The organism is Bacillus cereus (assembly GCF_002561295.1).
GTDB lineage: Bacteria > Bacillota > Bacilli > Bacillales > Bacillaceae_G > Bacillus_A > Bacillus_A cereus_S.
In genome coordinates this window covers 1-46,873 of the sequence record NZ_NTUG01000055.1, presented here as the reverse complement: position 1 = coordinate 46,873, position 46,873 = coordinate 1, and the positions used below count along the sequence as shown (strand labels likewise).

Below are 46,873 nucleotides of genomic sequence, written 5' to 3'. Positions count from 1 at the left end.
AATTGGGGTGCAGTTCATAAACAAGATGTTCTTTTTCTTTATATATTTTCACTAGAAATTACACTTGTGCTGTTTAAAATCGATTACCATACGACCTTGAATCTTACCTTGTTCCATTTCTTCAAATACATCTTGTACTTTATCTAGTGAGCAAGTTTGAACAACTGGCACTACTTTCCCTTCTGCACCGAACATAAATGCTTCTTCTAGGTCCTTACGTGTACCAACTAGAGAACCAACTACTTCAATTCCATCTAGTACAAGTCTTGGAATGTTTAAATCCATCGTTTCTACTGGTAAACCTACCGCAACTACTTTACCGCAAGCACGTACTGCATCAACCGCTGAGTTGAAGGCTACTTTAGAAACCGCTGTTACTACAGCAGCATAAGCTCCACCAAACACTTCTTGAACAATCTTATCAGCAGGCCCTTGCGTTATTGGATTGATAGTCATATCAGCGCCAACCTCTTTAGCTAGTGCCAATTTGTCGTCATTAATATCTACTGCAACTACCTTTGCACCAAACACATTCTTAGCATATTGGATAGCAAGGTTCCCTAATCCACCACAACCGTAGATTACGATTGGTTGACCAGGTTTAATGTCTGATACTTTAATAGCTTTATATGTAGTTACACCTGCACATGTGATTGATGATGCTTGAGCAGGATCTAATTCTTCTGGTACTTTTACCGCATAATCAGCAGTAACAATACATTGTTCAGCCATGCCACCATCAACTGTATAACCAGCATTCTTAACTTCACGACAGAATGTTTCTCTACCAGTTACGCAATACTCACAACGTCCACAAGATTGGAACATCCATGCGATACTTACACGGTCACCAATCTTAAGTGAAGTAACATCATCAGCAATTTTCGTTACAATACCTATACCCTCATGCCCAAGGATGCGGCCATCTGTATTACCAAAATCATGGTTCGCAACGTGTACATCGGTGTGGCAAACTCCACAATACTCTACATCTACTAATGCTTCCCCTGAGCGTAACGGGCGTAATTCTTTTTCAATAACTTCAACGTTTGCTTTGCTGTTTTTATTTACTACTACTGCTTTCATATGTGGTCTCCCCTTTTCGATTTTAGGTTCATTTCACAAATTTTTTCTATCTGTTATGATTCATTATCGCGCCAAATGTAAGCGTTTTATCCTCATTACTCTTTAATCATAACGTAAAATTCGGAAAATAATTTGTGAAATATTGAACATTTTTTGAAACATAATTAAAAAGCATATCCCAATAAAAATAACAATAATAAAACAATAAAATTTTATTGTAAAACGATAAACCCTATGATAAAATCATGTTGTTATTAAATAAGCGAGGTGCTTTTTGTGAAACAAGTTACGACACTTTTTTTAAAGCTAGCTATTTTTTTTATAGGAATCCTAGTTCTTGCATTGTGCATATTTTTGGTACCTAAGATCGGGGATTTTGCTGGAGAATTGTATCCAAATATTGCTTATATGAAACCTCTCGTTTTAATCGATATGTACGCGGCAGCGATACCTTTTTACTTTGCACTGTATCAAGCTTTTACACTTTTAAGCTATATTGATAAGAACCAAGCGTTCTCAGAATTATCGGTAAAGGCTTTAAAGAATATAAAATACTGTGCCATCACGATCAGTACTTTGTACTTGCTAGGTATGCCACTCTACTATCTCATGGCGGCAAAAGTTGACCCTCCAAGTTTCATACCAATCGGATCGGTCATTATTTTCTCCTCTATGGTGATTGCCGTTTTTGCTGCTGTTCTCCAAAGACTTTTACAAGAAGCTATTCATATAAAATCAGAAAATGATTTAACGGTCTGAGGTGGAGGATATGGCAATTATTATTAATATTGATGTGATGTTAGCAAAACGAAAAATGAGCGTAACGGAGCTTTCCGAGAAGGTTGGGATTACGATGGCGAATCTTTCCATTCTGAAAAATGGGAAAGCAAAAGCTGTTCGTTTTTCAACATTAGAAGCGATATGTAAGACTTTGGATTGTCAGCCAGGTGATATTTTGGAGTACAAAAGCGACGAAGACACTCTATAAAAACAGACAACACCTTTCTTCAACCAATGGAATTAAATAGTGAAATTAAGAGGAAGGGATAGTGATTAATCTATCCCTTCTCTGCATATCTCTGGCATCTGATCTAAGAAGTATATCTTTAAACTCTTTTTCAAACGTCCCTAGTAAAATTGTTATTTTTATAGTAGAAGATAGTAGCTGCTAATTCACCATTCGCAGATTTCGCATAATTAGGAATCCGCCCAGCTTGAATATAACCTAATGAAGTATATAGTTTATTAGAAGGGTCCCCTTCTCTTGTATCAAGAACTAATAATGAGCGATCCTTCTGCTCTGCTATTTCTTCAGCCTTTTGCATCAGTAAACGACCAATACCATTACGTCGATAATCGGGGTGTGTCATTAATTTTGCGATTTCAGCCCTATGGCTTCCATTCTGCTTCGTTGATAATTGTAACTGTACACTTCCAGCAATTTGATTGTTACATGTAGCAACTAATAAAATCACTTCGGGGCTAAGAACAGTTTCCCAATAATTCTCTGCATCTACTTTTTCCATGGGTGGTAAAAATCCAATCGAAGCCCCATCTTCTACGACCTTTCTTAAAAGCTCTGAAAGCTCATTAAGATGGTCTTCAATTAAACATACTTGTTCCATTTTTACATCCATATTCAAGACAATCACCTCTATTTTATATTTTATCAAAAACTAGTAACTGTTTTACTACTTATAAAAAAAGAGGCCTTTCACAAGACCCCTCTCCTTACTTCAACTTTCCTTCAAAAACAATTCTTCTTCCGCACGGTTCTACAACTGTTTTCCCATCTTTCTTCACTTCATGAAAAATCGGCTCTTCCATGCGACGCGATGGTACGTATCCTTCTTGTTCCATACGCGCTAAGCAATCTGTAATGGTTTCATTCTCTTGTACTTCAAATTTTTTCTTATTAGGTTGTTTTGTCATGCCCTAACCTACTTTCTATTTTTCTTGATGCGAATTGACTTTTCATATATGCGATATACAAAAGTGCAATAATTGCCATTATCATCATAACCGCTATAAAAAGGCTTGTATACTGTATTTTCTCTATAAATATACCTCCTAATACAGGCCCCATAATACTTCCTATACTAAAGGCAATTCCTGATAATATATTCCCAGCTGGCAGTAAGTGTCTTGGTAATAAATCCGTCATAAAGCCAAGCCCTAATGAGAAACATGAGCCGATTACCATACCCGCTAAGAGCATACAACCGAACACGATCCAATAATACTCGTCAAACACTGCTGCAAATAAGAAAACGATTGTACTGATGCTGAATGTCCATGTTAAAATGCGATCTCGTCCATACTTATCACTTAATATACCAAGCGGGATTTGCGTAATAATTCCCCCGATTGCAAATGCAGGTAATAAGAAGGATACATCAGCGACAGACCATCCTTTTCGAAGTGCATATACAGGTAAATTACTATTTAACATTGCTTCTAGTACGCCGTATGCTAAAGGTCCCATAAGTGCAATCCAAGCTAAAACAAATACTTGTTTGTAACGAGAAAGCGACGATTCATTCTCTTTTCCTGCGCTATCCTGTTCTGGAAAGGCGTTTTTAGTTGGCAATAGCAGAAGCCATCCAATTAAACAAAGAATTGTCGATACAATAAATGGCGTTGCAAGACCATATTGAACAGTGCTAGCCAAGTATGGCCCTACAGCAAAACCAATGCCAAAAAAGACCCCATATATAGATACTTGTCTTCCTATTTTACTAGGATCAGATGTCGTTGTAATCCATGTTTGTGTTCCGACATGTAACATATGATCTCCTACACCAACTAAAAAGCGTAGAATAAACCATGCCCAAAATGAAAAGGTTTGTGTAAAAAAGAATAATGAAATAATAACGAGAAAACCGCCAATTACAATAATCGGTTTCATCCCAAACCGCTGCATCGGTTTTTCAAGCCATGGAGAAATAAATAAAATCCCAATGTATAACGCCGTTGCATGAATTCCATTAAAACTAGAACGAACTCCCTCTTGCTCAAAAATCATTGCGATTGCTGGTAGAAGCATCCCTTGTGACAGACCAGAAATCGCAACAATTCCAACCATAATCCAAAATGTAAACCGTGTTGACATCTTCTTCTCTCCCTTTTTAAGCCCACCAATTTTTATTATAAAGTGAAACTTTAATCAATGGGAGATTTTTTATTCCCCCTTCACGATTCGAATTCATCAATCATATTGTCTGTGAATGCGAGATAATCTACATCTATATTCAGTATATAAATATAAAAAGGGTTAGAAGACTTCTCTTCCAACCCTTTATCCCTCCCAAACTTGCGCTTTTACAATATGGTTAAAATGTTTAAAGAAAGGACTTCCATATAAAATAGGCCCATAAGAAAAATGATGCGCAGGAGCACTTGGTATATACTGCACTTGCTGATATGGAACAGAAGGCACATTAAAAGATTGCATATAAATAGGATGAATAAATACTTTTGAATAAGGATGGCTACTAGACGATGAATGAAATATAAGAGAAGGCTCATGTATTCTTTGTACAAAAACATTCATTGCAAACCCCTCCTTTAGATACAAATAGTATATGTAATATTTGCACCTTTTGGAGTGTGCTATTTCCCTAACCAATCTGTAACTTGCTTCGTAAACACATCTAAACAATCAATAAATGGTGAATGCCCACAATCCTCTAATATGATTAACTCCGCATTCGGGAGATGTTTTGCTAATTCTTCCCCCACCACTTGCGGAACCACGTAATCACGATCTCCTTGTACAACGAGTATCGGCATTTTCAAACGGTGGATATGCCCATTTCCAGGTACAACTCCATTGTGTTCATCTGAAATATTAAATGTAATTAAGGAATAATTTACATCGACAAAATTACGCTGCGTTAACATATCATCTAAATATTTTTCATAACGCTTTGGCTCTGGTTTATTGTGTGTATAAATCAATAAATCCCAGACTGTTCGATAATATAGCTTGTTCATATTTTTAATTGCATCTAATACAGGAGCAATTTGAACAGGGTCTTGTGCAATCTCTTCTTTTGTTTTTAATAAAGTTGATGCGATAGGTTGACCATTTATATCTTTTTTGAAAATAGGATAGCCTTTCATTCCAACTGATTCAACCAAAATCAAATTCTCTACAAATTCTGGATGACACGCTGCAAACTCCATCGCAACACCACCACCCATTGACCAGCCCATCAATGAAAATTTTTTCAGTTGTAGTTCATCTATAAATAGCTTTACATCTCCTGCAAAATCTTGCAATGAATCTATTGGCTTATTATATGTCGATTTCCCGAATCCTCTTAAATCAATAGCATAAATATGATATTCATCCTGTAGTTTCTCAATGACTAAATCCCAATGCTGTGAAGATGTCATATTTCCATGAATCAGTACAAGTGTTTCTTTATTTTGCCTCCCAACTCTTTGATATGCAATTGTCTCTCCATTTGATAACGAAACAAACTCCATTGTTGCAGGCTTAATCATCACACGCTCCCCCATTCATTTTTAATAGAAAGAAAATTCTAAACTTAACTCCCCTTAGCATATCATGCAGAATATACGTTCTCAACACAAAAACAATACAAAATTTTTACATAAAACAACATGCCTATCACTAGACAATTCTAGTAAACAGGTATATAGTTAGCTAGGTAACTAATTTGAAAGGATTACGCTCATGGACGAAAAACAGCACTTTTTTCACATTGTCAGTCAAACTTCTCGAAAGTTTACGAAAAAATTTAATGAACGTGTATCACCAACAGGTTTATTTAGTGCACAGTGGGCTGTCATTTTCCGCATCAATCAAACCGGTCCGTGTACACAAACTGAATTATGCCAGTATTTAAATGTTGAATCTCCAACAATGACTCGTACATTAACACGTATGGAAACAATGGGCTGGATTATTCGAACAGAAGGAAAAGATCGCCGTGAAAAGCTCATTTCATTATCAGAAACAGCATTAGAAATGATTCCTGTATGGCAAGAAGAAGTTGATACTTTTGAAGAAAAAACGTTGCAAGATATTAATGAAGATGACTTGCAACGAGCGTTTCAAGTACTACAAACCATTATTAAAAATTTAGATGATTAATTGGAGGGATGACGATGCAAAGTGAGAGACTTTGGACGAAGGACTTCCTCGGAACATGTTTTAGTAGTCTGTTTCTCTTTTTAACGTTTTACATGCTTATGACCACCTTGCCCGTTTACGTAATAGACGGATTGAAAGGAAAACCAGAAGAAATTGGTTTAGTCGCAACAGTATTCCTTATTTCTTCTGTCCTATGCCGTCCGTTTACCGGGAAGTGGCTTGATGATTTAGGAAGAAAGAAAATCTTATTTATTTCTCTTTCGTTATTTTTAGCAGCTACCGTCATGTATTTCGGTGCACAAAGTTTGTTTTTATTACTAGCCCTTCGTTTCCTTCATGGGATTGGATTTGGAATGGCAACAACAGCTACAGGTACAATTGTCACAGATGTCGCACCGCCTCATCGCCGCGGTGAAGCACTTGCCTATTTTGGTGTATTTATGAGTTTGCCGATGGTAATCGGTCCTTTTTTAGGTTTAACAATTATTTCGCACTTTTCATTTACTATTCTATTTATCGTTTGCTCTATATTTTCATTACTAGCATTTCTATTAGGTTTACTCGTCAATATTCCACATGAAAAGCCAGTAAGTAAACAAAAACGTGAACGGATGAAATGGAAAGATTTAATTGAACCCGCTTCCGTTCCAATTGCTCTTACAGGATTTGTGTTAGCATTTTCTTATAGTGGCATACTATCTTTTATTCCTATTTACGCAAAAGAAATTGGTGTAGAGGAAGTTGCAAGTTACTTCTTTATCGTTTACGCACTCGTTGTTGTTCTTTCTCGTCCATTTACAGGAAAGATATTTGATCGTTTCGGTGAAAATATACTTGTTTATCCTTCGATTATTGTGTTTACAATCGGAATGTTCATCTTAAGCCAAGCACAAACGTCGTTTTGGTTCTTAGGCGCTGGTGTATTAATTGGTTTAGGCTATGGAACATTAATTCCAAGTTTCCAAACGATTGCTATTTCCGCAGCTCCAAACCATCGCCGCGGCTCAGCAACAGCTACTTATTTTTCATTCTTTGATAGCGGTATTGGTTTCGGTTCCTTTGTACTTGGTATCGTAGCTGCACAATCAAGCTATCATAATATGTATTTCGTTGCTGCCATTATCGTTGCGTTTACATTACTTATTTATTACTTCCTGCATGGCAGAAAACAAAAGTTCAAAAAGCAACGCACAGACGGAAAATTATCAGCCTAATGTTAATAAGGAAAGTAAACTCCTCTGTTTACTTTCCTTATTTTGTATTTCTAAGAAAACGAGCGTATACTTACTGTAGAAATAACAAGGAGGTACATAGATGAACTTAAAAAAATCTCCCCTTTTATTCATTATACTTACACTATTGTTTATCGTAACTGGTCTTGGATTTGCATTTTTCAAGCAAAATAAAGTCTCTCCTTCTAAAGAGAGCGTGACAAAAGAAAACTGGTTACAAGATCCTTATTTACGCTGGTCATATACACATATGAAGGAACTAGCGTTAACAAATGAAGTAAAAAACAACCCTATGCAAGTAGCGTCATTCCCTATTGCAGCACAAAACTTAGATGATTTTTCTGTTCAAAAAGAAAATGGAGGAAATGTTCCTCTAAAGAAACTATTAGATGAAAATAAAACAGATGCATTTGTCGTCGTGCATAACGGAAAACTTGTTTATGAACAGTATTTCAATGGCTATAAGCAAAATGAACCTCACGGAATGGCTTCTTTAGCAAAAGTGTTTACTGGTGCACTTATACAATCGTTAATCGATGAAGGACTTATCAATGTACAAACAACTGCCGAAACATACGTAAAAGAATTACGAAACACGCCATTCGGAAAAGCAACCATTCAACAATTAATGGACATGCAAGTTTCTGCTGAATATCCTACACATGGATATATGCAGCAAGGATTAGAAAATCAAGATGCACAATTATATTTAGCTAGTAATATTCTTCCTCGTGGTAAAAACTATGATGGTCCAATGAAAATTTATGATATGTTACGAGAAGCAAAAGAAACAGCACCACCTGGAACTGCGTTTTCTTATAATAACGGTTCATCTGAAACACTCGGCTGGATTATACGGACTATCACCGGTAAATCGTTAGCAGAAAATGTAAGCGAGAGAATTTGGTCCAAAATAGGTATGGAAGAAAATGCGTACTATGTAACAGATGAAACTGGAGTTGAACAAGCAAGCGCTGGTTTAAACGCGACTGCAAGAGACATGGCTAAGTTTGGTCAATTAGTTTTAAATAACGGCCGCTATAATGAAGTGCAAGTTCTCCCTTCCTCTATTTCAGAAAATGTAAAGAACGTGCAAGAAGACGAATTAGCAATCGGACAAGGTGCACCTATTTCTTATCATAATCAATGGTGGATTCCTCATAATGAACAGGGCGCCTTTGAAGTATTAGGAAGTTACGGACAATGCCTCTATATTGATCCAACAGCAAATATGGTGATTGTACATTTTTCATCAAATGCGAATCCTAGCAATGAGGTTCATGCTACTTATTCCACTATGTATGTACAGATCGCCAAACATTTAGAAAAGCTTTCACAAGAGTGAAAGCTTTTCTTCTTTTATTATTTATCTGAATCTTCAGTTTAATAGAGGTTATTTCCTTGATTATAACGAATATATATAAAAATAAACTTAAGGAGGTTGATTTCTTTGTTTCGTTCTTTTACAAATGGCTGTGTTGCCCTTGTGCAGCGCTTTTTACCGGAGCCCTTTATTTTATCCTGCCTATTAACGATTTTTGTTATCTTCTTCGGTATGTTTGCCACGCACCAATCACCAGTAGAGATGATTGCCCATTGGGGAAATGGTATTTGGGGACTTTTAGCCTTCGCCATGCAAATGGCACTTGTACTCGTGACAGGTTCTGCATTAGCTAATGCCCCGCTCATTCGCAAAGGCTTAGCAAAAGCTGCACAATTACCAAAAACAAGCGGACAAGGTATTATCGCTATTTCTATTGTTAGTTTACTTGGTGCATACATAAACTGGGGATTTGGCATTGTTGTATCCGTTTTATATGCAAAGGAAGTTGCAAAACATATAAAAAATTTAGATTATCGACTGGCAATCGCTTCTTCTTATTCCGGATTCCTTATTTGGCATGCGGGCCTTTCCGCCTCCATTCCACTTACACTAGCATCCGGAGGAGAAACGTTAATCAAAACAACCGCTGGAAGTATAAAGGAAGCAATTCCTATAACCGAAACATTATTTTCACCTTATGCGATTGTTCCTGTACTCATCTTTCTAGTAACTATGCCGCTTATCAATAAGGCAATGCACCCTGATGAAAATCATACGATTACAGTTGATCCAAGCGTATTTCAAGAAGAAGCTGCTGCTCAAGAAATAGAGCCTCGCACATTTGCTGAGAAAATGGAAAATAGCATTTGGATCACTCTTTGCGTTGGTCTATTAGGACTCATCTATATATTTCATTACTTTAGTACAAAAGGATTTAATCTCACACTCGATATTGTTATTTTTATATTGCTGATTGCTGGTCTTATTTTTCATCGCACACCTATCCAATATATTCGTGCCTTTTCAGATTCAACAAAAAGCGCTTCTGGAATCTTACTCCAATTTCCGTTTTACGCAGGAATCATGGGAATGATGATTGGAGCAAACAGCGAAGGGCTTTCACTTGGGGGAGCCATTTCAAATTTCTTCATTAGTATTTCTAATGAAACTACTTTTCCTCTATTTACATTTTTAAGTGCAGGGATTGTTAACATCTTCGTACCTTCCGGAGGCGGTCAATGGGCTGTGCAAGCTCCTATTATGATCCCTGCTGGTGCTGAGCTTGGTGTACCGGCTGCTAAAACCGCAATGGCAATTGCATGGGGAGACGCTTGGACGAACTTAATACAACCGTTCTGGGCATTACCTGCTTTAGCGATTGCAGGATTAGGTGCTCGCGATATTATGGGATTTTGTGTCATTAACTTACTTTATGCAGGCTTAGTTATCGGTGCATGTTTCCTTTTCATCTAAATTTAAACTTATAAAAAAGCTAGTTTTATACTAGCTTTTTTACATAATAACGATGAAGATCATAAACTTTTTTCTATACATCTTATTACATCTCCCCATTCTTCATAGGGAAGATGTAATCTTCTAAATGTAAATACCACCGTACAAACCTCTTCAATTATTTGGGGATTATTTCGTATGAAATCCCACTTCAATACTTTCGGTAAATCATACAATTTGTACTCTTTACTTTCCTTAATGATTCCATCAACTTCCCGTTCACAAATTCCCCTTATTAAATAATCTGCTTTTAATTTTTGATACATTTTTTGAGAAACCTCACTATGATGTTTCAATTGGAGTAAACAAGCTATATACTTACGAAACAATTCATCTTCTCGATGACAACATTTCATTATTCTTTCTACTTCGCTCATAGCTGTCCAGCCTTCTCTCGTATGTTCAAAAGCCACTTTTCACGTTTTGTTACTTTACTTGTTTTGACAGACTGAAAGACAGACCGTTTGATTTGACGTATACCGCAAAATCGTAAAATACCCTTTCGCATAATGATCCAATCAGCGGAGCGATATAATAATGCCACATACCATAGTGGTGAATCCAGCGTATTAATCACCCATGCTTTTTTTCCTGTAAGTAATCCTTTTGGCAATGCTCCTTCATACTTATAAGCAAATCCTGCTACAAAAACACGATCAATAAACCCCTTTAAAATAGCAGGCATACCCCACCACCATATGGGATAGATAAAAATAAAAGAGTCTGCTTCTTTGACCAAATTTCTGTATCTCTCTGTTTCTTCTTCATATACTAAATCCCGTCTTCTCTTATCTTCATTAAAAATAAGAACTGGGTCAAATTGCTCCTTATAAAGGTCAAGTAATGTAACAGAATGATTCGTTTTTTGAAGTCCTTTTTGCACATTTTCTAAAATGGATGCATTGAAACTAGATGGATTAGGATGTGCATATATGATGAGTACATTCATCTCCAAACAACTCCCTTCCTTAAATTCCCTTTTGACTCCCTACGGTTTGCGTGCTATTCTATTACTTGTCAAGTAGCAAGCCTATATGACAAAACGACTGACACCTACTCGGCGAAGGTGTCTCTTTTCGTTTCTAGCCGAATGAAATGCCTCTTTCAGGGCATATTCAACTTTTGACACTACACACTCAACACCATTCCCTTGTATCAGGCTGCTTTTGCAGTCTTTTACTCTACATATATTTCGAATTTTCAAATGAATTATAACATAAAAAAAGAGAGCCTAGCTCCCTTTTCCCGCCTTATAATATACCCCTTTTTCAGCATAGAGATATTCTTCATCAGCTAAAGTAATTTTCCCATCCAGTTTTAGTTCGTCTAATAGCCTTGATAAATAAAATTGGTGTAACATTTTTTTCGTGAATTTTCCTTCATGATGCGAAACGATATGTTCTTGAATATCTAATAGTGATATTGGTTTATCTTGCTCCATCATATATTCATATACTGCACTACGCAGTTTTACGTATTTTTCAAGTGTCACAGTACAATTGCAACCCCTTTCTTCTTGTTGTTTTTGGAAGAGATTTTTTTGCAATAAAAAAACCTCTTCGATAAGAAGAAGTTACGTATATATCTTCGTCTTATCTCCCAGAACAAATATGTTCTGCTGGAATTAGCACCTGCATCGCGGTTGCTGGGTTTCATCGGGCCAGTCCCTCCACCTCTCTGGATAAGAAAATATTCACTTTATATATCACTATAGTCAATTTTATTATAATTGTCAAACAATATACGATACGTCATATTTTCTTCCCTACTGTTCATACTACAATTATATGCATATAAGGAGGAAAATATAATGAATAAAAATGCTCGTGGGTATGTTCAGGATTCATATCAATCTTTACATGAGGCAAAGCAATCTTTAGAAAACGCATTACAAACAGTTGAAAAAGACGATAATCGGGAGCGAATTGAGCAATCTCTTCAAGCTGTAGAACAAGCATTACAACAATGTGACCATACTGTTCAAATTTTAGAACAAAGATAAAGTAAACTTTTCACTCACACGAACGTAGCTACTTGTACATAGTCGAACAAATACTACCCATCTCTTTATGAGATGGGTAGTATCTCAAATGGCATACTGTAATAGTATTGTCATCACAATTAGAAAATATACAGAATTCACAATCTCTAACACGCCAACTTTTAATATAGATATCTTTTTCCCATATAATACAATTGCACGAACGAGACTTGGTAGAAATACAAGAGAAAGCCATGGATTTATGGTAAACAACAATATGGTTAATACGATATGATATCCCCAAGAAATGTAACGGTAGATTGGATTATTCTTTTCCCGTATCATTGTCTTCACATAAAATGTACTCCCTAAAAAGTAAAGAAACGAAGCAATCGCAATCCACCATGCCGCTCCATCAATTGTCTTCATCGAAAAATAATAACTAATCAAACCGCCTATGCAAAAAACAAGTATTGCACAAATATCATTTATTAGTGCTCGTTCTTTTTTTTGACGAGCAAAATATATATTCACAAAGAACAGCGGAAGCATTATAACTGCGAATAAAAGAATACGCCACTCATAGAATAATGATATAGTTCCGAAGAGACAAGCCATGCTAAAATACACAATAGCTGAATGTAAAAACTCTTTCTTTCGCGTTTGCTTTATGTACATTAAAAATGGATACGTTGCTAAATAGATGCATAACCAAGCAATAAAGAGCGGAATATGATATAAAGTAGGTTTACCAAGTAGAAAACTAAGCAGAAAAGGAATGAGTAACATTCCCCATGCACCATGCTGCTTTGGAACAATTAGTTTCATGAATACGGCATCTCCTCTTTGAAAGTTTTTCTCATTTACTATTATATTAAATATCGCATATAAGAACCGAAATATATTACATCAATTTCTTGACACTTTTCTCAATATAGTATGTAAAAAAAAATGCTTCCTACCTATGGTAAGAAGCATGAAAGAGGCAAACGAATATGTAAGTCGCGATCCTACTTTACATTCTTATGCCTTCTCATTTCTGCTTATGCCTTGTTTCCTGTCAATAACCGCCCGTTATCATCGTCTAAAATACCGTATTTCTTTTTAAATCTCATAAGAATTTGAATCCATGAAGAACTAAATAAAACAAGAAAAATAACGTTTGAGAGCGCATGAGCGAAATCAAAATAAAAACTTGCCATGTAATAAGCGATGAAATCTTTCCATGTTAACCCTTCTAAAAAGCCAAGTATTCCCCATAAATTCATAATCCAACCAAAAATAAAACCGACTATAAACCCGTAAATGATTCTCCCCCACATCTTTCTCATCAACCATGTATTTCGAAGTAACCCTGCCGTAAAACCAATCATCCCCCAAGCAAACATTTGCCACGGTGTCCAGGGCCCCTGTCCTAAAAATATATTCGACACAAGCGCTGCAGTTGCTCCGACCATAAAACCTGTTTCACTTCCAAAAACAATTGCAGACACGATAATAACAAAAGAAGTCGGCTGTACACTTGGCATAAGAGAAAATGGAACACGGCTAACTGCTGCTATTGCTGCTAACACAGCTACTATAACAATTTCACGTGAAACAAATGCCCTTTTTTCGAATCGTATATAAAAAGGTAACATAATAACTGCTAATAAAAATAAACTACACCAAATATAATATTCATCCGTTACAAAAGAAGTAAACAAAAGTACGCCTATTATTATCATAAAAATAAGTACTACGAAAGCAACATATCGTTTGGACACGCTTTATACACATCCTCCCACGTTAATGCATACGGCAATTGATTACGAATAAAACGATTAATAGAAGTTGTGTAAAAGAAATTGTCCCGAAAGAATTCTTTCGGCGTATCGTCCATAATCACTTTTCCATCAAATAACATCATACACTGATCCACATATTTTGCTGCGAATTCAACATCATGCGTTGCCATTACAATTGTTGTTCCTTCTTTTTGTAAACCTTGAAATAACTCACCTAATTGTTCTTTCTTTTCTGGATCAAGCCCTTTTGTTGGCTCATCCAATAGTAATAAACTCGGCTTTGCTAATAACGCTGTACATAATGCAATGAGCTGTTGCTCTCCTCCACTACAATCATGTGGATGACGGTCGCGAACAGAATGAAGCCAAAATTTTTGTAGCACCTCTTCTGTCATTTGTTTCGCTTCCTCACCATACAATTCATACGCTCGTTCAAAAACTTCATCATACACTGTATCGAATGTAAAATGATAGTAAGGATGTTGTGATACATATCCTATTTTTTTAAACCTTTCTTTTGAATCAATTTTATGTATCACTTTACCGTCCCATCTCACTTTTCCCCTTCTAGCTTTCTGTAATCCTGCCAAAATGGTTAAAAGTGTCGATTTCCCGCTACCGTTTTTCCCAACTAGCGCCACCCATTTCCTTTTTTCAATCGATAACATTAAATCTTGCAAAATAAATGGACTATTTTTTTCATATTGAAATGAAATATGGTCGGCCTTTAAAATACCTTCTTTTGCCTCCGGTCGCGACAATTCCATCTCTTCCTGTTTCAGAGATAACTTAGCTTGTATTTGCGCTTGTGCCTCTCGTACAGAAAAGGGGATATTCTCTACATTCCACTCTAAAAATAATCTTGGAATTTGTGGAATAAAAGGACGTAACTCTTCTAATCCCCACATTTGTGTTAAAGCCTTTTGCGGGTCCCCATCACAAATAATTTTCCCACCACTCATACATACAACTCTAGTTGCTAAAGGAATGACTTCATCTAAACGATGTTCACTCATAATGATCGTAATCCCAAGTTCTTCATTAATTCTTTTTAATAACCCTAAAAATTCTTTTGCCGCAATCGGATCAAGCTGCGCTGTCGGTTCATCAAGCAACAGTAACTTAGGCTGTAAAATTAAAACTGCCGCTAAATTGATCAATTGTTTTTGTCCACCCGATAAAGTATGTACAGATTGATGTAACAAATCTTGAAAACCTAAAAAACTAATTAATTCTGCAATCCTTTTTTGAATCACACGTGACGGTAACCCAATATTTTCCAAAGAAAATGCTAGTTCTTGAATGACTGTATCCATAACGATTTGATTTTCTGGATTTTGAAATACCATTCCAACTTCTTGCGCTGATGCTAAATCTGATATTTGAAGCAAAGGAGTCCCGTTATAATCTATACTTCCACTGCGCTGCCCAATTGGGAGCAACTCTTTTTTGAAATGTTTCAAAAGCGTTGTTTTCCCGCATCCCGAACGACCAGCTAGTATAATAAATTCCCCTTGTGAAATAGACAAAGAAACATCCGTTAATGCTGGTACACTTTCATCCGTATATACAAATGATAGATTTTTTATTTCTGCATGCGCCACCATATCCATTCCCTCCCTTCCATTAAGATTGGTAAACTAATAAAACTCATAAATAAAACAAACAAAACCCCATCGTATAGATGAAATGCCAATGATTCAATTCGTGGATAAATAACTAACTTACCAAACCCATAGTAATTCAATATAAAACTACTTATGAATAAAACGAATAAGCACACAAATATATACCAATCTTGTTTGCTCATTTGATATCGAATATAAGTGCTACGCTTTGTTACCCCAAACCCACGCGCTTGCATAGAATCAGCTGTTTGCAGTGCATCTTCTAAAGAACAAACGAGTAGCACCTGTAACAGCTTCATTCCATTTTTAGCTCTTTCTAAAAATGAACCAGAATCTAATTGAACACCTTTCGTTTTTTGAACGAGTGTAATTTGTCGTAAACGCCTCATAAACAACGGAACAAAACGAACCGTTATCATCGTTAACAACGCCACTTTCGGCGAAATCCGTGAAAATAAATATAAAAACTTTTGACTTGAAATTATATCATTATACGAAGTGAATATAAGCATAATAGCAAGTAACGACAATCCCATAATAAGTCCGTACATACAGGCTTCTAAAGTAATACGATTATCTCCTAAACGAAATAATGTAGTTGCTCCTCTATGTGTTAAGAGCGGGTTTAAAATAACAACCATAACAAAGAAAACAAGCGTACTTGGCATCATCTTTCTCATTTTCTCGCCATTTCCTTGCACTATATTTAACAGCACTACCGCAATAATAGCCCCGATTAAAAAAAGAGGGTGAAGACACACCATACATAGTATCATCACCCCAATATAATAGAAAAAATTCACAAAAGGATGTAAAGAAGAAAAAATGATTTTCATAATCCTCTACCAAATGCCCTTTCCTATTTTAGCACATATATCCATTCAATCTTATCTCCTGGCTTCACTGTATATGCACCTGCACTTTGATTTGGGAAAGTACCATTGACACGGTATTTCCATCCGCTTGTGCTCGCTATATCTTTTTCATATAAATCATTAATGCCTTTGACATAAATACTATCCCTTGATCCTGTTGCATCTACATCTAATCCTGTACGCTGCAATACTTTATAAACCGTATCTCCCTCTTGTACATTCACTTTCTTTGCACCTAATAAATACCCTTCATTTCCACGTACAGAAATCGTTACTTGTTGAGCCTGTGGTTCCTGCTTTGGTTCTGGTTTTGGCACTACCGGTTTTGGTTTCGATTCTGGCTGTGGCTCTACCTTAGGTTCTGGATCTTTCGGATATTCTTGTTTTGGTGTTTCTTTCGGCTGTTTAACAACCTTCGCTTCTTCTTTTACTTCTTGTTTTGCTTCTGGTGCTTTCTGTGGCTCAGCGTTTTCTTGCTGTGCTTTCGGTCGCTCCGATTCTTTTTGCTGAACAACTGAATCTTGTCCTTTTTTCTCTTCCTGTTTTATCTCTGGTTGTTCTTGTTGTTTTTGCTCTTGATTCTCTTTCTGCTGCCCTTCTGACTTCTTTTGCTCTTCTGTTTGTTTTTGTTCAGCAGCTTCCTCTTTCGGTTCTTCTTGTTTACTTTCCTCTTTCTTATCTTCCTGTTTTACCTCATCTTTTTGTTCTATTTGCTTTGATACGACTTGTTTCTCAGAATTTGATTCACTTGGACTACATCCAACAAGCACTCCAAATGCAAGAACAAATGAAAGTAACCATTTCATCACACTCATGTTTCTCTCACCTTTCTAATAAAATTAGGAGCAAATCATTGCTCCTAATTTTCGTTAAGCTGCTTTTCGTCTCCATAAAACATATGCTGAAGCGATACACAATACACCCATTCCTACTGGTATAGCAGTATCCCAGGCAGACGCTCCTGTTTTTGGTAATTGACGATTGGTTGCAGTATTCTCATTATTTACTGTTTTTTCTTTTGTAACTACACGAGATTTCTCGTCATTTGTTTGTTCCTTCGGTTTTTGAATCACTTCTTGCTTTTCAATCACCTTTTTCTCATCCACTACAGGTTTCTTCGGTTCCTCAACTGGGATTTTGTTATCTTCTGTTAAGGAATTCGTCCAATCATATATAGAACCTGCACCATTTACAAATGCCTTATATTGAACAAGTGCTAAAAGTGCTTGTTCAGTCGCCATACTACTACCTTTTTTATCGCTTGGCAACCATTTAAATTCGCCATTTGGAAGTTGGTATGATAATAAATTGCGGACTGCATTTACATTATTTTTAGTGAACGCTTTACTAGTTGGATCAATTCCTGTGCTAGCCAGTCCAATAATTGCTTGCGCAACACTGTTAGAATTTTCTTGGCCATCAGCCTCGAATCCGCCAGTTTTTAATTGTTTAGTTGATAAATATTTCACTGCTTTATCTACAACTTTTTTTACTTCTGGTTGTTTCTGATATGGTGCTAATGCTGATAAAACCATACCTGTTACATCAATATTACTAGCTTCCTTCTTATTACTTTCAACATTGTATGTCCAGCCACCATCTGTATGTTGAGCGTTTAAAATCTCTTTTACTAAAGCTGCACGATTCCACTTTGCTCCAGCTGGTACTTCATATTTTTTTGTATCTAGTGCAAGTAAAGCGAATGTATAACCAGTAACAGAATTTAGTTTCTCAGATTGATACAGTTCTTGCACTAAATTCTTCCCTGCTACATTTGTCGGGTTCCCATTTACTGCTGATATAGCTAAAACCGTTCTTGCCGTATCTGTAGCGCTAAATCGTCCCATACGTTTTTCTACTTTTTGCGTTAAAGACTGTAAATAACTAATTTTTGTTTCTGTTGGAATATTATATCCTGAACGGGCAAGCGCAATCGCTACCCAATCACTATCGATGCCATCTTCCATCATCTTTTTTGATGTTTTAGCAATCGCGCGATCTAATTGCTTCGCTAATAGTTCATTAGGTTTTTGAGCTTCTGGTTTTTTCCCTTCAGGCTTTTGTCCTTCTGGTTGTTTCTCTTCAGGCTTTTGTCCTTCTGGTTGTTTCTCTTCAGGCTTTTGNNTTTTTCTCTTCAGGCTTTTGTTCTCCTGGTTTTCCTACCTCTGGTTCTTTTTTACAAGTTCCAATCTTATCAAGTACCTGCTGTAGTTTTTCTGTACTCATATTGTTCCAGTCCACAACAAAACGGAATGCAACAACATCTCCAGATTCTAATTTATAACTATCTGCTCCTACCATAGCCGCTTGATCATTGACATCATATGTCCAGCCACTTGTATCACCAGCCATTAAACCGTCAATACCTTTTACATACACACCATACTTCGTATCTTCAGCCGTTACTTTCGTCCCCATAACTTTTTGTAACAAGCTATAAGCTGTTTCCCCATCTTCAATTGACACTTTTTTCGGACATAAAATAACTCCCTTTTGCGATTCCCCAACGATTGCAAGCGTTGCTGTTTTTCCTTCAGCAAACGTAATATGTACCGTATTTGTGAATGAAACAAATACTAATGCAAATGTCATTAATGACGTAAGCATCCATTTCTTTATCGTTGCCATCCTCATTTATTCCTCCCTCTGCTTACATATACATAAAAAAAGGCCCTTCAAGGGCGTGCAATGGCACTCTAATGTGAGTGCGAAACAAAAAATGCACAACACCTCCTATCCGCATAGATAGCGGTTGTATTTGTATAGGAAAAATAATGTAGCGTATGAATGTATCATTGTGATAACATTCACTTTTAGCGGCGAAAACATTTCATTTCCACCAATTTCCTTATTCAATTTTTATATAAACGACATACCTATACATTCTCAAATTTTAAATTTCTGTATTATTTTACTATTGACACAAGATTTTGTCTATGTTTTATCGGATTTATTTTCTAAGAATAGTAGATTAATCATGAATACACTTTTCACATACAACAACACCGTCTTCATCAGCATACACATGATGATTTGTAATCCACTTCACACCTCCAAACTGTACAGGAAGTTCCGTTTCACCTTTACCTTCTTTTACACTCCTCTTTGGCATTGTGCCTAACGCTAAAATACCAATGTTTATGTTTCGCAGTTCCTTAGAATCACGAATATATCCATACACAATAATACCTGCTAATTTTCGCTCTTCTGCAATATTTGCCAAATTATCTCCAAGTAATGCACAATTTGAAGAAGCTTCTCCATCAACTACTAACACAGTTCCCTCTGGTAAAGTTTGCAGCGCTTCCTTTACTAATACATTATCATCCTTTACTTTAACCGTTGCGATTTTCCCGTAAAATTGTTCTTTCTGCCCATATGATTTAAAAATAGGCTGACATACTTGCACTTCTTGTTCAAAAGCATCACAAAGATCTGTTGTTTTCCACATTTTTCTCCCTCTTTTCTTTTCTATATATATTATCTATTCTTGTCGTTTTACTTTTCCCCTGTCTTATATTGCAAAATTTTGTATGCAATAACTTCTTTCCCTCCTGCATAATATTTCAAATTCTGTACATACTGTATAAAGGCTGGTGAACAGCTTTAATCCAATTTTGTAGTACCTACAATCTTTTCTCCCTTTCCCTGGGGCTGAGCAGTTAGCTTTTGCTAGCTGCTCTTTTGTTTTTTTAAAGCTAGTTAACCTCTTTTTGCTTTTTAATTATTAACACTGAAATTAGACAACTATTATGAAATCATGAATGAATATGACAACCTTTCCTTGTAATATTCTTTTGTAAAAAGATAAGGGTGTGACAATGTTGAATAGAAAAAACAATCAAATTGTTATTCACATAATAAAAGGCTCAACAATAAAAAAGTTTTTAATTTTAGATTTAATTACTGGAACAGGAATTTATCATTTAGTTAAATTCATTTCTTCAAGTGCATTAATTGCACTTATTGGCAGTATCATAGGAACCGAAGGTATTAAAAAGATACCGAAATTCAAAAATAATACGAATTAAATTCCAGTACCTAGCCCCACTACCTTTACTCCGTTAAGAAGAGCGGGCTTTCTCAATAGAATAATAAAAAAGAGCCAAATGGCTCTTTTTGTTTCATTCCGTTACATAAATTCATTCTATCTCCAGCTCAATTACTCGAATTTGCACTATACTATTCAACTACAATATCATGTAATTCAAAACGAATTAGTTTTTTTAATTCATCTAACCCTAATTCAACTTGATAGCCGATCTTCCCAGCACTGAAAATGATTGTTTCAAAATCAATGGCACTTTTATCAATGACAGTTTGAAAAGATTTTTTCATTCCAATTGGTGAGCAGCCACCATGAATATACCCAGTAAGCGAAAGTAAATCTTTAGATTTCAACATACTTATCGATTTCTCCTTAACACTAGAAGCCGCTTTTTTTAAATCTAATTCTTTATTTACTGGTACAACAAAAACATAGTGCTGCCCTGATTTTGCAGTAGTTACTAATGTTTTAAAGACTTGATCGGGAGATTGTCCCAATACTAACGCAACATCAATTCCACTAATCGCATCCGTATCTACATAACTATAATGCTTATAATTCAACTTTTTCTTATCTAACAACCGCATAACATTCGTTTTGTAATCCATTACAATAAGATCCTCCTATAACAAATTGAAGCTTGTTATTTCATATAAAATGACTGAAATTTTATTTTAGATATATAGATATTGTATCTTATTTCTCTATTTTTTACCAAGTTGTGACTAAGCACTGCACGCTATATAAATTTAAAAACTTCACGTAGACGAATAATACTTTTCTTTTTTTCGAAAAATATTGATATTTCAAAAATCATTTGTTATACTTTTGAAAAAACTTAAGGAGAGATTCGATATGTGTAATTTCAATACTTCTTTCCAACTTCATCATCATACATAACGCCGTGTATCCGAAGAAATTTTTCTTCGTGGATACAGGGCTATTCCTGTTACCCACGAAGCATTTATAAAGCTATGTGGGTATTTTTATACCTGCATAGCTTTTTTTATTTTATAAAAGGAGTGATTCAAATGGATGTAAGAAATGTAAAAGGAACGAAAGATTATTTACCCGAGGAACAGTTGTTACGAAACAAAATTAAACGTGTTTGTGAAGAGACCTTTGAACGATATGGCTGTAAGCCTCTTGAAACACCCACTTTAAATATGTATGAACTGATGGCTTATAAATATGGGGGCGGTGCTGAAATTTTAAAAGAAATGTATACACTACGTGACCAAGGAAATCGCGAACTCGCACTTCGGTATGATTTAACAATCCCATTTGCAAAAGTAGTAGCAATGAACCCGGATATCCGTCTTCCTTTTAAAAGGTATGAAATTGGAAAAGTTTTTCGTGATGGACCAATAAAACAAGGAAGGTTCCGTGAATTTATTCAATGCGATGTTGATATAGTTGGTGTAGAATCTGTTATGGCTGAAGCTGAATTAATGGCTATGGCCTTTGACCTTTTCAAAACCTTAAATTTAGACGTTATAATTCAATATAATAATCGTAAATTATTAGCAGGTATCCTGAAATCAATTGAAATTCCAGATGAACAAACAAACGATGTTATTTTATCATTAGATAAACTTGAAAAAATTGGGGTTGATGGCGTACGAAAGGATTTACAAAGCCGTGGGATTGCAAATGACACTATAGAGGTTATTTGTAATACTGTTGAATCTTGTATGACATTAAAACTTGATGAATTTAAACAAACCTTCTCAAATTCACTCGTTACAGATGGAATTGACGAACTGCAACAATTACAGCAATACTTACTCGCTCTTGGCATCCAAAACAATACTATTTTCAATCCATTCTTAGCGAGAGGACTTACAATGTATACAGGCACAGTTTATGAAATCTTTTTAGCAGATGGAAGTATTACTTCAAGCATTGGTAGTGGTGGACGTTATGATAATATAATCGGAGCTTTTCGTGGCGATAATATCGCATACCCAACAGTAGGAATTTCCTTTGGATTAGATGTTATTTATACAGCTCTTGAACGAAAAGAGACCAAATCTACTTCTGCTGATATTTTCATTATTCCAATTGGAACGGAAACGAAATGTTTACAAATCGCAACGCAATTACGTTCTAATAGTACAATGAGAATCGAGCTTGAACTTGCCGGTCGTAAATTAAAGCGAGCTCTTAATTACGCAAATAAAGAGAATATTCCTTACGTGCTTATTATCGGTGAAACTGAAATCTCTACGGAAACCGTTGTTTTACGTAATATGAAGGAAGGTACCGAAATGAAGCTCCCTCTATCTTCCATTGAAGATGGAACTTTAAAGGACTATTTATAAAAAAGTAGTTCACTAAAAGTGTTAAGTCTCCCTCTTTTGCAGTACCCATAGCTATATAAAAATATATAAAGTGAAACTTTAATCAGTGGGGGTTTCTTCATCCCCCACTGATTAATAAAACATTAAAAAACATGGTATTTACCATACGAAGTTCATTCATGTATTTTCTAAGAACTCCCACCTGCTGAAATAAGAAAATCGAATTCACCGTAATATCTGTTTTACGTCCCTAGTACTTTTTTACCAAGAGGTTTCGTACTATTTGAATCTGGTTCAAGTGTAATACCAATGTTATCAAAGGACTGTTTTTGTGAAATTTCATATGTCAGAAGTCCTGAACCAGTTTCATCAGGTTTAAATATTCCAGCGTTTTTTCTTTCTCCATCTTTTAATAACCAAACTTGATATACTTCTGAATTTTTCACTTGTGGCAAATGATCAGCTTGTACAACTAATTTTTTCTTATCTCCTTGTTGCATAACAAATATATAGCCCTTTGTATTTTCATGATTTTGATCGATTGATACTAATGGACGAGTAGAGATCACTTTAAATGGATCACTGCTTAATTCATGCTTAGCTAAAGATTGTATTTTTAATTGTGAATTTTCGATCGTTAATGCTACTGTAATCACTAACATTGTTCCTAATAATACCGTTGCCAACGGTGTAAATTGTTTTTTTAGTAAAACCGTCCATTCTTTCAATTTCGCTATTACTATGTTATCTCTATTCGTTTGTTCTTGAACAAATATAAAATCAAATACTTCATCTTTTAATGTTGCTGGTACTTCTTTTTCTTCAAAATCGAAATGTAACGCTTCCCAAGCTGCCTGCATTGATGAAGACTCAGTTTGACATTTCGGACATACCTTTAAATGTTCTTGAAACTTTCTTTGTTCTCTATCATCAAGTGTATTCGTAACGTAAGATAATAAATGCTCACATTCCCGCTCCATACTATCCCCCCTATTCTAGATATTTTTTTAATTGCTTTAAAGATTGATGAAGACGACTTTTAGTAGTTCCCAATGGTTCATCTTCCATTTTAGCAATCTCACTAAGGGAATAACCTTTCCAATATAGCAAGTCGATTAACCTTTTTTGAGACGTAGACAAATTCTGCTTTGCCTTTTGAATTTCAACACCGTTCAGCCTTTTTTCGATTTGATTTTCTGAATCTGCTATATGCATATGTTTTTCAGAATCATAAACATTATGAAAGTTCCTATACATAAGTTCTTTATTCTCTTTTCGGACATAATCAATACATATATTCCTCGTAATAGTAAGTAGCCAATTTACGAAATCACCTTTTGAAGGATTATACATACTTTTAGTTGTCCAAAGTTTCAAGAAAATTAATTGCACCACTTCTTTTGTTTTGTCTTCATTTCCTTGAAAAAATTTAAAAGTGAAGCTATATACCAACTTAATATATCGCTCATATAGTTCTTCTAATGCAGGACGATCGTTTCCTTTTACTAATTGCATTAACTCATAATCATTTTTTTCTTTCATTCCCACCTGCACTCCCTATTGTTTTTCGTTAGTTTCTGATAATTCCGAATTAAATTAATTATATAATCCAAATAGAGAAATAGGAACCACCAACAACGTTGGTCGCTCCTTTTAGCAGAATATTTATCCCGCTATTCGCGGGCAGTAAGACCCCCACCTCAAGATTCAGAGAAAAGCGAAGAAGATTGCTAGTGAATAACTGCTGGCATGTGCCCTATTAAGCATGCTTCCCATCACTGTTTAAATGTAGTTTCACTATTCAGTACAAACCATATATCTTTAACTCCTTGTCCATTTATATCCCCTTTTGATTTATCATTAGCAAAATAGTAAAGGGGATATCCTTTATACGTTACTTGTTGTTCTTTCGTATCTTCTCTTGTTATCGTAGCAAAGTCTTTTTTATCAAATCCTTTTGGCACTTCAAAATCTTTCGCAACAAATGGCGGCCAAAGTTTTACACAGTCACCACTACAATTACTTACCTTAGATGTGTCTTTTGCAAAATAATAGAGTGTCTTTCCGTTTGAATCTGCTAAGTATTTTCCAACCTTATCGTTATCTAATAATTGTAAACCAGGAGATTCTTTTTTATCACTACTAACTTCACTCACGTTTTCTCCACTCGTTTTCTTACTTTGAGCATCTTCTTTCTTATCGCTATTACACGCTGTTAATAAAAAAAGGCTCGCTACTATGGACACAATACATTGCCATGCTTTCATACTGACTCCTCCTTTAATTTTTTATTTATATGTAAGGTAACGATAGAAAGGTTCGATTGGTTTGATAAAAAATAAAAAAAGATGCAAGTCTCTCTGCTTACATCTTTTTTACTCTATCAATTTATGCATTTTTCTTATATAAAAAGTGCTATTCACCTTGGAGTATTCTGTAGCTTCAAAATTTATCAAGACCTAAATTATAAAAATCCTTTAAAAATAAAGAAGAGTACATATTTGTCATGTATAATATGTACTCTTCTTTTATTCAATTAAAGCGCCCGATTATGGAATATCTAGGAGCGCACCTGTCACGAAAGATTAACCTTTTGAAAATGTTCAACTGTGGGAAAAGGGTCATAAAAATGGTGCAAAAGATTTTTCCATTCTTGGTATTCTGGGGACTGACGAAATCCGATCGTATGATCCTCCAAACCTTCCCATTTTACCAATAGTAAATACTTTCCTTTAGCTTCAATACAGCTATTCAATTCATGCGACATGTAACCTTTCATCGAAGAGATGATATGTGATGCCTTACGGAAAGACTCCTCAAATTCCAATTCCATTCCTTCTTTCACCTGTAGCATTGCACCTTCAAGAATCATTGTAAAACCTCCAGTTTTTATTTTCACATCAAGATTAAGGTTTAATAAAAGACTTTTCAATATAATGGCCCATTTATTGAAGTAACATTATTGTTGATAAGGGGATTTACGGACTTTTTGCATAAATAGTTCTGGATTATCAATCTGTTCAAAACCATATTGGTTATATAATGAATGTGCATCATTAGTAGCTAACATAAACCTACGAACTCCTTGTAGTTCGTGATGTTTGTTGATAATGTCCATTAACCATTTTGATAATCCTAATTTACGATAGTCCGGTAATATAAACACATCACAAAGATACGCAAATGTTGCTGAATCTGTTATTACCCTTGCAAAACCAACTTGTTCAATAACTTCATTACCATTTTCACCTTTATAAACACCAAAACATAAGGGAGTATTTTCAATTGACTTTTTTACTGTTTCCTTGGGTATCCCCTTTGACCAGTAAGCTTCTTGACTCAAAAAATTATGTATTAAATCCACATCCAAATACTCTTTATTAGTAGAAATCGAAAAGTCTTTATTTATCCATATTCTCATTTCAAATCCCCCTAAACTTTTTAATTCTACTGTAATTATATCAAACCAATGATTTAAATCTTTTTAAACTAACCTGTAACAGCAGTTTAATAAAAATTACTTCAATCCACAAAGATTCCCTCAAAACTTTACTCCATTAAATGGCCCTTTAGTTGAGTAACTTTATTGCTGCTCAACAATTCCTTAATCCGCCTTTCAGTTCAGATCTTCTTTTCACTATAAAAACACCCCTTTAGATAAACAGATCCAAAGGGGCAAAACGTCGCGACTTTATTTTAAATCCATAACAGGTAAAAATGTTGATTATGATGACTTCTGGACAATGTAAAACGATAATACCGCTATGACCGAAAAAGACAAAAAAAAATAGCCTATTTTGGCAGTGGACTTGTTGTTTAGCTATAAGCGCGCTATACGCTATTAGCTATATGCCAGCGATATACAATTATTGCATGTACTCAAATAATAATTTTAGATTGCAGCTGACTCATTTGAGTCGGCTATTATTTTTTGAAAGGGTACGTTAATAGTGTAGTGCTTTCCAAGAAAGCAATAAAAAATCCCTCTTGGAAATAGCACTATTTTTGTACCGAAAACAGCTGTTTTTTACTTTTTAAAACACTTACAGGATAATTTTATTCTTCCTCTGTTTCGATTAATTCAACATCTTCAGATGTTGAATCCTTGGCAAGCTATAATGCCTTTTGATAAAATCCCACCTCCTAAAAGGGGCGCTGTCGCACCGTAGTGGGCTTTCTCGTTCGGAACATCTGTAAAATTTACTATACAAGTTTACATACAATATCATTAAAAGAAGAATCCAAAGTCAAAATGGATTCTTCTTTTATTAAAAACCGCATTTTATTTCATTTAATGCATAATGCGATACATGCACATTTTTTCTTTTTCTATTTCATTACAAAATTATTATTTCATTACCAGTATTTCTATTTCCTTACTAACATTTTAAAGCCTAGCAACATACTGGAAAAGTCGCTTTCATTCCTTCTAAAATAGATGTTGGTATTACAGCCAGGAGGTGAAAACATGATGGATAAAAAACGTGAATTGTGGCTTGATGGAGCAAAAGGATTTGCGATGATCCTGGTTGTTGCAGGACATGTTTACAATCATAATAACCTTATAACCTATATCTATTGGTTTCATATGCCTGCCTTTTTTTTGTTTAGTGGTTATGTATCTAAGCCGGTAGAGCGATGGTCACAAGTCGGACCTTATCTAAAAAGAAGAGCACATAGTCTTCTCATTCCTTATATAACGTACTTAGGTCTCTTCACACTCATTCGCTATGCAGAAGAATTGATACAAGGGAATATTTCTTTAAATTGGTATATAGAAGACATTGAAAAGATAATATTTGGCGGAAGGTTTATTACAAGCTATTACGGAGTATTTTGGTTTGTAACCTGTCTGTTCTTTACACAAGTATTATTCCTTATTATATTTCTTATTTTTAAAAGAACAAAAACCCGCTTGTTGTTTATTATGCTCTTATATATAGTGTCTCATATTGAAGGAAGTTATATCGGCACATTGAGCGGCTTAGAGCCTTCCCTACATGTATGGATCCCTTGGAATATAGATGTGTCTATGCTCGCCCTTGTATATTATAGTATTGGGTATTATGTTAAACCTTATGTAAAACAAATTCCTTCTGTACTTACAGCGCTCTGTATCCTATTAATAATTGGGTTTATTACGATCCAGGAACTAAATCTAATGGATTATCATTTAAGTATGAAGTATGTATCATATGAACACTATGGTTTGGATGTAGTGATTCCGCTTGTAATGACTATAGCATATTGCGGCATATTCCAACTCATAAAATCTGTAAAAATTCTATCACTTTTTTCTCTGATTAATAACAAAAGCATGGCTATCATGTATATGCACATAGGAGTTAATAAAATCCTTCTTCAATTTATGGATTACGGAAATATAACCTATACAATTTTAGGAGTAACAGTACCCCTATTCATTACCATATTTATTCTAGAGAAGAAAGATATCATCAGGAATCACTTCTTAATCATTTTACAAAGACGCAGTGAGTTAAGACGCTCTAAAGGGATGAGAACAGGATAAATAATGGACCAGAAAAAACGATAAATATAACAGTATATATAAGCTGCAGCATTGATGTGATCCCCATAAAGTTAGACAAGTTATTTCATTAGACCACTTCTTGGGCATGGGCTCGGTATTGTACCGAATTCATGCCTTTTAATTTTCCCTTATGATTATAAGTATTCAATATATTTATCTAATCCTTCTTTGAAGTGCTCCAAGCTGCCAAATTCCTTTTAATGCAAAAACTCAGACTTCATAATGCCCAAGAAGTTCTCGATTACCTCGTAAAATAGTATGTTACGGTAACTAACTATATATAATCTCCCCAAAGAATTGTTACATTTTTTCAACCAAGACGAATACTACAATCCAATCATCTATACTTCCCATATAATTGAAGTATTCTATGTATAGAGGTGAAATTATGGATTCATCTTCGTTTTACTCTATTATAATCATAATTGCTGCGTTGGTCATATGGCGTAGAACTTTGGCAATGTATCGCCCTATTAAAGGAAACGGAACCCGCATTCTCTTACCCATACTATTTTTGTTATTACCCTGCATTCCCATCATCTTAAATCCAAAAGCACATGCCGCTAGCTGGGAATGGATTTGTGCAGCTATCTTTGGATTCCTTTTGTCAATTCCACTTATTTGGACCACTCACTATGAACTCCGATTCGATCAGCATATTTATGCTGTAAGAAACAAGAGCTTTATTATTACCTTTCTCATCGTACTTATTATCCGTTTTTTACTTCGAGATTATTTAAAATGGCTAGGTCCAGAAACAGAAGCAGCACTATTTATGACTGTAGCACTGGGATATATCTTACCTTGGAGAATTATCTCTTTCATTAAATTTCGTCAACTATACAAAAGTCGAATCCAAACTAACGATAACATTGACTTTCGATAACACTAATTATGTAAATGTAAAGCCCCTTTAGAACTTCTGAGGGGACTTTAAAGGTTTTGCAATACATTGATTTTATGCTAACAAAAGATGCTTATTTTTTTGAAGAACTATGTTAATTTTGAGGAACAAAGGGACAGATTTACTGCCCCATATCATTTACTTATTTTGATTTTTTTTGGGCTCTTAATGCGATTTTTTCAAGTCCATTTTCTCCCGCAAATTCTACATCTGCTTTTGGTACAGCATTTTTATTGTTCTTCAATTGATTATTCTTATTTTTAGCCATTTTTTCACCACCCTTGTAGTTTGATTTAGTTATTCATTCAAGGATGCCAACTATAACAAATACACTATATACAGATAGTGGAGTTGTGTTTTCTCGTCATCAGCACCCACGATTTTAGTTTGCTTTCTTTTTTGTAGCCTATGCGATTTGATTTACTTCTTTAAATAAACTGTCCCATTCGCTCAATAAGAAATTGAATACAAAGCGATTGCACCCAATGGTTTTAACAATTAATATTTTTTGTTCCTTCTTTGGATAGATACGAAATTTATATGCTTTGTTGTAGCTTTTGATTGAACTACCCCTACCTACCTCCCACGAGCTTGAGGTGAGGGATTCTCCTGTCTCTGTCCTTACAAAAACAGTTCCTCCGTTCAACAAAGAGGATACAACGATATAGCGTTCAGTAGTATCAATATGTAAGACGACCCATTTTATCTTCCGACGGAAGGCAAACAAAATAGGTACAACTACTTTTTCTTATATCGAGGCTAGAACACTTTGTCATGCATCCAGTTCCTAGACTTGTTATCTGCTCTGGTAATAAGCGTAAGAATCTGGGACAAAGTGTTCTTTTTTATCATGCAAATCGTTTTGCTAGTTTTTTCTTTTCACTTTCAAACAAATGTAACCGTTCGATTTGTAAGACTTCTTTCGGTTGATCTACGTCGTATAGCTGATAGAAATGATGTGTGCGAATATCTAATTGATTGTTTAATTGATGCCAATGACTCCAGTGATGTGCGTCTTTCTTTGGAATATAAGGCTGCAATACCTTGGGCACTTTCTCTTTATATCCTAATCCCCGGCGACCAATTATAAAGGCCGCGGATTGATGGATAGAGATACCGAACTTCCGCATGTATTTCATCTTTCCGGAGATTGAAGTGTAAGCGGGATTCACTTGAAAGACAGCCACGCCCCTTTTATCTGCACGATTCAGAATTGCACTTGTCATCTTCTCATACGCAAACATACTCTTCATCCGATTCGCTCGCTTATTTCCGTAACGATTCCCTGTTTTCGATTGGGTTGTATCTAACTTCTCGATGACAATCGGCTTGTTATACCGCTCTGCTAAGTCCACTAAGCGAATCGCTTCCACTTCGATGATTTTTGTGATTTGTCCTGTGGATTTACCCATGATAGAAAACTGAAGGGAACCACTTCCTTTATAATTTCCATCCTTCGTTACATTTGCCCAAGCAAAATGCTCAAGATTACAATCTACACCGATCATACCATCTGATGTGCTGTAATTCGTGTGAGGGTTTTTCGGCACATCGAGTAAACATTTTACAATGTAATACTCCCCATGGTCTTCCACAGACCGTGCGATCGGCTTGCCATACTTTTTCTTATTCTTACACTGTAGTTGGGTTGTGATTACTTCTTCAATGGCTTCTTGTCCATATGGGAACGTAACAGTTGGGAACATAAGTGTTTTCCCAGAACTTGTCGTCATCCATAATTCTTTTGTCTCCAGCACATACTGAAGCACAAAATTGCCATGTTTGGCATCTTTTCGTCCAGATAGGATCAGTTGTTTATTTCGAGCACGAGAAAATACTGTTTTCCATTTTTCATGATTACGTATAAACTCGCGGATCGTAAATTGCGAGCGAAACAGTTTTTTGCTTCCAAATACTGCACTTGGAATATTCGTTTGATCGGATGAAAATTTTTGGGTTAAACGGGATTGCCTGTGAGTGAGATGACCGATTTTCGCCTGCATTCTTTTGATTTGAACATCAAAGTTATAGTCATTATTTTTAGGAAAAAACAAGTCTAGATTTCCCATTTTTATTAGGAAGCTCGAGCATTCAACCCACTGATAAAAGGAAACCCCAAGGGCATGCTAAGATTATATTTAAAATGGGAGGATATAAATTTGAGCACAATAGAAAATGCAGTATCTATCTTCGCCTTAGGCGGCTTGAATGAAATCGGGAAAAATATGTATGCAATCGAATATTCAAACGATATCGTGATCATCGACTGTGGCAATAAGTTTCCAGATGAAAGTTTATTAGGAATTGATTTGATTATCCCTGATATAGCTTACTTAGTAGAAAATAAAGATAAAGTCAAGGCTTTAATTGTCACACATGGACATGAAGATCATATCGGGGGGATCCCGTTCTTCTTAAAAAAATTGAATGTACCCGTTTATGCCACACGCTTCACACTAGGATTAATTGAAATCAAATTAAAAGAACATAAACTTCTAGGAGAAAGTGAACTTATTGAAATCAACTCAAACTCAAACTTGACAATCGGAGGAATAAGTGTAAGTTTTTTTAAAGTGACCCATAGTATTCCTGATTGCTTGGGAATAGTCTTTCACACACCAGAGGGTAATATTGTACATACGGGGGACTTCAAGTTCGATTTAACTCCTGCGAATAATGAGAATTCGGATATTCATAAAATGGCTGAAATCGGCAAAGACGGGGTCTTGCTTCTATTGTCTGAGAGTACCAATGCAGAGCGTCCTGGTTTGACCCCATCGGAACAAATGGTAGGTGAACATGTGGAAGCAGTTTTCATGAAAGCCGAATGCAAAGTTATTGTTTCTACCTTTGCTTCAAATATTAGTCGCGTTCAGCAAGTCGTGAATGCAGCGCAAAAAACAAATCGAAAACTTGCGTTGCTTGGACGAAGTATGGTTAATGTCGTAGCGGTTGCTATGGAACGTGGTTATTTAACAGTTCCATATGGAATGTTAATTGACCCACATGAAATCAATGAAATGGCTCCTGAAAGGGTGGCCATTTTATGCACAGGGAGTCAAGGAGAACCATTGGCTGCTCTTGCTCGCCTGTCCACTGGAAACTTTCGCGGTGTCGACATTTTACCTGAAGATACGGTTATCTTTGCAGCAGGTCCAATACCCGGGAATGAACGAAATATCACAAGTATCGTAGACAACTTATTTGCACTTGGAGCCAAAGTGATTTATGGATCAGGAAGTACATCCGGAATGCATGTTTCTGGCCATGGTTATCAAGAAGATTTAAAACTAATGCTTACATTAATGAAACCAAAATATTTTATTCCCATTCACGGTGAATTTAGAATGCTACACCATCACCGTTTGTTAGGTGAATCCGTTGGAGTAGAGCAAGGAAACACTTTTATCATCAATAATGGCGATGTCGTCGATATTGAACATACCATTGCCCGTCAGACCCGGAAAATACCGGTGGGGAATACCTACGTAGACGGGGGGGATGTCGATAATATTGGGGAAATTGTGTTACGAGACCGCAAACAACTTGCAGAGGATGGGATGCTCATGATTGTTTTAACTATGAGCAAATCGGAAGGAAAACTGATTTCTGAACCCGATACCATTTCTCGTGGATTTGTGGATAGAGATTTCTCGGAGCTCCGAAGAGACGTTAATCGACTTACTATAAAAACTATTAATGAGCTACAAGAAGCAAATAGAAACCAATGGAATGTAATGAAAAAACAAATAAAAAAATCAATACGACAATATGTATATACACATACTAAGAAAAAGCCAATGATTGTTCCTATACTTATTGAAATTTAATAGGGGGAAGTTTAAAAAAATGAATTAATTGATCTTCAACAATTGGGCGCGATTATTGAATAAGAAAGGACATAACATATTAGTCATGTAAAATATGTTATGTCCTTTAATTTTATCTATCTTTTTTAATTTAGGACTTGACAAATCTTTTGTTCAAAACACTCTTTTTCTATATTCAATTAAAGCGCCCTTTAATTGAATAAGGATTTTTTGTTTATTAGTATAGTGATAAGTAATTATCATTTCATTTGTGATTAAGGCTAAGTACTTATTTACTCTAAAAACCAGAATTCGATCCGATAATGACAGTAGCGTCCAGTTCCTCATCTCTAGCCACTTTCGTGGTAAGCCCAGCACCAGAAAAGATTTCAAAGGTCTGAGGTGCCTGCATTTCGCTCGTCTCTATCAAAAGATGGCCTCCCGGTGCTAGCCAAAGAAATGCTTCTGCTGCTACTCTTCGCTGAATGTCAAGTCCATCCTCTCCTCCGTCAAGCGCCACCTTTGGTTCATGTAGGCGAGCCTCCTGTGGGAGCAGCTTGATTGCCTTGGTAGGAACGTAAGGTACGTTCGCAACTAGGATGTTGACATGGCCTCTAAGTGAGCGAGGCAGAGCTTTATACAAGTCACCTTCAAAAACATGGCCACCGAAATCCGTTACGTTGCGGCCAGCACATCGTACTGCGACAGGGTCAATGTCAACAGAATACAATTCAACTCGCCCTAAAGCTGCCGCCAGTGCAACACCCACAGCACCTGACCCGCAACATAGGTCAACGACGATATCACCAGAACATGACAGGGTTTCTGCCTGGTGAACAAGAAATTCGGTACGTTGGCGAGGCACGAAAACGCCTCGATCCACTTCTATCCGCAAACTACAGAACTCTGCGTATCCAACAACATATTCAAGAGGTAAACCATCGGCTCGCATTTCCACCATTTTCTTTAGGTCCTCTGGAGTTTGTGCCTCTGAGATAAGTAACCGGGTCTCATCTTCTGCGAAAACACAACCCACGCTCCGAAGCCTGTTAATTATATATTTTTCCGTTTTATTGTCCAAAAAGAAATTAAATTTTTTTCCTATTTATCTCACCACTTTTGCTTATCTATAACCCTGTATTCGTTAAAAATTGGAGATATCCTTCTTCAACAAAATGGCACTTTTCATGAAGAAAGACGCATTCCTTATTAAAGAAATGCGCCCGATTACTGAGCAAGGAATGTAAGTTGTCTCATTTTCTCATTTAATATTAGTTTTCCAGCCTTTTTGTAGTTGTTTTCGGATGTAAACAATTTGTCCAATATGGTAAGCGTTATGCGTGGATATATTTCCTAGTATCCCCCACCATTTTGCAGCCTTTGGGAAACCATTCACTTCACTTTCTACCTTTTCTTTAGTTAGTAGATCTTGCCACTGAAGCAGAACCTTTAGAAGGCACTCTTTTAAGTCAACAAATCTTTTATTTTCCGTAACAATAAAGCTTTTTTTATTATCACCTATTGGTGCAACAGCATTCACATGAGATTTTTCGTACCTCTTTTGCCATGTCTCATTCCAGTAAAGTAGATGTTGTACAATTTCAGCGATACTGTTACTTTCATCGTTGGGTTTCCAAAACGCTTCTTCCTCTGACAAGTTTGCTACTGATTCCGAAAACGGAATGTAAAAGCTAGGGTCGTTCGCATTTGCTAACAACTGATCGACCAAAACATCCTTAGCATGAGACATATCAGTCACACTCCTTTTTAATTATACCTTTTCTATTTCGGCGCTCTTTTTAATTCTCCCTCGTTATTCCGTTAAATGGCCCTAAAATGAAAAACGAGCTCTTATCCTTTTGTACTAGGATAGCGCCCGATTCTTGAATAACTCAAGATTAGCTATACATTCATTCATTTAAAAATCTATAGGACTTGGATATTTAATAATCTTGTTTTAGAGGCCATACCAGCACTTTCTAACGTTTGTTTCGAGGGAGTATTATAATACCAACAACCGCAAATCGGATTTAGATTATTGTCATAACACCATTTCTTTAAATGATGAATTATCGTTCTGCCTATTCCTTTTTTTCTGTATTGTTCATTTGTAAACATGCCCATATTTCCATATCTATCAAGTAACTTACTTGTTTCTATAATCCCTATTCCAAGCAGAATACTTCCTTTGGTGTAGGTGAATATTTCCCTATTTTCAATACGTTCCTCCACTTTATCAAGGAAGTCCTGACATAACTCAGTTATTTTTGTAGCATCGCTAGGCACCGCAGCTCTGAATTCCCCATCTTTAAATAATGCTTCCTTTGGGATTTCCACTTTGTTATCTTGGAAAAAGTAAGCTTGTTTTTCGATCTTATAATCATGATCTAATACCAAACTTAAAAAAAGTTCATCACATGTTGGAACCAGTATTGACCGAATTGAATGATCCTTAAGAACATTGTCAAAAATCTCTTGGGATTTGTTGTAGTATGATAAATTTAAGTAAAATTGAGTTAGGTACTGGTTACTCTGTATGGCATAATAACCTGCAACTTCAGAGTTGTAACTGATTGTATAAAATACGGAATTGAGAATGTGCTCCTCTAAAACGGAATCAATAGGAGAACTTAATGTACTAACATATCTTTGAATTAAATCCCCAATATCACTTTGTTTACATTCTTTAAAATAAAAACTCATGTTTGGACACCTCGTATTTTTATTGATCTTAGTACTAATAAAATAAAGAGACTCTATCCAATAAATCATCTAAAAGTATTAGTGTGAAATTCTATTTTAGTTTCATGAAACCCTTCTCTAACCTCCAAGTTAGTTGTACTGTAGCCTTGGAATAAAGTTCGATTAAATTGACTTAATAACCCTTGATAAAAGAGGAAAATAAAAAAGATTAATCAAAACACGCTTTTTCTATATTCAATTGAATCATCCTTTTATAAAAAAGGTTGATAATTTTTGTTATCCTTTCTCAATTAAAGCGCCCTTTAATAGAATATCTATTTTTTTAATAATTTTAGGTAAAGCATCTTCGTTTGACAAAAACTAAATCTGCCATTATCATCAACTCGAACTTATTTATGGGAGTGGTAAAGATGAAAATTTATGTTGATGCAGATGCTTGTCCGGTAAAAGATATTATTATCTCTGAAGGTACGAATGCTAAAATTCCTATTACCCTTGTTACTAGCTTCTCTCATTTTTCTAATGCGAAACAACCATCAGGAGTGGAAACGATTTATGTTGATTCTGGAGCAGATGCTGCGGATTATCGGATTATGAAGTTAGCAGAAAAAGGAGATATAATCGTTACGCAAGATTATGGTCTTGCTTCGCTAGGTTTAGCAAAAGGGTGTACGGTTCTTCACCATAAGGGATATAGCTATACGAATGAAAACATTGATCAATTATTACAAACACGTTATTTGAGTGCAATGGCTCGAAAAAGTGGAAAGCGTACAAAGGGACCCAAACCATTTACATCAGAAGATAGGGAGAAATTTAGGGAGCTTTTTAAAAGAACGATTTCACTTTAAAAAAGAACTTAATGGTACCATATTCTATCAAATGACTTAATATACAAGAAAACTAAATAAACGCGCCCGTTTGTGAAATTGGCAAAGGCAGTCTAATGATCAAATAGCCCTCTTCCTCTCAGATTTGCGGAAACAGGCTCCTTTCCTATTTCACGTGCCCATATAGATAACTGGCCGATATGGTGGATTTCGTGGACAATGACATGACGTATAATCTCTCCGTGTGTACATTCAATGACTCGGCGCCTGATTGGTGCGTCTCTAGAGCTAATCGGTTCTTCATTGAAATCAGTTTCTAAAAGTTTCCGAGAATCCATTTCATTTGTCCAAGATGTCACAAACGGTTTCACTTTCTCATGGTATTGAGCTGAAAGGTTTTTCACTTTTTGTAAGCTAGCATAAGCTTCAAACAATGGCTCCTCAGGCACTGGTTCACCTCGCAAACCTAAGATCCACATATATTCCACATCTACAATGTGAAATAGGGTATGTAGGATACCGCCGAACCCACCGATCCGTTTCTTTAATAGTTCTTCATCCGGTATGTCTTCGCACAATGTAAACCAATCCTCACGAACTTGCCAGTTATATTGAAACAGTTTCAACATCACAACAACCTCCATCTTTTATAGATTTAACATTTAATTTTCACCAAAAAATTTCAAAACCTTTTTTAAATCATAACTCTAAAAAATTCTGTTAAAATCCTTCGCAAACTGGCCCTTTAGTTGAGTAACTTTATTGCTACTCAACAGTTCCTTCATTTGCCTTGCAGTTCAAGTTTTCTTATAAAAACACCCCTTTAGATAAACTGATCCAAAGGAGCAAAACATCACGCTTTTTTATAAACACCGTAACTTTATTTGAAAGCGACACATCCTTCATGTATTATGATTTGTTGTGAGATTCTACATTTATAACGACATTTCCCTTCTTGTGTCCTTTCTCAACATATCTATGGGCTTCCACAATCTCCTCCAATGCATAGCACCTGTCAATGACCGCTTTTACCTTCCCTGTCTCAACAAGTTCTTTAAGAAAGTCTAATGCTTCGGAAGTTTCAGATGAATTCCGACCTAATATTAGCTTCTTGCTGCTTGTTACTTTAGTCCATAGCATTCGCACACTTGGTAACGGTTCAACGACATTTATATAGGTACCATCCTTCTTTAACAACTTGATACAGTCTGAAAACGAGCTCTTGTTTACCGCTTCAAAAATAACATCATAAGTCTCATCTGTAGTAGAGAAATCTTTTGTAGTGTAATCGATTACCTTGTCGGCTCCCAGAGATTTTACCAATTCTACATTTTTGTTACTGCAAATCCCTGTAACTTTTGCTCCAAAATACTTTGAAATCTGTACTGCATAACTTCCTACACTTCCAGAAGCTCCATATACAAGAATATTTTGACCGCTCTGAACGTTAGCTTTTCTAAGAAAAAATAGGGCTGTACATGCTCCAATTGGAATAGCGGCAGCTTCCTCATAGGTTATATTAGAGGGCTTAATAGAGACTGCTCCATCTTCAGGCAGACAAATATACTCGGCATAAGCACCAAAACCCATTTGGGTAGCCGCAAAAACTTGGTCCCCTTCCTTAAACCGCTTGACCTCTTGCCCTACTGATTCAATTTCTCCAGCTAACTCGATTCCTAATATTTGTTTTTTAGGTTGACTAAAACCAAGTGTGATTCGAGCAGGTAACCAAACAGAACGAGGAACCGTAAAACTCCGTAACCGAATATCTCCTGCTGTTACAGTTGTCGCTTTTATTTTGACCAGTATTTCATTGTTCTTAGGAACAGGTTTCTCTACCTCTTTCAGTTGAAGAACGTCGGGGGAACCGTACTTTGTGTACACAATTGCTTTCATTTATCTTCCTCCAATTTGTTCTTTTTATTAATATCATACGAATAGCACGAATAAATAGAACAATGGTTCACTCTTCAACGCAATACGAAAAGCAGTGTGATTTCATTTGTGAAACCCACTGCTTTTCGTATTTGTTTTTCTATATGCTTTTTCCAATGCAGATACCTTAAAAGAGAACGCCTTACTAAAAGGTGAACTATTTTTTTATAAATAATCTTTTAGCTATCATCACAAAATAAGTTTACATAACAAATTTATAGTATTCTTATTTTATCAATCTAAATAGCACGTTCGTTCTTCACTTGTTAAAAATTGAAACCACCTCTGCCTAAACTTAATTTGCGCTGCATCTGCGTATACATGTGCTTCCATTTTTAAAGCTTCTGGAATTGGTCTTGGGTGCTGACTTTCTACTACCAACTGATCTTCTTTTAACACTTTCAAACTATACCGACTAAAAATTGTATGTAGCAACGGCATTTTTTTCGCAAAATTTCTACCTGCTAATCCAAATATAAGCGTTTCTTCTTCATCTACTGGTGTAAAAGTAACAAAATTTATAAACTTCTTGTTTTTCCCCTCTAATGGCTTTAACAACCATTGTTGAGGAAACTTATAACATAAATAGGCTTCACCATTTTTTAAGGAAAATGAATCTAAATCACCTTCAATTTGCAATTCCTCTAACTCAGGGTTTGAGCCTTTCCCAATTGTATTCTTATGCACAAAACTTAAATGAACCACATCTAGTACACTCTCTACAACTCTTGTAAAATGAGCATTCCACTTCGCTTGATATGGTGAAAATACAAAATTTATATCTTCTACTTCTTCAAATATTTCTAATATCGGCAACTCCTCCTTACTTATCTCACACTCTGGATAAACCCAAATCAATCCAGCCTTTTCCATTACTGGATAAGACTTCGTATGCGCAAATTTTGGTATCTGTTTCGAAGGCTGCGATGGAATGCATACACAAGTACCTCCTCCGTCAAACTCCCATCCATGGTATGCACATGTTACTCTCCCTTTTCTAATTGACCCAAGAGATAAATCTGCCCCGCGGTGCGGGCAATATGCATGTACCGCTTGTATGTTGTGATTCTCATTACGAAATAAAACTAAGTCTTTTCCTACTATCTTTCTCTTTATCGGTTTATCTATAACATCCTTTGAAAAACAGACAGCATACCAAGTACACGGGAACATACGATTTATATTATCGGTCATATGTGCCTCCTCCATCGCTTTAAAACTAGTATTTTTATATTATGTATATGTATCGTATGAAAATTCCAGCTACAATAGACACAAATAAAAGAAGAAACCCATATTGTTTCTCCTTTTCCATAAAACATTCTATTTTTTCCTCAAAGTTTGTTTAATAACTGATTTAAATCTTGTTTCGTTTTTGTTGTTAAAGATTTTATTCGTTTCACATCTATTTTTTCTTTTTCAGTTGCTACAATTAAAGGATACATACTTTGTCCAATTGTTTTATAATCAGTTGGATGATTCGCTTCTAACTCCTTTTCGATTACATCCCATTTCTCATTTATTTGCTTTCCAAGTTTATTCACTGTATCTAACTTAGGATTGGCGGCTAATTGTTTATCTAGACTGTCAATAAGCTGCGTGACTGCTTTCACATTTGTTTTCACAGTCACGTTTTTATTTGAATCTTTCGTTTTAGTTTTCTCACTAGTAGACTGGTCTGTTGTTTTTGTACTTGTTTCTTTTTCAGTTGTTTTAGCATTATTCTCTGTTCCAGACGATTCTTTGGAGTTCTTTTGATCTTTTTCTGTTTTCTCATTAGTAGATGTGTTCGTTTCCTTCTCATCGTTTTTCTTTGTAGAAGTTTCCTCCGTATTCGTTGTCGTCGCTTCTTCTTGCACGTTCGTTTGTTCCTTTTTCGCTTGATCTTTTTCTGCTGAGGGACTACAAGCTGTAACGGAGAGCATTGCTCCAATTGCTAACGATGCAATTGATACCTTTTTCATTTTCATAAAAAGCCTCCTAATATTTACAATTTTATCCTCCCTCTTACGATTCTATTTCTCTATAAAAATTCCTTTTGGTTCAATCTATCATCTTTCCGACAGCAATTTTCACCTTGATACAACAACAACTATATATCTAAATGTAAAATCCGAGCCTTTTCTACTTTATACAGCACCTATCCTCTAGTAAAGAACGGCGAGTAGGATTGATTTTTTTAAGAAACTTCATTTTTTGACAATCTATTTATCTTACCTACACAAATACATTCACAAAATATTTACCATTTCATTTTATTTCTCAACTTGTTTGTTTACATAATATATTTATAGTTTATTCATAATGCAACTATTTGAAAATCCCATAAGAAGGAAATCTTATAGTAAACATAGAAAATATGAATGAGTTGAAATTCTTATGAGGTGAAAGTGATGGTAACAAAACAAGACGACATCAAAGTAGTAGTTGGAGCTGGAGCATTTAACAATAATCCAGGTTGGATTCAAACTCAGGAAGATGAACTTAACTTATTAGTTGAAACGGCCTGGGAAGAAAGGTTTAAATATAATTCTATTTCAGCTATTTTAGCTGAGCATGTATGGGAACATCTTACTTTTGAAGAAGGTGTAAAAGCAGCTAATATTTGTTATAAATTTTTAAAACCATCAGGTCATATTCGTTGTGGCGTCCCTGATGCTTTTTTCCCAGATGAAACCTATCAAAATATAGTTAAAGTAGGGGGACCTGGACCTAAAGACCATCCAGCTGCAAGCCATAAAATCGTTCATAATTATAAAACATTAACTAAAATGTTTGAAACTGCTGGATTTGAAGTTGTTTTACTTGAATATTGTGATGAAAATGGGCAATTTTATTACAACGAATGGGATGCGAACGATGGTGTTATTTTCCGTTCAAAAAGGTATGATTCTAGAAATCAAGGAGATAAGCTTGGTTTTCCATCGCTAATTGTCGATGCGATTAAACGGTAAGCAATTTAACTACAGCATGCGTTAGTTCTATAAGTTCATGAGTCGCAAATGCGGCTTTTTTTGCTTATTCCTCTATTTAATAACGGCTAGGATGTACCTTTTAAGTTTTATGCGCTAAGGGATTCTCAAAACTTCATATTGCTTCGTATAGTAAAAATCAAAAAGAACCCCCTATGATGAAAACATAGGAGGTTACACTTATATAATCATTTATCCCTTGTAGAAAAAAGCTTGACCATTTCCACTCTCTTTTGCTCCACAATCGTGCTCGATAGTTGAAGAATAAAGTTAAAACTTTTCCTTAGGTGATCAAATTTAGACTCTTAACGCGCCACGAAAACCTCTGGCAGCATAGTAAGATTCTGCTCCATTGTGATACACGAAGACGTGTCCGAAGCGATAATCGCAAAACAGGGCACCACCGCGTTCTCTAATATCAGATGGTGTTTGTACCCAACTCGACGTTTTCATATCGAAATCTCCCAATTTCTGCAATGCCCGATATTGTTCTTCTGTTAATAGTTCAATGCCCATGTCAGTTGCCATATCAATAGCGTTATTTTCTGGTTTATGTTTTTTTCTTGACTCGAGCGCTTCAAGATCGTAACAAACACTTCTGCGACCTTTAGGGCTTTCCGCTGAACAATCATAGAAAACGTATTCGTCCTTCTCTTTATCGTGCTCAACAACATCTGGTTCACCACCAGTTCTTTCCATCTCATTGAGCGACCACAGTTTTTCAGTATTAGCATCCAGCTTTGCTTGGACTTTAGCCCATTCAAGATTTTCATGGCGATTCATATTTTTCTCAAAACGCGCTTTCAATACTTCGAATAATTCTTCACGTTGTTCTAGTGACAACTCCTTGTTAGTGCTCTTTGTCATGTTAGTTCCCCCTTATTGTTATGACTCATAATGGTCTAATTATATACAAACATTTGTTTCATAGTAAACCGTTTAAATAATTCTGTGAATTCAAACTACAATACAATATATACTTTAGTAAATCCAGCCTTCCACAATCTGCCCCTTAACGAAACAACTAATTGTCACTCAGCAGTCCCTTAATCACCTTTTCACTATAAACATCCCCCTTTAGATTATCTAAAGGGGGATATCAGTGCAATTTTTTATAAACGCAAGTCAATCATAAAACCCACCATTTGAATGAATAACTTGTCCTGTTACCCATTTCGCTTCTTTGCTTACTAAAAACTGTATGAGGCGTGCTACATCCACAGGCTCTCCTATTCTTCCAGTTGGAAACTTGTTCACTAAATACGCTTGAACTTCTTCTGTCATCCATCCTGTCTGAGTCGGTCCAGGATCGACAGCATTTACATTAATCCCCTTTTTCATCGCAACGGGTGCCACTGATTTCGTAAAAGCTTCAATGGCTCCTTTTGTTGCGATATAAGCGAGTTCATTTGGCATTGGTCCTAGCGATTGCCCTGATGTAAGATTGACAATGCTTCCTCCCGTTTCACATGTATAGTTTTTAATAAATAATGTACTTAATAGCATCGTAGCACGGACATTTACTGTATAATGCTTATCTAGTTGTTCTACATCTAATTCTTCAACATTTGTATCTACGGAATACGCAGCATTGTTAATGAGAATAGATGGATCGCCTAAACGCTCTGATACCATATATAATAATCGGTTAGGAGCATAGGATTGCGATAAGTTCACCTCAGCCATTTCACAACGAACACCATAATTTTCAATTTCTTGTTTCAATAAAAACGGTTCTTCATCATTCATGCTCCATGGCATTGCCTTATCATATCTCGGCCAATACGTGAAAAAAATATCAATACCTTTTTGGGCAAGCGCCCTACAAATCGCTGCTCCAATTCCATTTAAACGTGTTGCTCCTGTAACAATCGCTATTTTCGTCACTTCTTTCCCCCTCCTATTTACTCAAATAAATCCCCTGCATGTGTGCAGAGGATTTATTATGTTTATTTAATATTTGCAAGAATACGCTCTGCTCCTAATTGTAAACTACGTGTTACGATTACATTTACAATGATAAACGCAATCGATAGAATGAAGAACATTCCCCACATACCAACTTCTAAGAAAAAGTATAATCCACACACTCCAGCTACGATTACTAGATCCATCGCAATATTAGCAAGGAAATTCCATAGCGTTGTATATCTACTTTTAAACAACTTTTGCTCAGAATCCCAGTGTATATCTGCCGTTTGAGCGTCCCAACGTACCCCGATTAAATTGGTTAACCATAACCCATTGGCACTTAGTAAAAACCATAACAGTATAAAAAGCGGAGACACTCCAGCTACAATAATTAAAACAAGTCCAAAAACACCTAAAATTGCTATGTTTATAAACCATGCTGTAAATACTTTTGCAAAAAATATATCTGATGCCTTTACTGGTAAATAGCGATTCACAAACCATGAACTTCCATCTCGGGAAAAGGATGTCGTCGCAATGACATTGCTACCCATTAAAAATAGTCCTCCGCAAAATCCGATGCCAAGAGCTAAACCTGACCAATCTGGATCTTTTACGAATGTCGTTAACCATTTTAAATTTCCATCTTGTACAAAAAGAATAAAGAACAGCATAATTGGCATAACAAAAGTTTGCACAATACAATTGATGAAAAACTGAGGCGTTCGAAATAAAATTTTAAACTCTTTTTTCACATAAGCTTTTATATGCGAGCTTTGTACAGTCGATTTTTTTAAGTTCTCTACCGAGATCGCTTCTTTCTTCGCTGTACTCGTTGATAGGCCGATAACCCCTTTTAAATACGTACGCTGCGCAACATAGAAAAATAATCCGAAAAATGCTAAAGAAATGGCCGCGAATACGACAACATATATAATCCCTTTCCAAGAAGCACTTTCTATTAACCCCATCGCACCAAAATACGTTGTCGGGAAATAATTTGTCATCTGAACGAACAAAGAGGATTGATTATCAGCAAAATAATTTGCCATCATATCTTCTGATACGGCACTTTTGTTTCGCCATTGAATAAATACATTAATACCTACAATAAATAATAAGGTTAATATTCCAATAAATATATTACTACGATCTTTATTTTTAGCTATATTTGTATAACGCATAATAACTGTCATTAGAAGTGACGCAAGTACTAACGGAACAATTGGGAAAAATACGTAAATGAATGCTACATACAAATAGTACGAAATAAACGCACCACTTTGCACACCGTATACAATAAAAATTGGCAATAAAATAAAAGATCCCATTATATACTGTGTAATTAATACCGTAATAAACTTCGCCGTAATAATTTGTGACGGTTGTAGTGGTAAAGGTAATAAAGTTTCAACATCATTATTATAATAAAATACCGTTAAAATGTTCGTAATACTAATGACAAACACCCATATACTCGCAACAGCTAACCCCATTCCAATGATCGATTTCTCTTGTCCGATTGACTCCATTGCTGCGTACATACCATATGTCATTGGACCGATAATGATAAAACCAGCGAATAATAATGCCAAAAATGAAAAGGCATACGCCCACCGTTTCTTTTTATCTGTTATGATATCTGCATAATTTAATTTCAATAATACTTTTGTTAATGTCCAAATTTTATTCATTTCCAGTCATCTCCAAGAACATTTTCTCCAGTGATTCATTGGATTTAAAATGATCTCTCATTTCATTTAAATTACCTTGGAACTGCAAATTCCCCTTATTAATAATCGCAACTCGATCACATAATTTCTCAGCTACTTCAAGCACGTGTGTTGAGAAAAATACTGTCTTTCCTTTATCTGCATGTTCTCTCATCATCTGCTTTAAAATAAACGCTGACTTTGGGTCAAGTCCTGTCATCGGTTCATCTAAAATCCATACATCCGGATCGTGCAGCAGTACACCAATAATAATAATCTTCTGTCTCATTCCGTGTGAATAACTTTGAATTTGATCCGATAAAGCATTATAAAGATCAAACCTCTTAGTCAACGATTGAATTTTCTCCTGTCTAATTTCATTCGGAACCTCGTACATATCAGCCATAAAATTCAAATATTCTATTCCTTTTAAACGCAAAAACATATCTGGACTATCTGGCACATAACCAAATGTTTTCTTTGCTTCTAAAGCATCTTTTGTCACATCTTTTCCATTAATCGAAATTGTTCCTTTATCTATCGCATGTATACCCGTTACCATCTTAATTGTTGTTGATTTCCCGGCACCATTCGGCCCTAAAAACCCAAAAATTTCTCCACTTGGTACTGTTAAACTTAAATCTTTCACAGCATAGGACGAACCATTATAACTCTTCGAAACATTCACAATTTCAATCATATTATCCAATCCTTTCCTCAATTACCAATAAACTATATTTCTATTATAGCATACTTGTATTTTTGGATTTTCAAAAATTCAAAACGCATGTATTCTGTTATATGGTATGAGGCTCACTGCTATGAAATTTTGTATCGCCGCTTCCACATACATATCCTTATCCATTAAAATAAATATATATCGCTAAGCCAACAACTAGTACAACCGCTAACAAAAGATAAATCATTGTAAGTCTCGTAATATTTCCCTTCGTCGCCTTACTATAATTTTCATCCCCGTTTTTCCCAACTACTATCGTTCCGACAACTATAAGAGCCACAACCATTAACATAATGAGTATCCACTTAAGCATCTATTTTTGTCCCCCTTCCCCTTGCAACCATTTTACGACATTTTTACCTCTATAAACCAGATAACATTATATTATTTCTGAATTTTCAAATCTACCACATATGTAATATATAATATAGACAAATTGGAGATATGACTACAGAAGATCTTCTATATACCCTCCCTCTTTTAAATCACTGATTTGAATAAAAAATAGGAGAAAGCATACGTCATATACTTTCTCCCAGTTTGTTATTCCACACATTATTCACTAGACATATTTTTCTTTTATTTTTCTAATAACATATCTTGCATTTGTTTACGCTTTTCTTTTGTTACTCCTAGCTCTTTCTCTAAATATTGATCAATAGATCCATATTTTTCTTTTATTTCTTGTAAAGCAGCTCCCAAGTATTCTTCACGAACTTCAAACATTGATTTCAAAATTTCTAGACTATTAGGATCTTTCACCTGAGCTTGTAATGCACCTATTGTCTTTTCATTTAAAGCTTTTCGATATTCATTGCTTAACATATAATCTTTCATAACCGTGTCCTCTGGCACCCCAAGTGCTAATTCCCCGTTAATGTGGGATAAAAAATGGACCAAGAATTT

General features: G+C 35.5%; 49 protein-coding genes, 3 pseudogenes and 1 riboswitch. Of the genes and pseudogenes, 14 read left to right on the top strand and 38 right to left on the bottom strand.

The genetic code is table 11. The features are described 5' to 3' along the window. Positions 1-51 precede the first annotated feature (51 nt). Complete coding sequence (gene adhP, locus CN373_RS23865; RefSeq protein ID WP_098360307.1) at positions 52-1,086, bottom strand: alcohol dehydrogenase AdhP; 1,035 nt, start codon at positions 1,084-1,086, stop codon at positions 52-54. A gap of 276 nt (positions 1,087-1,362) precedes the next feature. On the opposite strand from adhP, the gene CN373_RS23860 reads away from it, so the two are divergent. Together CN373_RS23860 and CN373_RS23855 are read left to right on the top strand one after the other, a co-directional pair. Further along, on the top strand, positions 1,363-1,845 hold the full coding sequence (locus CN373_RS23860; protein WP_098360306.1) for a DUF2975 domain-containing protein: 483 nt from the start codon (positions 1,363-1,365) through the stop codon (positions 1,843-1,845). 10 nt (positions 1,846-1,855) lie between these two features. Continuing rightward, the gene (locus tag CN373_RS23855) at positions 1,856-2,074 is read left to right on the top strand and encodes a helix-turn-helix domain-containing protein (RefSeq protein ID WP_098360305.1); all 219 of its coding nucleotides are present in this window, start codon (positions 1,856-1,858) and stop codon (positions 2,072-2,074) included. 130 nt (positions 2,075-2,204) lie between these two features. Here CN373_RS23855 and CN373_RS23850 read toward each other — a convergent pair whose 3' ends face one another. The 5 genes from CN373_RS23850 to phaZ all read right to left on the bottom strand — a co-directional run bounded on the left by CN373_RS23850 (position 2,205) and on the right by phaZ (position 5,613). Then, positions 2,205-2,723, bottom strand: coding sequence for a GNAT family N-acetyltransferase (locus tag CN373_RS23850; protein WP_165770719.1), 519 nt, complete (start codon positions 2,721-2,723; stop codon positions 2,205-2,207). Between the two features lie 94 nt (positions 2,724-2,817). Next, positions 2,818-3,018 carry an NETI motif-containing protein gene (locus CN373_RS23845; RefSeq protein ID WP_000166308.1) on the bottom strand — a complete coding sequence of 67 codons (201 nt, stop codon included), beginning with the start codon at positions 3,016-3,018 and terminating at the stop codon, positions 2,818-2,820. Then, positions 3,002-4,198, bottom strand: coding sequence for an MFS transporter (locus CN373_RS23840; protein ID WP_000107466.1), 1,197 nt, complete (start codon positions 4,196-4,198; stop codon positions 3,002-3,004). Before CN373_RS23840 ends, CN373_RS23845 begins: the two co-directional genes overlap by 17 nt. Positions 4,199-4,384: 186 nt before the next feature. Continuing rightward, positions 4,385-4,639 carry a hypothetical protein gene (locus tag CN373_RS23835; RefSeq protein WP_001100486.1) on the bottom strand — a complete coding sequence of 85 codons (255 nt, stop codon included), beginning with the start codon at positions 4,637-4,639 and terminating at the stop codon, positions 4,385-4,387. Between the two features lie 59 nt (positions 4,640-4,698). Next, positions 4,699-5,613: an intracellular short-chain-length polyhydroxyalkanoate depolymerase gene (gene phaZ / locus CN373_RS23830; protein ID WP_165770995.1), complete on the bottom strand. Its 915-nt coding sequence runs from the start codon at positions 5,611-5,613 to the stop codon at positions 4,699-4,701. 178 nt (positions 5,614-5,791) lie between these two features. On the opposite strand from phaZ, the gene CN373_RS23825 reads away from it, so the two are divergent. The 4 genes from CN373_RS23825 to CN373_RS23810 all read left to right on the top strand — a co-directional run bounded on the left by CN373_RS23825 (position 5,792) and on the right by CN373_RS23810 (position 10,240). After that, positions 5,792-6,211, top strand: coding sequence for a MarR family winged helix-turn-helix transcriptional regulator (locus CN373_RS23825; RefSeq protein ID WP_000343669.1), 420 nt, complete (start codon positions 5,792-5,794; stop codon positions 6,209-6,211). A gap of 14 nt (positions 6,212-6,225) precedes the next feature. Further along, positions 6,226-7,425, top strand: a complete 1,200-nt coding sequence (locus CN373_RS23820) for an MFS transporter (protein ID WP_098360302.1) — start codon at positions 6,226-6,228, stop codon at positions 7,423-7,425. A 100-nt stretch (positions 7,426-7,525) separates the two neighbouring features. Further along, positions 7,526-8,788, top strand: a complete 1,263-nt coding sequence (locus tag CN373_RS23815; RefSeq protein WP_001049624.1) for a serine hydrolase domain-containing protein — start codon at positions 7,526-7,528, stop codon at positions 8,786-8,788. 105 nt (positions 8,789-8,893) lie between these two features. Then, a complete protein-coding gene (locus CN373_RS23810; protein ID WP_000489996.1) occupies positions 8,894-10,240 on the top strand; it encodes a short-chain fatty acid transporter in 1,347 nt (448 codons plus the stop codon). Between the two features lie 59 nt (positions 10,241-10,299). Here CN373_RS23810 and CN373_RS23805 read toward each other — a convergent pair whose 3' ends face one another. The 3 genes from CN373_RS23805 to CN373_RS23795 form a co-directional block, all read right to left on the bottom strand. Next, complete coding sequence (locus tag CN373_RS23805; protein WP_000005507.1) at positions 10,300-10,656, bottom strand: hypothetical protein; 357 nt, start codon at positions 10,654-10,656, stop codon at positions 10,300-10,302. Then, positions 10,653-11,228: an NAD(P)H-dependent oxidoreductase gene (locus tag CN373_RS23800; RefSeq protein ID WP_002057091.1), complete on the bottom strand. Its 576-nt coding sequence runs from the start codon at positions 11,226-11,228 to the stop codon at positions 10,653-10,655. The genes CN373_RS23805 and CN373_RS23800 overlap by 4 nt, the downstream gene beginning before the upstream one ends. A gap of 282 nt (positions 11,229-11,510) precedes the next feature. Beyond that, positions 11,511-11,771: a hypothetical protein gene (locus CN373_RS23795; RefSeq protein ID WP_002057092.1), complete on the bottom strand. Its 261-nt coding sequence runs from the start codon at positions 11,769-11,771 to the stop codon at positions 11,511-11,513. A 97-nt stretch (positions 11,772-11,868) separates the two neighbouring features. After that, positions 11,869-11,967: riboswitch (SAM riboswitch) on the bottom strand. Between the two features lie 122 nt (positions 11,968-12,089). Between CN373_RS23795 and CN373_RS23790 the strand changes: the two genes are divergently transcribed. Beyond that, on the top strand, positions 12,090-12,281 hold the full coding sequence (locus CN373_RS23790) for a hypothetical protein (RefSeq protein WP_001038615.1): 192 nt from the start codon (positions 12,090-12,092) through the stop codon (positions 12,279-12,281). 84 nt (positions 12,282-12,365) lie between these two features. Here the strand turns inward: CN373_RS23790 and CN373_RS23785 are convergent, their stop codons facing one another. From CN373_RS23785 to rraA, 7 genes and pseudogenes are all read right to left on the bottom strand, one after another. Beyond that, positions 12,366-13,088: a YwiC-like family protein gene (locus tag CN373_RS23785; protein WP_000767746.1), complete on the bottom strand. Its 723-nt coding sequence runs from the start codon at positions 13,086-13,088 to the stop codon at positions 12,366-12,368. 215 nt (positions 13,089-13,303) lie between these two features. Further along, entirely contained in the window at positions 13,304-14,026 is a 723-nt protein-coding gene (locus tag CN373_RS23780) for an ECF transporter S component (RefSeq protein WP_000044918.1), read from the bottom strand. Continuing rightward, positions 13,999-15,660 carry an ABC transporter ATP-binding protein gene (locus CN373_RS23775; protein WP_205753382.1) on the bottom strand — a complete coding sequence of 554 codons (1,662 nt, stop codon included), beginning with the start codon at positions 15,658-15,660 and terminating at the stop codon, positions 13,999-14,001. Before CN373_RS23775 ends, CN373_RS23780 begins: the two co-directional genes overlap by 28 nt. Then, positions 15,633-16,511, bottom strand: coding sequence for an energy-coupling factor transporter transmembrane component T (locus tag CN373_RS23770; RefSeq protein ID WP_000691229.1), 879 nt, complete (start codon positions 16,509-16,511; stop codon positions 15,633-15,635). Before CN373_RS23770 ends, CN373_RS23775 begins: the two co-directional genes overlap by 28 nt. 23 nt (positions 16,512-16,534) lie before the next feature. Continuing rightward, positions 16,535-17,365, bottom strand: coding sequence for a DUF4430 domain-containing protein (locus CN373_RS23765; RefSeq protein WP_000115367.1), 831 nt, complete (start codon positions 17,363-17,365; stop codon positions 16,535-16,537). 54 nt (positions 17,366-17,419) lie between these two features. Then, positions 17,420-19,178, bottom strand: a pseudogene (locus tag CN373_RS23760) (DUF4430 domain-containing protein). Positions 19,179-19,521: 343 nt separating this feature from the next. Further along, positions 19,522-20,001, bottom strand: coding sequence for a ribonuclease E activity regulator RraA (rraA, locus tag CN373_RS23755; RefSeq protein ID WP_098360300.1), 480 nt, complete (start codon positions 19,999-20,001; stop codon positions 19,522-19,524). 370 nt (positions 20,002-20,371) lie between these two features. Here rraA and CN373_RS23750 point away from each other — a divergent pair, with 370 nt between their 5' ends. Further along, a complete protein-coding gene (locus CN373_RS23750; protein ID WP_000934673.1) occupies positions 20,372-20,581 on the top strand; it encodes a hypothetical protein in 210 nt (69 codons plus the stop codon). A 151-nt stretch (positions 20,582-20,732) separates the two neighbouring features. Here the strand turns inward: CN373_RS23750 and ybaK are convergent, their stop codons facing one another. Further along, complete coding sequence (gene ybaK / locus CN373_RS23745; RefSeq protein ID WP_000384998.1) at positions 20,733-21,206, bottom strand: Cys-tRNA(Pro) deacylase; 474 nt, start codon at positions 21,204-21,206, stop codon at positions 20,733-20,735. Between the two features lie 423 nt (positions 21,207-21,629). Here ybaK and CN373_RS23740 point away from each other — a divergent pair, with 423 nt between their 5' ends. Further along, positions 21,630-22,922: a histidine--tRNA ligase gene (locus tag CN373_RS23740; protein ID WP_098360299.1), complete on the top strand. Its 1,293-nt coding sequence runs from the start codon at positions 21,630-21,632 to the stop codon at positions 22,920-22,922. A 221-nt stretch (positions 22,923-23,143) separates the two neighbouring features. Here the strand turns inward: CN373_RS23740 and CN373_RS23735 are convergent, their stop codons facing one another. The 5 genes from CN373_RS23735 to CN373_RS23715 all read right to left on the bottom strand — a co-directional run bounded on the left by CN373_RS23735 (position 23,144) and on the right by CN373_RS23715 (position 26,322). Next, complete coding sequence (locus tag CN373_RS23735; protein WP_000439054.1) at positions 23,144-23,881, bottom strand: anti-sigma factor; 738 nt, start codon at positions 23,879-23,881, stop codon at positions 23,144-23,146. Between the two features lie 10 nt (positions 23,882-23,891). Beyond that, positions 23,892-24,443 carry an RNA polymerase sigma factor gene (locus tag CN373_RS23730; protein ID WP_000660278.1) on the bottom strand — a complete coding sequence of 184 codons (552 nt, stop codon included), beginning with the start codon at positions 24,441-24,443 and terminating at the stop codon, positions 23,892-23,894. 233 nt (positions 24,444-24,676) lie between these two features. After that, positions 24,677-25,168: a COG4315 family predicted lipoprotein gene (locus CN373_RS23725; RefSeq protein WP_000649286.1), complete on the bottom strand. Its 492-nt coding sequence runs from the start codon at positions 25,166-25,168 to the stop codon at positions 24,677-24,679. Positions 25,169-25,476: 308 nt separating this feature from the next. Further along, on the bottom strand, positions 25,477-25,773 hold the full coding sequence (locus CN373_RS23720; protein ID WP_000599706.1) for an antibiotic biosynthesis monooxygenase family protein: 297 nt from the start codon (positions 25,771-25,773) through the stop codon (positions 25,477-25,479). Between the two features lie 87 nt (positions 25,774-25,860). Next, on the bottom strand, positions 25,861-26,322 hold the full coding sequence (locus CN373_RS23715) for a GNAT family N-acetyltransferase (RefSeq protein WP_001223812.1): 462 nt from the start codon (positions 26,320-26,322) through the stop codon (positions 25,861-25,863). Between the two features lie 1,047 nt (positions 26,323-27,369). On the opposite strand from CN373_RS23715, the gene CN373_RS23710 reads away from it, so the two are divergent. Further along, positions 27,370-28,431, top strand: coding sequence for an acyltransferase family protein (locus CN373_RS23710; RefSeq protein ID WP_000968879.1), 1,062 nt, complete (start codon positions 27,370-27,372; stop codon positions 28,429-28,431). 409 nt (positions 28,432-28,840) lie between these two features. After that, on the top strand, positions 28,841-29,338 hold the full coding sequence (locus CN373_RS23705; RefSeq protein WP_053329695.1) for a CcdC protein domain-containing protein: 498 nt from the start codon (positions 28,841-28,843) through the stop codon (positions 29,336-29,338). Positions 29,339-29,498: 160 nt separating this feature from the next. On the opposite strand, the gene CN373_RS26090 is transcribed toward CN373_RS23705, so the two are convergent. From CN373_RS26090 to CN373_RS23695, 3 genes and pseudogenes are all read right to left on the bottom strand, one after another. After that, complete coding sequence (locus CN373_RS26090; RefSeq protein ID WP_001107285.1) at positions 29,499-29,624, bottom strand: hypothetical protein; 126 nt, start codon at positions 29,622-29,624, stop codon at positions 29,499-29,501. Between the two features lie 147 nt (positions 29,625-29,771). Then, positions 29,772-29,918, bottom strand: a pseudogene (locus CN373_RS23700) (helix-turn-helix domain-containing protein); the annotation flags it as partial. 286 nt (positions 29,919-30,204) lie between these two features. Beyond that, positions 30,205-31,377: pseudogene (locus tag CN373_RS23695) on the bottom strand (IS200/IS605 family accessory protein TnpB-related protein); the annotation flags it as partial. A 138-nt stretch (positions 31,378-31,515) separates the two neighbouring features. Here CN373_RS23695 and CN373_RS23690 point away from each other — a divergent pair. Continuing rightward, a complete protein-coding gene (locus tag CN373_RS23690) occupies positions 31,516-33,186 on the top strand; it encodes a ribonuclease J (RefSeq protein WP_000103856.1) in 1,671 nt (556 codons plus the stop codon). A gap of 277 nt (positions 33,187-33,463) precedes the next feature. Here the strand turns inward: CN373_RS23690 and CN373_RS23685 are convergent, their stop codons facing one another. The 3 genes from CN373_RS23685 to CN373_RS23675 all read right to left on the bottom strand — a co-directional run bounded on the left by CN373_RS23685 (position 33,464) and on the right by CN373_RS23675 (position 35,868). Then, positions 33,464-34,246 (bottom strand): putative protein N(5)-glutamine methyltransferase, encoded by a 783-nt coding sequence (locus CN373_RS23685; protein ID WP_000369201.1) that lies wholly within the window; start codon positions 34,244-34,246, stop codon positions 33,464-33,466. 180 nt (positions 34,247-34,426) lie between these two features. Next, complete coding sequence (locus tag CN373_RS23680) at positions 34,427-34,915, bottom strand: DinB family protein (RefSeq protein ID WP_000017532.1); 489 nt, start codon at positions 34,913-34,915, stop codon at positions 34,427-34,429. A 176-nt stretch (positions 34,916-35,091) separates the two neighbouring features. Beyond that, positions 35,092-35,868, bottom strand: a complete 777-nt coding sequence (locus tag CN373_RS23675) for a GNAT family N-acetyltransferase (RefSeq protein ID WP_000011691.1) — start codon at positions 35,866-35,868, stop codon at positions 35,092-35,094. Positions 35,869-36,278: 410 nt separating this feature from the next. Between CN373_RS23675 and CN373_RS23670 the strand changes: the two genes are divergently transcribed. Then, positions 36,279-36,719, top strand: coding sequence for a YaiI/YqxD family protein (locus tag CN373_RS23670; protein ID WP_000708742.1), 441 nt, complete (start codon positions 36,279-36,281; stop codon positions 36,717-36,719). 92 nt (positions 36,720-36,811) lie between these two features. Here the strand turns inward: CN373_RS23670 and CN373_RS23665 are convergent, their stop codons facing one another. From CN373_RS23665 to CN373_RS23650, 4 genes are all read right to left on the bottom strand, one after another. After that, positions 36,812-37,327, bottom strand: coding sequence for a DinB family protein (locus CN373_RS23665; protein ID WP_000915562.1), 516 nt, complete (start codon positions 37,325-37,327; stop codon positions 36,812-36,814). A gap of 280 nt (positions 37,328-37,607) precedes the next feature. Continuing rightward, positions 37,608-38,594, bottom strand: a complete 987-nt coding sequence (locus CN373_RS23660; protein WP_000644667.1) for an NAD(P)-dependent alcohol dehydrogenase — start codon at positions 38,592-38,594, stop codon at positions 37,608-37,610. 273 nt (positions 38,595-38,867) lie between these two features. Further along, positions 38,868-39,827: an aromatic ring-hydroxylating oxygenase subunit alpha gene (locus CN373_RS23655; protein ID WP_000131523.1), complete on the bottom strand. Its 960-nt coding sequence runs from the start codon at positions 39,825-39,827 to the stop codon at positions 38,868-38,870. A 140-nt stretch (positions 39,828-39,967) separates the two neighbouring features. Continuing rightward, positions 39,968-40,603: a hypothetical protein gene (locus tag CN373_RS23650; RefSeq protein ID WP_000782569.1), complete on the bottom strand. Its 636-nt coding sequence runs from the start codon at positions 40,601-40,603 to the stop codon at positions 39,968-39,970. A gap of 423 nt (positions 40,604-41,026) precedes the next feature. Between CN373_RS23650 and CN373_RS23645 the strand changes: the two genes are divergently transcribed. Continuing rightward, positions 41,027-41,587 carry a class I SAM-dependent methyltransferase gene (locus CN373_RS23645; protein ID WP_000256766.1) on the top strand — a complete coding sequence of 187 codons (561 nt, stop codon included), beginning with the start codon at positions 41,027-41,029 and terminating at the stop codon, positions 41,585-41,587. 315 nt (positions 41,588-41,902) lie between these two features. Here CN373_RS23645 and CN373_RS23640 read toward each other — a convergent pair whose 3' ends face one another. From CN373_RS23640 to CN373_RS23615, 6 genes are all read right to left on the bottom strand, one after another. Further along, positions 41,903-42,472, bottom strand: a complete 570-nt coding sequence (locus CN373_RS23640) for a DUF4256 domain-containing protein (RefSeq protein WP_000167516.1) — start codon at positions 42,470-42,472, stop codon at positions 41,903-41,905. A 258-nt stretch (positions 42,473-42,730) separates the two neighbouring features. Next, a complete protein-coding gene (locus CN373_RS23635) occupies positions 42,731-43,492 on the bottom strand; it encodes an SDR family oxidoreductase (protein WP_000160916.1) in 762 nt (253 codons plus the stop codon). 62 nt (positions 43,493-43,554) lie between these two features. Further along, entirely contained in the window at positions 43,555-45,210 is a 1,656-nt protein-coding gene (locus tag CN373_RS23630) for a putative ABC transporter permease subunit (RefSeq protein WP_001033996.1), read from the bottom strand. Continuing rightward, complete coding sequence (locus CN373_RS23625) at positions 45,203-45,928, bottom strand: ABC transporter ATP-binding protein (protein WP_000570274.1); 726 nt, start codon at positions 45,926-45,928, stop codon at positions 45,203-45,205. Before CN373_RS23625 ends, CN373_RS23630 begins: the two co-directional genes overlap by 8 nt. A 157-nt stretch (positions 45,929-46,085) precedes the next feature. Next, entirely contained in the window at positions 46,086-46,280 is a 195-nt protein-coding gene (locus CN373_RS23620) for a hypothetical protein (RefSeq protein ID WP_000922256.1), read from the bottom strand. Between the two features lie 266 nt (positions 46,281-46,546). After that, the coding region (locus CN373_RS23615; protein WP_111901916.1) for a tyrosine-protein phosphatase at positions 46,547-46,873 on the bottom strand (327 nt) is incomplete at its 5' end.

What these genes read in the sequence shown, in the direction of transcription:
- CN373_RS23805 (WP_000005507.1), bottom strand. Translation starts at nt 10,656, where the DNA reads ATGAGCGAAGTAGAAAGAATAATGAAATGTTGTCATCGAGAAGATGAA.
- CN373_RS23835 (WP_001100486.1), bottom strand. Translation starts at nt 4,639, where the DNA reads ATGAATGTTTTTGTACAAAGAATACATGAGCCTTCTCTTATATTTCAT.
- CN373_RS23675 (WP_000011691.1), bottom strand. Translation starts at nt 35,868, where the DNA reads ATGAGTTTTTATTTTAAAGAATGTAAACAAAGTGATATTGGGGATTTA.
- CN373_RS23620 (WP_000922256.1), bottom strand. Translation starts at nt 46,280, where the DNA reads ATGCTTAAGTGGATACTCATTATGTTAATGGTTGTGGCTCTTATAGTT.
- CN373_RS23655 (WP_000131523.1), bottom strand. Translation starts at nt 39,827, where the DNA reads ATGACCGATAATATAAATCGTATGTTCCCGTGTACTTGGTATGCTGTC.
- CN373_RS23850 (WP_165770719.1), bottom strand. Translation starts at nt 2,723, where the DNA reads ATGGATGTAAAAATGGAACAAGTATGTTTAATTGAAGACCATCTTAAT.
- CN373_RS23740 (WP_098360299.1), top strand. Translation starts at nt 21,630, where the DNA reads ATGGATGTAAGAAATGTAAAAGGAACGAAAGATTATTTACCCGAGGAA.
- CN373_RS23665 (WP_000915562.1), bottom strand. Translation starts at nt 37,327, where the DNA reads ATGTTGAAACTGTTTCAATATAACTGGCAAGTTCGTGAGGATTGGTTT.
- CN373_RS23645 (WP_000256766.1), top strand. Translation starts at nt 41,027, where the DNA reads ATGGTAACAAAACAAGACGACATCAAAGTAGTAGTTGGAGCTGGAGCA.
- CN373_RS23765 (WP_000115367.1), bottom strand. Translation starts at nt 17,365, where the DNA reads ATGAGTGTGATGAAATGGTTACTTTCATTTGTTCTTGCATTTGGAGTG.
- CN373_RS23625 (WP_000570274.1), bottom strand. Translation starts at nt 45,928, where the DNA reads ATGATTGAAATTGTGAATGTTTCGAAGAGTTATAATGGTTCGTCCTAT.
- CN373_RS23845 (WP_000166308.1), bottom strand. Translation starts at nt 3,018, where the DNA reads ATGACAAAACAACCTAATAAGAAAAAATTTGAAGTACAAGAGAATGAA.
- CN373_RS23820 (WP_098360302.1), top strand. Translation starts at nt 6,226, where the DNA reads ATGCAAAGTGAGAGACTTTGGACGAAGGACTTCCTCGGAACATGTTTT.
- CN373_RS26090 (WP_001107285.1), bottom strand. Translation starts at nt 29,624, where the DNA reads ATGGCTAAAAATAAGAATAATCAATTGAAGAACAATAAAAATGCTGTA.
- adhP (WP_098360307.1), bottom strand. Translation starts at nt 1,086, where the DNA reads ATGAAAGCAGTAGTAGTAAATAAAAACAGCAAAGCAAACGTTGAAGTT.
- ybaK (WP_000384998.1), bottom strand. Translation starts at nt 21,206, where the DNA reads ATGGATTACAAAACGAATGTTATGCGGTTGTTAGATAAGAAAAAGTTG.
- CN373_RS23775 (WP_205753382.1), bottom strand. Translation starts at nt 15,660, where the DNA reads ATGGATATGGTGGCGCATGCAGAAATAAAAAATCTATCATTTGTATAT.
- CN373_RS23720 (WP_000599706.1), bottom strand. Translation starts at nt 25,773, where the DNA reads ATGATTCTTGAAGGTGCAATGCTACAGGTGAAAGAAGGAATGGAATTG.
- CN373_RS23705 (WP_053329695.1), top strand. Translation starts at nt 28,841, where the DNA reads ATGGATTCATCTTCGTTTTACTCTATTATAATCATAATTGCTGCGTTG.
- CN373_RS23730 (WP_000660278.1), bottom strand. Translation starts at nt 24,443, where the DNA reads ATGAAAGAAAAAAATGATTATGAGTTAATGCAATTAGTAAAAGGAAAC.
- CN373_RS23725 (WP_000649286.1), bottom strand. Translation starts at nt 25,168, where the DNA reads ATGAAAGCATGGCAATGTATTGTGTCCATAGTAGCGAGCCTTTTTTTA.
- CN373_RS23680 (WP_000017532.1), bottom strand. Translation starts at nt 34,915, where the DNA reads ATGTCTCATGCTAAGGATGTTTTGGTCGATCAGTTGTTAGCAAATGCG.
- CN373_RS23800 (WP_002057091.1), bottom strand. Translation starts at nt 11,228, where the DNA reads ATGAATGTACTCATCATATATGCACATCCTAATCCATCTAGTTTCAAT.
- CN373_RS23785 (WP_000767746.1), bottom strand. Translation starts at nt 13,088, where the DNA reads ATGAAACTAATTGTTCCAAAGCAGCATGGTGCATGGGGAATGTTACTC.
- CN373_RS23750 (WP_000934673.1), top strand. Translation starts at nt 20,372, where the DNA reads ATGTTGAATAGAAAAAACAATCAAATTGTTATTCACATAATAAAAGGC.
- CN373_RS23660 (WP_000644667.1), bottom strand. Translation starts at nt 38,594, where the DNA reads ATGAAAGCAATTGTGTACACAAAGTACGGTTCCCCCGACGTTCTTCAA.
- phaZ (WP_165770995.1), bottom strand. Translation starts at nt 5,613, where the DNA reads ATGGGGGAGCGTGTGATGATTAAGCCTGCAACAATGGAGTTTGTTTCG.
- CN373_RS23770 (WP_000691229.1), bottom strand. Translation starts at nt 16,511, where the DNA reads ATGAAAATCATTTTTTCTTCTTTACATCCTTTTGTGAATTTTTTCTAT.
- rraA (WP_098360300.1), bottom strand. Translation starts at nt 20,001, where the DNA reads ATGTGGAAAACAACAGATCTTTGTGATGCTTTTGAACAAGAAGTGCAA.
- CN373_RS23815 (WP_001049624.1), top strand. Translation starts at nt 7,526, where the DNA reads ATGAACTTAAAAAAATCTCCCCTTTTATTCATTATACTTACACTATTG.
- CN373_RS23735 (WP_000439054.1), bottom strand. Translation starts at nt 23,881, where the DNA reads ATGGAGCGGGAATGTGAGCATTTATTATCTTACGTTACGAATACACTT.
- CN373_RS23840 (WP_000107466.1), bottom strand. Translation starts at nt 4,198, where the DNA reads ATGTCAACACGGTTTACATTTTGGATTATGGTTGGAATTGTTGCGATT.
- CN373_RS23670 (WP_000708742.1), top strand. Translation starts at nt 36,279, where the DNA reads ATGAAAATTTATGTTGATGCAGATGCTTGTCCGGTAAAAGATATTATT.
- CN373_RS23855 (WP_098360305.1), top strand. Translation starts at nt 1,856, where the DNA reads ATGGCAATTATTATTAATATTGATGTGATGTTAGCAAAACGAAAAATG.
- CN373_RS23825 (WP_000343669.1), top strand. Translation starts at nt 5,792, where the DNA reads ATGGACGAAAAACAGCACTTTTTTCACATTGTCAGTCAAACTTCTCGA.
- CN373_RS23790 (WP_001038615.1), top strand. Translation starts at nt 12,090, where the DNA reads ATGAATAAAAATGCTCGTGGGTATGTTCAGGATTCATATCAATCTTTA.
- CN373_RS23630 (WP_001033996.1), bottom strand. Translation starts at nt 45,210, where the DNA reads ATGAATAAAATTTGGACATTAACAAAAGTATTATTGAAATTAAATTAT.
- CN373_RS23715 (WP_001223812.1), bottom strand. Translation starts at nt 26,322, where the DNA reads ATGAGAATATGGATAAATAAAGACTTTTCGATTTCTACTAATAAAGAG.
- CN373_RS23640 (WP_000167516.1), bottom strand. Translation starts at nt 42,472, where the DNA reads ATGACAAAGAGCACTAACAAGGAGTTGTCACTAGAACAACGTGAAGAA.
- CN373_RS23650 (WP_000782569.1), bottom strand. Translation starts at nt 40,603, where the DNA reads ATGAAAATGAAAAAGGTATCAATTGCATCGTTAGCAATTGGAGCAATG.
- CN373_RS23710 (WP_000968879.1), top strand. Translation starts at nt 27,370, where the DNA reads ATGATGGATAAAAAACGTGAATTGTGGCTTGATGGAGCAAAAGGATTT.